The organism is Bacteroides sp. HF-4919, from assembly GCF_018860125.1.
Genome location: NZ_JAHKNF010000013.1, coordinates 57,672 through 115,342 on the forward strand (window position 1 = coordinate 57,672; position 57,671 = coordinate 115,342).

Sequence of the window (57,671 nt, forward strand, 5' to 3'; positions counted from 1 at the left end):
AAGAGTACAAAGACCAGCATGCCATGGATATACATGCGGCATCCCCCCATTTCCAGGCTTTTGGAAAGGCAATCAAGGAAATGCTGGCATCCGATTTGATAATTGAAACTTTTTAAATAGATACGAGGGTGCTTCAATGCACCCTCATATTTATCACTTCATCTATTCGGCCACGGCCAATGTCAACACACTGATCCGTACTCCTTCAACTTCAAAAAGCGTAGATGCACAGGCCACAGTTGTAGATCCGGTAGTCAGCACATCATCAATAATCAGTACATGTTTCCCTTGGAAACAGACTACATCACACAAATTGAAAATACCTTCCACATTTTCCGAACGTTCAAAAGTCGATTTGCGGGTTTGAGTCTCTGTATTCTTTTCCCGTATCACGCTCTTCGCATTCAGCGGAATCCCCGTCACAGAAGCTATACCACGTGCAATCCATTCACTCTGATTGTATCCTCTTAACTTCTGTTTTTCCTTATGCAAAGGTACAGGAACAATCACATCCACATGATCAAAGAAGCCACAAGAAACTAATTCTGCCGCCATATAGCGTCCCATCACTTCGCCCAGTTCTTTGTATCCACTATATTTCAGCAGATGCAAGATACGTCTGAAATCACTACCTTTACGATAAAAGAGAAAGGAAGAAGCTCTTTCAAGAACCGGAATACGTCCCCAGAAAAGACACTCAACCGGATTATCCTTTCGCAGATGAAATCCGGTACGGGGCAAGTTCATATTACAACGAATACACAAGCACTCCTCTTCTTTCGACAGCGGAGCTCCACAAACCACGCAACAACGTGGGAACAAAAGAGACCAAAAAGAGTCGAACCAAGTATTCATGATGTGTTTTCTATTTGATCAATGACCGAAACTACATATCCAACGGAGGAACTTCTTTCAGCAACTGCTGAAAGACAGGATGCAAAGGGCCGTTAGTAGCGATTATATGATGCCCTTCTATGAAATGTCCATTTCCATAAAAGTCAGTTACTTTTCCACCCGCTTCCAATACAATCAACGCCGCAGCCGAATAATCCCATTTCCCGATAAATGCTTCTGCCCAAGCATCAAAACGTCCGGCAGCCACATAGCAAAGAGCCGACGCAGCCGAACCATTCATCCGAATTCCCCCTACCACTCCATACAATTGCTTCAGCAGATATTCTGCCGTCCGTTTATACTGTTGATGATTATAGGGAAGTTCGGTTATTACAAACGCCTCTTCAATGTTCCCCACTTTCGAGACATGCAGCTCTTCTCCGTTCATCCAAGCCTTCCCACCTTTCCAGGCATAAAAACACTCATCCCTGCAAACTTCGTATACTACACCTAAAAGTAGCTCCGTACGACTCCGGAGGGCAATACTGACACAATATGGAGCATTGTCATGAATATAATTAGTTGTTCCGTCCAGCGGATCAATTACCCAGCAATATGCCTCATCTTTATAAACACCAGAACCTTCCTCGGCAATAAACCCGGCCTCGGGCAACAGAGCAGACAGTTGCCCCACTAACAGCCTCTCAGATTCCTTATCGACATATGATACATAATCATGCGCATGCTTCTCTACTACACTCTCCCGGCTAAAGTTCTGCCGTTCTTCTCTCAGAAAATTCCCCGCTTCGGTTGCTATCCGGCGCACCTCAGTAGTAAGTTGTTGAAGTTCCAGTTCCATATTCGACTTTTAACGTATTTCGGCAAAGATAAATGATTCTTTTGAAAAAACATTGCAGCATTCGGCATATCTCTGCGTCTAAAAGACATAAAAGACTTAACTATGCAAAAATTCAGATTGACAATGCTATTTATCATTTGCGGCAACGGATTTGCTTATGCGCAAACATTCAACGAAACGCCCATACCTGCCTTTACACTGCACAAAGAAATGAAAACCCCTCAAATCTTCAAACTACCCGAAATAAACAATACTTTGTCAGAAACCAACCCTGCTTTCAATAACAGTATGCCGTTAGTCAAACAATACGAACTGAGAAAAAAATTCTCCTATCTGGATCCCGTCTTCACCGGTTATTTTAATCAGCAACAGTACCGATTGTTCAATTCCCGCTATTTCGGATACGAATTATACGGTTCCAGTTATTCACTCCGGGGAGTAGGTACACAGAATATGGCAGGTGGCAGATTGGTATATCGTCTTAACAGACAACTGGCTATCCGGATAGGTGGCAATGCCTATCAATACCGCTCTAACGGACGGATGTTTAATGATTTTACCCTTAACGCAGACCTTACCTATCGTCTGAATAATTGGCTGACCGCTTATATTTACGGACAATACCGGCTGGACTGTAATCCCAACTCCGGTGTACAAGGTTTCCCGTTATCTCCACAATCCCATTACGGCGCTTCATTCCGGATAAACCTCCTGGAAAGGAAAGAATATGGTCTCGACCTGAATCTGGGTACCGACAGAAGTTACAATGCTGCTACCCAGCAATGGGAAAATACTTATAAGATAGGCCCAACCATACGATTAAAATAACCAACCCAATATAAACCTGACTATGAAGAAAGGGCTATCCGGTACCGCCAATTTTACCGGATAGCCCTATTTTACAATCAATCTTATTTACATATAAACACTTTACACTCACCGGGAGCAAGCTTTACGACCCATCCGGTAGAAGCCTCAGCCACAAGGCTGCCTTCTATAACATCATATACCCGATCCAATGACAATCCTTCTACCGTCTTTACATTCAACTCCACGTCTACGGGTCCGGATATCCGGTTCAGACAAGCTATTGCTTTGCTTCCGTCACTCAACGGCTTCACCCAGACATCATAATGATCGGCACGAATGGCACGCTCTGCCTGAATGCCCAGCGGATCCTGATCGATAGCAATCAGATCCTTATTCAAAAGTATTTGTAACGTACTATCATTCATCTGCCGTACATCATTGCCACAGAGTAATGGAGAAGCCATCATGCACCAGAGAGCAAAGTGGGACTGATATTGTTCATTCGTACAACCTTCCGATTCATAACCGATACTCTTACTTTTTCCGCCAATCCCCACAACAAGCATATCCGGATCATTCCATCCGCCGGGTCTTGCATATTCACTAAGCGGTGCATTTATTTCAAGAATGTTCAAAATGCCACGTAAACCTCCCTTTTCGTCTGTCGAACGATTCCACAAGTCGCCAATATCACCGGATACTCGCCATAAATGTCCGCCGACTTTCTTCGCCCATTTCCAAGGTTCACGCTGTCCCCACTCACAAATTGAAAAGACGATAGAACGGTCGGTCGCTCTCAATGCCCTCCCCATCTTCTCATATCTTTCCATCGCTTCTACTCTTCCGGCAGGTGCATTGCAATAGTCATACTTCAAAAGATCAACACCCCAGGATGCGAAATCCCGTGCATCAATTTCTTCATATCCATAACTGCCACAAACCCCACCACAAGTTTTATCAGCGGCATCCGAATAAATTCCAAGTTTGAATCCTCGCTCATGCAAGTAATCGGCCACATATTTGATGCCTCTCGGGAACTTTGTTTTATCAATTTGGATATGACCGTCGGCTCCCCTTTCAGGCAACTGCCAAAAGTCATCGATATTAATAAAAGCATACCCCAAATCACGCATTCCGTTTTCTACCATTGCATCTGCAGTTTGCAACAGTAGCTCCTCTGTCAGGTGACGTCCGAATGTATTCCAACTGTTCCACCCCATCGGAGGAGTCAGCAACAACTCATCTCCTATATTAATCAGTAGTTCCTGTGTATCGGTTCCAAGGGCATTCTCAGCTTTCAGCATTACTTTGTACGTTCCCTTTTCTACTACTTTTCCCTTGATTATCCCCGTTTCTTTATCCAGCTTCAATCCCTTGGGAAGATTTTCAGCATGCCACTTTATCGGTCGTTCTCCGGAGGTGGGAATATAAAACAAAAAAGGGGTAGCAGGATAGTTTCCCACCACATGAGGGGGATTAATACACGGTTTCCCCTCAAAAATAGCGGTTCGCACTTCGCTCGCCTGTACTGTCGGACTCGCCAGCATCAGACATAAGCAATATAAAAAAGAAACATAACTTGTAATTTTCATACGTTTAAAAAGAATTTATATAGATTTTATTTTAATGTTACAACAACCATTACCGGATTATCCTCTTCATCCAATCGGTTTATCAATTCATCCAGTTCTTTTTTTCTTTCCGGCAGTAAAGCTTTCGAATAGCGTTTACCTTTACTCAGATAACCTACCATCCGGGCATTTGCCAACTGATTTCCCAACCCTGTTCCGGGAGGAGTAAAATCAAATCCTGCCGCCAAATCATCTTTTATAATCACATTTGAAAAACTCTTCTTCTGTTTATCATACAATCCCACAAAGCTTTCATTCTTCAGGACATAAAGCACAAAGAAATAACGGTCTGACTCAAAAACCTGTTGTACTGCAATTGATTGAAAACGTTTTCCGGGATCTATTTCATTGGCAGATACATCCACATCCTTCCCCGAACAATCAAATTTCCATGCCAATGTCTTTTTTCTGTTGGCATCAATTTTATAAATCAGATTCTCCAACGCAGGTTTAAAGTAAATATCGCCCCCATAACAATACATTACATCGCGGGTAGATAGGTTAACACCATATTTCTTTCCAGGTTCCATATATCCTTTCCAGATCTTTAGTTTCTTCCCATTTTCATCGATAAGGAACAATTGTTGGGGATTATCCTTTCTCATAAAATAATTATTATCACAATAGAGAATAGATCCCTGACCGTCTACAGCTCCGGTACCCATATTCAGGTGAGGAGCCGGTATACGACGGAGAAATTTACCATTGAAGCCATAACAGATTATATCCTGGAAATCCTGAACATACAGTTTTTGGTTATCAGGGTCAGTAAAAAACAATAATCCTACCGCATATTCTTCAGGCCCCTGTCCTTGCCGGCCTATCTTATTCATAAACTTACCATTTTTATCGAACCGATAAAAACTTCTGGTCTGTGCGTCACCCGCAATAATCGAGTTTCCGGCATAAATAATACTACATTCATTCCCCAGCAGACAATTATCAGTAGTTTCTAAAGGGAAATAACGTACATCAGATGCCAGTTCACTCATTAATACCGTCTTAGGACTTTGTGTAACAGCCTTTGCCAAATTCAGCGTGACGGCAGCTGCATTCTTCTGAGCAAATAGTGGAAAAGCCAACACATGGGCTAATAAAATGCAAAATGTAAATGATTTCATAATACCTCCTATCTTTTAAATTTATAAAGAATCACTACCGGATTGGCTTCATCCCCGATATTCAATACATCAGGAGCCTGCTTTAGATATCCTTTTTCACGTAAAGCCAAAAGAATATCAGCATTCACCACTTGTGCGCGTCCCCCATCCGCCATTACATACTCCGGCCAGAAAGGTATCCCTCCATCTATATCATTATCCATGCCAATTACATTGCCGCCTGGAATGGCAGCACTACATTCCAAATAATCATCCGGAATACGCTGCGATTTCAGTTCACCGGTCTTCTTATCGAATCTTTGTATAAAAATAGCATCTCCTTTGTACAGACGCAAGTAAAGATAGTGAGGAGATTCGAACAGATCATAGACTCCAATAATCTGATCCGTTTCAACTGTATTATCCCTGAATTTATTAATATTAGCAATATCCATATAATATTCAGTCGGGTTTTCCCGTTTCAGAACATAAGCCGGCTCTATTCCATTAGCATAAATCCCGGCCACCGTATCATTGCATGCAGTAAACAGCAGTACCTCTTCTGTAGAAGGAGAAAAGCAGATTTCTTTCATGAAACAAACATCCTGAGAGAGTCCTTGTGGAAAAAGAGACTTAGACTTTAACAGCAAACCATCAGCCTGTTGCAATGCGCCTGCCCATGGTGCTTGTTCAAAAGGCTTCATGACCAATCCTTTCAATGCTCTCTTCCCATCCGCAAAGACATACATTCCACCGGCCTGCTTCACCGTTGTATCATTCCGTAGAAAACTTCCGTCATACGAATACACCAATGCATCCCCTCCATACTGGAATATAGATAATTCTTTATTGCTATCATCAACCGCAAGTTCACTTATCATACTATACTCTCCCGGCCCATTTCCCTGGCGGCCGACCCGACGTATGAACTTACCCTTTCGATCAAATTGCAACACTTCTTCAGTCTTTCCGTTATACATAAACATGTAATCCGTCGTCACCTGCAGATTCAGCAGATTGCTAATCAGGCATGAGTCTGTTGTTTCCAAAGGAATATATTGTATGCTCACCACATCTTCTTTCATGGAGATAGGTGTCTCTTTCTGCAAAGCAGAGCGTACATTGACAATCGGGCATTCGGATAAAGAAGAAGATTTTGGCTGGCAGGCCACCAGCCCGAGCAGCCATAAACCGTTTAACAATAATATTGTGTTTTTCATAATGACTGTCTCTCAATATTTATTTTTCAGGGATATGTATACAAAGATACATTTTCAATTTGAAAAATCACTTAAAATCAATCATTTTTATCCCTATTTATAAACCCGACAATCAAATACCATATAAATTTAGTGTGATCAGTCCGGAAAGGTTGGTTGTTCAAGCCACCTTAGCATCTCCGCCTTACTCCTTCTGCAAGTAGCCAGCAATGCTTCTAAATTACGTTTATCCCGTTCACCCATATCAAAACCCGAATTGATGCCCCTCGGATGATGAAGATGATATAACGGTCCTTTTACACGTGCAATGGGCAACTCTAATATCTCCAGACGCTTCACTCTTTCGGCATCTTCGGGACCCCAACCATAAAACGCTTCATTCTCTCCGCCTGCCCGCAGATAGGCAACCCTGTTCACAAGAAAAGCTCCTCCCACCGAAGGTCTCATCCCTATTGAAGTAGCATCCACCTTTTCCAACACTGATACGTCCTTGCGGATTCTGTCACTCATAGCTTCATTCAGAAAGATAAAACGCCCGTCATACGGGAAACACATCACACAGCCCGAACAAATCCTACCGACCGCTTCTCTCAACTGAACCGGCGGAATAATCACATCCGTATCCCAGATACCTGCAATCGGGAACTTAGCCGATCTCAACAATATATTTAAATAACGTGTCCGGTAGAATACCGGATCATCATCTTTCACAAACCGATAGCGTAACCTCTCACACGTCTCAGACAAATAAAAACGTTGCTCCGTATCCGCCTCAAGAATATCCACAGACACCTCTGTCTGCTGTAGCAGCAAAGAAAGGATAAACCGAAGATTCTCCGCCCTCTCCGGATTATCTACCCGCAAGGGGATGACAATGCTAACCTCTCTTGTCAGATCCATACCGCCTCCCTTCCAGATGTAATCATGCCCTTCTCACAGTACTCCATCAGTTTCTCGACTTTTGCATTGAATACATCCAACCGATGCAACAGGCAAAGAATAAAAAACACCTCTTCGAAAAGTGAACTTTCCCTGACTCCGGGCAGCGAGTCTGCTATCCAGTCAATCAGGTAAATTAAATGCTCTTTCATTCGTAGCACCTTGATGTCTTCCTCACCTTTCCTCCGGGACAACCGGTAATACAGATAATAAGCGAGACCACAAATACCTTTCCCGATGCCTAAAGTTCCGATCGCCCTACTATTAATCGTATTAAATACCCTGCAATCGATCTGCCATAGAATCTCGTCGGCATCCCCTTCCACAAAGCCCTCCTGCAACAGATACTCAATTCCGACACCTACTCCGCACAAACCGTCACCATAAGTCACCGGAAGTTCCAAAGAACAATTCTCCATCACCTCATCCAGCAACACTTCTGCTTTCTCTTCCCACTCTTCTTCAGCCGTCTGCCGATAAAGACGATAGAATCCGATGATTTTCCCCATTTCTCCCATCATCCCCGGATTTTCTATCCCTCTTACGCTTTCCATATTTTCTTTATTGACGTAATCAATCATTTTATTACACCGACCAGGCAACCACTTCCGGAATTTGCCTTTCCTCTTCCGGGGGAAACGTTCTATAATCTCCATAACAACGGGTCAGATAAGCATCGTATCCTGACGGAACCGGAAACTCCACTCCTTCAAATCGTGCAGTATCCAGATATTCCACCTCATCCAGCCGCAAATGAATACGGCTCTCACTCAAATTCCGCTCAAAACTGTTCGACAAAGCATTCTCATACTTACCATCCCAATCATAAATGAAAAGATCCAACTGTAATCCACCGAACTGCATCGGCTCGGCCGGAGTCTTTTTATCCGGAACATACCGGCTGTGCCGATCTCTCAACCGCGCCTCAACCAACCAGCTCCATGGAGCCATGGCCGGTTCTGTTTCCGGAGTCTGAAAGAAAATATCCTGAGGCAATTCCGACACACCTTTCTCCAAAAAGAGTGCATAATCACTCCTTAACATCCCCACATCCGTATCTGTATCCCAAGGAATAAACCCCTGATGCCGGATAGCTCCCAGCAGTGTACCATAATCGAGCCAATAATCAATATCGTGCTTCTTGCAGACAGTATCGAAAGACTGCAATAAATAAAGCATCCTCCGATGTGCCTCCTTTATATCTATATTCATAATTTATATTTTAATATTCCGGCCAAATACCGGTTTTCCTCTTTACTCCTGATAGCAATACGAATATACTGCTTTCCATACATTCCCCTCTTCAAGCTACAGTCTTTTACCAGAATATCATGCTCTCTCAGCAAAACTTCCGCAAGCTCTCGGGCGCTGTACTTATGGGTCACTTCACATAAAAAGAAGTTTGCTTGTGAAGGAAATACCGCTAAATAGCCTACCTCCTGAAGTTCTTCAAAAAAGAGCGCTCTTTCCTCTCTAAAGCGGGCACATGCCTGCCGGTAGTCGATTGTGTATTTGTCCAGAATCTGTAAATAGTACTCGGCCAAAGAGTTTATATTCCAGACCGGAAGTTTCTGCTGTAATTCATCCATTAATTTATGGTCACCAGAAACAGCAATTCCCAATCGTAATCCGGGAATTCCATGTGACTTAGACAGGCTCTTTATCACCACCAGATGATTATACTCCTTCAATATCTTGTCATCAATCAGAGAAGTTTCCTCTCCGCCCTCCGAGAAGTCAATAAAAGACTCATCCACAATCAGCCGTATCGAACGCTCCTGAGTCCATCCCGCTAATGAAATCAAATCCTCGTAAGGAATACTATTTCCGGAGGGGTTATCCGGATTCAGCAATAGTAATGAAGTCACTCCCTTATCCTCAAAAAATGTTTTCAGGTCGCTTACGGTATAGCGATAACCTGGCCTCAACGGCAAGAAAGTCTCTATCCGGTCATCACCTACCAGATATTCTTCAAATGTAGGAAGAATCACCCCCATTCTACCGGGAAGCAACTCCATCAGCTTTCTTATCAACTCTGCCGCGCCATTCCCCACCGCGACAGCCTCCGCAGGAATGTTCCAGTGCTTCGCCACCAATCGCCTGTTTACATAACTCCCCGAAGGGTATTGCCTGAGCAGTTTATCAAAATTAGCCTTCAGTTCTTCCAGCATCCTTTCTGTCGGGAAATGTGGATTCACCAGATAAGCAAAATCAAGCAAGAAAGGGAAACGCCAATACCCTCCATAACGTTTCTGGTAACCGGGCAAAAGCCCTTCTTTCTTACCAAATAGCGTTTCGGCAATATCTAAATCCTGCATGTCATCTATCTCATACCACTTTTCACCCTCAAGCGGCAAAGCCTTCAACCCGGCTTTATCCAACAAAGACAAAACGGCCAGTATTTGTTCGTAATATGCACTATTATCAAAACATTTGCAATAGGCTTCCAGAAAAGGTACGTACTTACCTACAGAAAACTCCTTACTAAAACGATAGATATTCACCGTCTTAAAATAAGTAGAAGTTTTTCGTACGAAAAAGTATGTTTAGATACAAAGTCCACAATAAACTGCTTTTCATCCACAGTCACCATAGTCCCGTCCATCCAACTCTTATAACGGTCTACTACTGCAACATCCGGATACGGTTCTTCAAGCACTCTTTCAAGTATTCTCTTCTCAAAAACAATATCCGATTCTAACAATAAAGTATCATCAGACGCTAAGTGGTGCCGTGCCAGAAACAGAGAATAAATATTATTAGTATATGCATAGTAAGGGTTTTCCAGATAATAAATAGGAATTCCGCAATATTCATTTCCCAGATACGCCCGTAGTTTGTCACCTTGAAAACCAATCACAAGCACAATCCTCGATAGTCTTGCGACTGCCAGGTTTGCCAGTAACCGATCTATGATCCGGATACCGTTCACCTCAATCATACACTTAGTGTCGTACCGGGTCAATTCTCCCAGACGCCTACCCATTCCTGCTGCCAATATAATAGCCTGCATATCTGACCCCTTATTAAGTTCCTAACTCCGGCTGACTCTTCATACAATTCCTCTTTTCCTATCTCAAACAGGAAGTACTGCCACGACATCCAACCGAGTATTATGAAGATAAGCTAGCATTTCCACGGTTTAACATGACACAAATTAGGTTTTCCAATTACTAATTCGTAATTAGAGGGTGAAGGACAAAGATATTTGTACAAACATTCTTTACAAGCAGGCAATGAATCACGAGTCCAATGCCACATCTTCCCTTGTTTCATCTCTTGAAATACCCAGTCCTTTACATAACCATCAATTGTTCCTATTGACTTTGAATTAAAATTTGGGTATACCTTTCCGTCACAATCAATGTATAATGTACCAAAAAAGTGCGTATTCACTAACTGGTGAGCAAAAATATCTTTTTTCGTTCGACACAAAGCCATCACATCCTCAAGGGTCTGGAAAACATATTTTTCAAAGAAATCCAAGTTATCAATTGTATAAAATGGATAAATATTAGCTTTCAATTTATAAACATCAATAATTCGGCTCACTTCTTGAAATTCTTCTTCAGAAGTCACTGCAAAACAGTATTCTACACGTTCATTAGGTAAAGCAACACAGGCACTTATTGCATATTCATTTACAGGATAATCAATCAAAAATTTTATAGACACAGATGGGTCATTCAATAGTTCAGTTCTAATCTGCTCATAATCAACAGATTGTTTATAATAAAGATAAAAACACTTTCCAAAAGAATATTTTTTAAGTTCATTCAACAACTCATCTAAGAAAGGATATGACAGTACATTTCCACCTACAAAATTAATTAAAGTGACTGGAGTGTGTTTAAGCTGTTCTAACAAACGACATATCTCATTGTAGGAAAGCCGATTATCTTGTTTACGGCACCATACAATTTGTTTATCAACAGTTTGACAATAACGACAATTTATGGAACATTCACCGGTCAGACGCATCGTTACAACACGTAGATTATTTACAATCTTTTGTCCAAAAAGCTCCAAATTATTCATTGTTTCGACATCATTTTCCAAATTCTCATTCACACTAACTTCAGGCACAATAACTAATGGTTTCTGCCTAAACTCTTCCTGCGAATATAAGTCACCGATAAAATTTCGCCGAATTTCGGACACAAATTCCGTTACTTCAGGAACATTCAAATCATCCTCTGTTAGTTCCATACAATACAAATTCTCTTTTTTCATCAATTCCATAACAATCGTACGGACAGGATCTGTAAGTTTCCATGTCACTCCTTTCCCAGACAGAGAATCGTATAGCAATACGGCTTCATGGTTTGTCCATACGAAAACATACGATTCTAAAAAAAGCCAAAATCTCTTCATCACGCAAAAATCATTGTATTAACACTATTATATAAATCTGGAGCGATCTCTAACATAGAAATCTTATCGCTTAAATATTCTTTATATTCGTTCTCATCCATAGCAACTTCACAGACAGGAAGACCACCTTTAAAATCGAATTGAAATAGACAGTGAGGGCAAAAATCCGCTTGATAGCAATGCTCACATTGCTTACTTATCGCCTCATAATAGCGATTGTACTTATCTGCAATCTCTACACAATCGACTTTCACGGCCTCTTCTATCCTCCCCAACACATGCTGAAACCCTATTCTTTCGCAAGCCAACAAATCACCACTCGGAGTCACAAAAAGCTTTTTCCAAAAAGGCAAACAAGTACCTGTGGGTATTCGTGGGTATCCCTTTCTCTCTTTTAAAAGCAACTCTATATAATGCCTATACGAATTACCTATATGATAATAAAAAAAATAGCCAGCATTTCTTATTTGAGCAGAGTTTCTTTCACGAGCTCTTAAAAGATCAGTAGACTCAACATAAGGACGATAAATCTTACGAAAATGCTCCATTTTGCCCTTTTTCACTCCCGTATAAGTAATTGTCTCTATCCCAGGAACTTTATTAAATTCGCCATAAATAAACTGATGTACCGACTCCGCATTAGAGTAACAGTTTAATACAGAATTAAAATGAACCTTACGTTTAAAATAGCCAGGATATCTCTCCTTCAATAAGTTGATATTAGCATAAACTCGATCGAATGAAGGGGTTCCTTTTTTATCTACTCGCAATTGATTATGTACGCTATTTCCATCTAAACTAATTAATAGAGAAACCTCATGCTTCACTAGAAAATCCATATAACGATCAAGTAGTATGCCATTAGTAGTCATACTAAATAAAAAAGTCGAATGATTTTTTAAATGAAGTGTTTGGACATATTCCACAATCTGTTCTATCAACCTGAAATTAATCAAAGGTTCTCCACCATAAAAGCCTAACATAATATTCCCACCTTGTGACAAATTCAAATCAGAATCCCAAAGAACTACTAAATAGTCTATCAGAACTTTAGCCTGCTCAAAATTCATGGAATCATGGCGGGGTGCAATATCTGCATGATTATATAGATCCCCATAACAACAATAAACACAATTTAAATTACATTGATGTGTAACCTGAAAAACCACATTGTCTATATTAGCTAATTGTTGTGCCACTACTTGAGCTGATATTCGCCCAGCCAAATGCTTTTTGGAGTCAATAGATCCAAATAGTCCCCCCCTCTCAAATGCAAATATTTTTGATAATAATGTTTCAATTCTTCTATTGTCATTGAAGGATATTTAGTTTGAATAACAGCATATAGATCACTCTCAAGATTGTCTGCTGACAATTTCATGAAATCCTTAAATACTGGATGACAATTAACTATACAAGAATTCTGCATATCATATAAATATCCATTTCCATTATTACTTTCAAAATAAACCGTTGATTCCATATTCAATTATTGTTTTAAATGAGCTATTATAAGAATCGGATTTTCTTCATCATTCAATGAATCGGCAAGTGCAATCAAACGATTGCTCACGCTCTCTCCCTTTTCCGCCTTTTTTTGAATATATTCTTTCAGTTCAAACGGCCAAACCGAAGAAACCATCGCATTATTACAAATGCCATATTGTGGAAAAAATGTCATTCCATTATCAATATCATCTATCAGGCCGTCTCCTGCTATTGCTACAGTCTCACCTGTTTGCTTGTCATAAAGAGCCATATGTGACTCATTATACCCTCTCCAAGCTGAAGAAAAAGCTTTCAGATTCAACCACCATAAAAATAAATACCGCTTTCCCTCACTGACTTGATATACCCACTTTTTATTATCAATTAGCTGAGCTAGTTCACTATTTTTTGCTTTCTCTTTCATTGTTTCTACATTTCCTTTTGATGAGGAAACTATTTTAGTATACTCTTTTAAATATAATTTCTTATAATCATTTAAAAAGCACCGATTATCCGCTTTTAGACCCTTAAAATCAAGAGTCCAGCGTTTTTGGAGTCCCGTATCCGATACTGCATAAATAGCATCTGTAAAACAGTTATAAAAAAGTGTCGTATCCTGATAATCAGAAAAAGTATAAGGCATTCCCCCACCAATTCCCGGAGGATTAAGAAAGAGACTATCCGGAATAATTCTAGCACTATGTTGAATATTCAACTCTTCATCCATCCAAAATACAGAATCAGGATAATTTACTATCAAATAATTTTCCCCAGATTTTACCATAGCATATACATTTTTTAATCCAGAAGCGACTTTACCTTCTATACTTTTATCACGATATGCTATTCTAATTTCCTTCCCTGTAAATTTTCCTTTTGCATCAAACTGGATAATCTTATCTCCTTGGGTATAGAAAAGGTCGCGATCACGATCATAGAAGATACTATATCCAAAACCACTTTCCTCACCTGGCCCTTGCCCCAGCGCACCAATATTTGCTACAAACTGTCCTTTTTTATCAAATAAACTTCCTGGATAAACAACCCAATATGGCTTCATGTAAGAAATAAGCATTTTATCTTTTACATAACTTTTTGTTGTTTCTAAAGGAACATAAGTAATACTATCAACAAAAGCTGAAAGCTTCATTGAAACAGGATGCTCTATTGCATTGCCTATTCGAATAGTACGATCTATAACCTTGGTTTGCTCCTTCTTCGTATTGTCAGATGAACAAGCCAAGAATAGGAAAATGGATAATAACAAAAATGTATTTTTCATCTAATATTGCCAATTAAATTAGTATGAAGTGGAAAATATAAAAAGTCCCACTTCACACCCATTTTACCTAATAGCCAGATAAATTTCAATATCAAAAAATTCTTATCAAACTGTAAGCAACCTATAAGAAATCACTTATTTGGCAAAACCGTACCATTTGACTTGGTAAATTTAGCGACATCAGAAATAACATTGTAGTAAGCATCTTCCCCACTTCCACCACAAATACAAGAACACTTGCCTGAATAATAATTAGCCCATTGATTAGCTGTTCCAAATGCACATTCATTACCTCCAACCAATCGATCCATTTCTTTCTCCTCCAGACATTTTTTGTCTAGATTACCAAGTTTCAATACTGAAATTTTTTTCATAATAATAATTTTTATAAGTTAATACTATAAATTCAGCAGAGTGGCCTTTCAAATCCACTCTAGCTCTTTCATTCCCTCTTGCATGACATTCAAAGTATAGTGTTTCAAATAGACATTTCTACTTTGCTGCCGCATAGCATTCTTTTCGTCAATTGATAAAGATAAAATTCGAACCATACTGGATTTCAATTTCTCAATAAATACTTCCGGGTAAGCATCCACATCCTCTATAGATATAGCATATCCATTTAGCCCTTCCTGAATCATATCTTCTAAACCTGTAGAAGCTGTGCCAATGAGAGGTATTCCATGCATCATCATTTCTATAGCAACATAACTGCATTGTTCTTGAAGAGAAGGAAGAACACCTATATCTGATATTTGATATAACTGATATAATTTCTCCTTTCTGATTCGACCAGTAAAAGTAACATGGCTCCAAATACCCTCACACTCAGACAAATAAGCAGAATAATCCCCATCACCTACCACTAACAAATGAACATTAGGCAAGCAATCTAAAAGCTTTCGAAATGCATTAATTAGATAGTACACACCTTTGATCTGATTTAGTCGTCCCACGTAAAGAATTATTTGATCTTCCACTTTAAATGACAAATTACCTTTTTGAATTTTACGCTGTTCTATATCTAAAATCCGTGCTTCGTCCACCAGACCATTATATAATAATCTTATTTTTTGTTCCACAATCCCATAAACATTTCGAAGCAAATTATAAGTATGCTCCGATAAACAGACCACTCTGTCTGCTTTCAGAAAAAAGTCCTTATTTGCAACAAATTCTTTATAGACAATTTTCTCTGTAGCATCCCTGTCAGTGGATACTTTACCCAGAAGACATTCCAAATAGCTTCCGTTTCTCCTTTTCATGGTGTACCATCCAACGTAATGTATTACAATTATAATACGACAACTAGAAATAATCTTCTTTAGGTTCAGAATGAGTTCTGAATGACTCAAATAATTTACCAGAAATATATTATCTTCTTCTTCATTCATACAAAATCTCAGCGACTCTGCTAAATCCAAACAGTAACTTTCATGTCGCATCTCTTCTTCCTCTGTTTCAGAAGGAAACCATAAATATCGAACTCCATCTGACCACCCTTCTTCTATTACATTAGTGCCAGATTCCAACTTTACAATTGTCAACGCACTACAAACATCCATTCTCCAAATATTAATAATTTGTTGAATATATGTGCCTATACCATAAAGGGATGCAGAACTACATTGATCAATTATATATAAGTGTTTCATAATATAGATTTTCAACTTCTTATTAATCGGCTACAATATTATTCTATTAGATTTGCAAGGTATGCCCACCTTACTTCATATCCAAATATTATCAGAAAAGATGTACCGAACGTAGCCTTTTTTTATACCGAACGTCATATACCTATAGAAATAATCCTTATAAACAGAAATATATCTAAAAAACAGATATATTTGCCTCTGACAAATAATCCTTTTTAACCACACAAGCATGAAAAACACAATACCAATCTTCTTTGCAATCAATGAAGAATACATTGACCATTGCTGTACCTCTATAGTATCTATTCTTGAGAATAATAGATATTTGAATATAAGCATATACATTCTGACAGATTATATTTCGTTAGAAAGCAAAGAGTTCCTTCAGGAAATAAAAAATGTATTTACCTGTGTAACTATCCAATGGGAAATAATAGATTCAGAATCATTCAAGCAACTCAAGAAAAAAGGAGGATACATCACCGAACACACTCTTTATCGTTATGCCATCGCAGATCTTTTTCCCAATCTGGATAAAGCCCTATACCTGGATGCAGATTTAGTAATCAATGGCAGCATAGAGCCATTGTGGGAACTGGATTTGGAAGGTTATTATTGTGCAGGAGTGGATGATATCTTTATAAGACGAATCAATTATAGAAAGATACTGGAACTAACGGAAAAGGATGTATACATCAATGCAGGCGTACTGCTGTTGAATCTGAAAGACCTTAGAAAAGATAAAATACAGGAAAAGCTATTGCAACACACATCAATCTATATAAACCGGGATCGATATCAGGATCAAGATGCGATTAACTGTATATGTAAAGGCAAAATAAAGCTGATTCCCAATATCTATAATTTCACTACCAGTGAAACTTTGCATACCCCTGAAATGTTATCCGGCATCATCATCATTCATTATACCGGAAGTATAAAGCCATGGCATCAAGAGTACAATTGGCAAGTATTAAAAGAGCTATATTGCAAATACAATAGTTCTATGAACAAAATCAAAGATCGACTTTTATCAAGGTGGATGGAACGAACGATTGAGCTTTTTCAATTAAGCCAAAAAACGAACGATACAGAATTAGAAGAGGGGGCAGATAAATTACTGAACAAGATAATAGTGATGAAATACTACATCAAATAGACTCCGCTGTATATTCAGTCATTGAACAAAAGTCTTTGACTGACCTCGGATTAAGAAAGGGAGTTTCGGGCTTAGCTTACTATTTCTATTTACGTCTATGTGCAAGAGAAAACTTCAACACTCCCACAGCCTTAAAAATAAAAGAATATCTCTTTCACCTGATAAATTGGATAGCAGAGTTGCTTCCGGATACAAATAATCGGCTTGTATTATGCGAAGTTTACCTGGTTCTTAGCCTGTTACACGAACTAAATATCCCTCAAACACCAATAGAGACATTAATGCGCAATAGCCTGTCCCAAATAACAGGCTATTAGTTCCACAGCTACTAATACTTATATAAAAATCAGAAATCTATCAGTGTCTGGCCATATTCATTATTTCAGCTTCACTACAATCAACGCAGGATTCAATTCTTCTTTTAAAGGTTGAGTTCTGACAGAAATCAAATAATTGCCATCTTGGGAAATATACTCCGGGAAAAAAGTATCACCCTCCAGATAAGGAGGAAGCTCACCTGTAGGTTCACCAAAATAATCCATCTCTTTTTTTGATAATTTTAGTTCGAAAAGATCCGCCTGATGATTTGCCTTATCATAGAATGCAGTTAAGTAATATTGCTTCTTCTGATCTATGTCTACTGTAATAGCCCCTAAGACTAATCCATTAGCAGTCATACTGAACAAAGGAACGTATGGCATGTGCAAAAACAATTCTTCGTCCGGATTTTCCAAAGAGTAGCGCAATCTATCGTTAGATCTCAGCTTTCCCCAGTCGATTATATATTCGGGAGAAAGAGAATGCTTTACCGTATCCACAGAGAAAATAGTGTCATTAAGCAACTGCTTAAAGTACAACTTATCATATAAAGATGAAAATTGGGCTTCACGAGGGAAGAAACAAACTTTTTTTGCCTGATAGTTTTGTTGATATGGAATAGCCCCCCTCTTTTCATCCCGTCGATAAAACACAAGACGTTCTTTTTCATCTCCTCCACTCTGAGCTTTAAAGCCTATAAAGTTCTTGTCCGACATTGGATAAATGGCAGAAAACATGTCTGGAAGTGCCTGATAAGATTCAATAAACTTCCCATTCAAGGAGTAAACATTAACTTTATTATTTAAGTCTGTAATCAAAACACGATTGTTTATATAAAGCAAATTCATCAACATTGTATATTCCTCCGGACCACTTCCTTTCTGAGCTATATCACAAACAAATTTTCCAGAATGAGAAAAAAGAGAGCACTTCTTACCATATCCTATGATAAAATACTGATCGGTCATTATTAACTGGCTCACGTATGGAATCAGTAACGAATCATTCGTCTCTAATTGTACAACCTCTACACTTTCCGCAATATCATATACAGATTTCTCCACCGGATTTTCGATAGCATCGGCTAAGTCTATTACAGGATAAAGACTATTTTCTTTCTTACTACACGAGTAAAAGAGAAATGTACTTAAACAAAAAAATAAAAGTGATTTCATAATATCGGTAACTTTAAATGATTAATGTGATATAGAACCGAACAATCGGACAATCAGATGGCACCTGAGCTAACAAGTCTATTTTCTCTGAATGAGAAGAAGAGCAACCGATCAGATGCACCAATATACCTAAATACAAGAGTAATCGAACTTTATTCATACTTATTTATATTTAAAACAACAATCCAACATTCTATATTTCAATAGACAGACAAAGCTATTTTTTCAAATGAGCTATTATAAGAACCGGATTATCATCTTCTCGCACGCGCTGCATCAGGTTCAGTATTTGCGGAGCCACAGTCCGTCCGGCAGACTGCTCCTCTTCTATAAATTCTTTCAACTTATAAGGCCATACAGTGGCTAAAAGCTTTTCATTACACGCTCCCCAAGAAGGAGAGAAGGTCTTCATACCACCCAGATCATCTACAAATTGCTTCACGGCAAACGTCTCACCCGTACGTTTATTGTAAATGGCCGTTAATGGAGGAGTCTCAGGCAGTTTACGCAGCTCCCTGAATGGCATGCATTCATAGACAGATAAAAAAACAAAACGCTCTGTTTCAAAAACACCGGATACTATATATTTGTGATCCAGCAGTTTTATCATTTTTGCGTTTTCCAAATTACCCGATTCCCAACATTTAAAAGCTTCAGACAACAATCCATCTTCATATAGATACTGGGTAGGAAACCGTAATTCTTCATCCAACTCCACCACCCAACGAGGTATCAGGGAAGTGGGGGCAACAGTAAAAACTGTATCCGTATAAAAATTATAAAATAAGGTCGTATCTTTATAGTAACTCGTGTACTTAAAACGAGGATCTCCGCCACTCATGGACGGAACGCCCCCTTTCCTGCCCCACGGCATCATACTGCGTTTGGCTACAAACTCGTAATCCGTATTTATGAAATAAACCGTATCCGGAGAATTATAAAACATCAGGTTTTCTCCTGCCGGAGCAAAGCAGACCTTATTGACCATACGCCCAACCGGCGCAGTGTCCATTGTTTTCTGGGCATACCAGCTTAGCTCTTTCCCCGTACACTTCCCCCGGTCATCATATTCTATTATTTTAGAGGCATTCCCATAGAAATGATTATTCAAATACACTATATCAGCCACATGCGCATAGATATCTTCACAAGCCCCTTGCCCCTGGCTCCCAATACGGAACAAGAACTGCCCATTCCAATCAAAACAATAGTTTGAGTAAAATATGTATTGGGGAGAAAAGGTCAAACGCTGATAATTACCTAACATACAATTCGGATTCGTTTCCAAAGGAATATAACTGACACTATCCACCAGCTCCGAAAGCATCATTTCCTCCCGAACATTCTTTATCGCAGTTGACAAATGAATAATATTATCCCGAACAACAGGATTAGGATCCACTGTTTTTTTGTTACTACAAGCCGTGAAGCCCAATACCATAACACCCAGTATCAATTTCATGCGCATAAAAAATTCCATATCCACCTATTCTTTAAATTAGCAATTACAAGAACCGGATTTTGCTCCTCATCCAGTGAATCGCTAAGCATAACCAAACGCTCACTCACAATTCCTCCCTTTTCTTTCTTCTCTTGAATATATTCCTTCAACTCAAACGGCCAAACCGAAGAAAAAAAACTTTAGATTCAAAATAATAATTCTTCTATTTTAAAGTTGCAATCATCAAAATCGGATTGCTATCCTCAGTCACACTTTCCAGAACTCGGATTAGCTCCTTTTTCTTGGACTCATCTATTACAGTAGATGATTTTATTTGGTCGATATCAATCCAGTTTTCATCACCACCGGGTTCTAATATATCTATCCAGTATTTACCGGAAGAACGGCTGTCAACAGTAAAATCACCTCCACCTAAATCATTATCTAACACAAAATCACGTTTCATTTGGCGCAAAGGAAAGCTGAACCAGGGCACATCACGCTCGGTTATTGCGCTTTGTCGCTTCTGCAATCTAACACTTCCATCTTTTTTATTATAGCAATAGGTATATACCTCCTCGCCTTTACTACCCACCAAATAAATGAAATCTTTAGTCGGATAGTAGGACTTGATCGAAAAATAATCGAAAGCCTTTCTGTCTTTAAACCATAAATGAGTCGCTTCATAATCCCCTTTTTCTTCATCTGTAAAGATTGCATATTGAGGCAAAAGTTGGTTTGTCGCATCATCATAACAATAAATAGTATCGGTATCCGGATATTTGAGGGTCAATTGACCATTGTAAGTATCCACACTGGTTAGATACTCCATCCAATAATTAACCATCCGATCCATATTGGCACGGTTGGCTATAATCTGTTCTTCTTTACCTACATGTGCCGGATTTTTAAAATATTTCTTTTTTTGAAAGTCGTCGCCCAAAGAAACGAATGACCACAATGAATCTTTATCTATCGGCCTATACAATCCGAAATTTTGAGTAGCAAAGAATTTTTGATTATTCAAGATATATTGATCATACGGAGATGCAAACAACTGCAAAATCATTTGAATGTCAACAATCTTTCTTTTAAAGTTTCCTTCAAAATCGTATGCTAAAACGCCGTTAGTATTGGCTATAATATACACTTCTTTTTTATCTTCATCGACAAGAAAAGTTGAATAATTGGTATATTCACCCGGACCCTGTCCGATACTACCTATTTTATTAAGAAATTTTCCTGAACGGGAAAAACGATAAATGTAGAATTCGCGTCCATGATCTATCCATATATTATGATCAGTTACTTGCATTTCCGTAATGTCACTCAATACAGATTCATCTGTCATTTCCAAAGGAACGATTTCCAATTTCTCCGCCACCTCACTCAAAAGAAGTGAAGGTACAGTCGATACATCCTCAGAAAGATTAATGACAGGTATTCCTGACTTGGATATAGGTTCTTGCTTCTTATTGGAACTGCATCCCAATAATACAAATACACCGATCAATAATAAGAACATGTGTTTCATAGCCACAATCGAATTAAGATTTATTGTTTGTGCATAAGGATCCCACTTGCCCCATATCAGAAACGAGTATCTCCCTGCATGATACTTTCACGGCTACAATATACTACATTTTCGTAGTATATAAAACTTTTTAGCATTTTTCTTCTATATATTCTTCTAAAGACTAAACTTGGATCGTGTCATTTTTTGCCATAAGGGTCCTTTTGAGTATAGCCACTTTACGAGTGCTAATCCTATATATTTTATTATTATCCATCTTTACATGATATACTCCATCCAGACATACAAGATCTGTAACATGTTCTATATTTACTATTATTCCCCTATTTATCAGAAGAAAATTTGCAGGCAATTTTTCCAGAACATCATGCAAGCTTATCAAAAACAGAAGACTACCTCTTCCTTCTATTTGTATCATACAATAAGGCTTGCCATATTCCACGGCAATCAAATCCTGATACAAACAATCCCCATACGATTTCTTATATGAAAACGTTATCTTACCTTCTCCAAACTCGATTTTATCCATGACTAACCGTTTTAAATTATATAACTCAAAAGAGACCTCCCTCCTTGGTTCAAAGTTAAATCATGGTAAACAAATTCGCAAGTTATAGACCCGGACAATTTTTTAAGGGTTAGACACCTATATATAAGCAAAATACACATACAACAATCTAAAACGACCGGACAATCACAGATCTTTTATAGGGGTTAATTTCCTTTTTTCAGCCTGATATCAGCTTTTATTCACCAAAATCCCGCCACAAATGAGTCCTGAAATTCGCATTCGACTTGCTCTCCAAACAGACAATATCCAATTTCTTTATGTCTGATTCTCAAATTCAATAATTAATTAGTTTATTGCTCTGATAGGGCCACTACAGGATTGTCTTCAGTTTACCTATTAAGAGAACATTATTATCATTTCATGCAAATTATCTTTCAGTTTGGTCAACCCGCTTCGCTTTTATCGGGCAAAGAAATATATTGTCCTGAAGGACACCCTCCAATAAATCCTTTAATTCAAGAGGTTCATAAAGCCTAAATATTTACTAGAACCTTTTTCCTACGCCACCTATACTACATATAAAGAATGTCAGAATAATATAAATATCAGACGAATCATTTACAAGGAAGCAAACCTATTTTATTCGTTTCATAAACCATTATTAATAAGAACATTTACATTACAAACGGTATCTTTACCTAAGCCCGCATACCCAGGCTCATCAGCCTACATACCTGGGCTCATCAGCCCGCATACCCGGGCCCATTAGACCCCATACCCGGACTCAGATAAAGAAACAACCATTTCCACTAAAGATAGCAAGGAATACAAAATGCTTTTAAAGACTTAAACAGTTAAAAAACAAACATTATCTATTTATATATCAAGTTATTAAAACGAATATCCCTCCTAAAAAAGAGGGTGGAAGATGGAAGATAGAGGTGGAAGATAAATGGCCTTAAAACGCTATCTTCCACCCTATTAAACTACAGATAATCAATCGGTAATCTCAAAAAAGGTGGAAGATGGAAGATCGAAATGCACTTTTCGTATGAAAGGAGAAAATGGAAAGCCTTAATACTCCAATCCATAGAAGCACATATTGTTTTCACCTATCTTATCTCCTCCCGTATAAGGCAATAAAACCAATGAATCCGTAAAAGCCAGATCCGGATAAATTTTTGAACCGGCAGGAATCACGTACTCTGCACTATTCATCAGGTCAGTAGATATACACATGATAGAAAAAGGCTTGCCTGCTACTCCATGCCCATCCAATGGTCCCTGCTGAACTCGCCAGAATACGTCATGGTACGCATCATAGCACAATGGGAAATAATAACCGGTTTTCAGACATCCGAAACCGGGTTCCTCTTCGTTCATATCCGGTAAACGGAAAAAAGAATCTGTAAAGGTAGAAGGGAAATCATATTCTTTACTCTTCTTTGCCGACAAATCGTAAACATAAACTTTGGAAGATGCCGGAAAATTATAAATCAGCCAGTCTCCGTGAGGAAGTACATTGATGCAACTCAATAATTGCATGTCTCCCTCCTTCTTTATGATATCAGGACAATCTATTTCCACTTCATTCCGTATAGTCCAATCATCACACGAAATGACCAATACTTTCTTAGGATATTCTCCTGTAGCATCTTTCTCATAAGAATAAAGAGGTAATGCCACTACCCCCTTACTGGCATCAAATCCAAAGAAACTATACACACTAAAATAAATAGAAAGACCGGGTACGGCTATGCCATATCCATCTTCCTTAACCTGAGGCAAATCATTCAGCAGTTTCTTAGACAATACTTTCCCGTCCTGACCAACGCGATACAAACCATTGGTAGTAAATATAATAAATGAATCCTTATAATAGCCAATCCCTTTGGGAGTAAGGATCTGGTCCGGCCCCTCCTTAGCCAAAATTACTTGCCGCAAAGGCTGACAATCGGTCAGATTCAAAATATCAACAGAGTGAAGTTTACCATTATAGACTACTAAACACTGTTTACCATCAATACGGGCTGATGTGGAATAACAAAAACTACCGGCGTAGCTCTGTAGATAATCGTCATTTACATCAAAAGCAAAAGCTTCCACCCTCTCAAGCGCGGACTTTACGGTTATTTTTTTCTCTCCACAAGCAGTGAAGCAAAGGATCAGCCCTAAAGTTAACACACTGATAAAAAAGTCTTTCTGCATCATATCGTTCGTTTTAGTCGTTATTATTTTAAAGTCGTTATGGATATCACCGGATTATCTCCCATACGTAATTGATTGACCAATGAATCCAATTCTTGCCTGCGGGATGGTAATAAAGCTTCCGGATAGCGTTCTGCCTTTTTTGCATAGGAAACAGCATGAGCGTTTATCAACTGATTACCAAAACCTATACCGGAGAAGATAAAATCAAAACCTCCGGATAAGTCATCCTTTACAATTACATTCGAAAACGTCCTTTGATCTTTATCATACAAACCTGTGAAATTATTATTCCTTAAAATATAGGAAACGAATAAGTAGTGATCCGATTCAAACACTTGCTGAACAGAAATAGCCTGATAACGATTCTTTGGATCAGCTTCATTGACAGAAACATTGATCTCATAACCTGAACAATCAAACTGCCAGGCAACCGTCTTTTCTCCCTGTCCATCTATCCTATAAATAAGATTCTCAAATGCAGGTTTAAAATAAACAGCTCCCTGATAATTGTACATCAAATCGCGAGTAGACATCAGAGCTTTATAAGACTTATATTTCTCAACATATCCTTGCCACACTTTTAACTCCTTACCGGTTTCGTCTGTCAGAAAGAGTTGTAACGGATTATCCCGGTCTATGTAAAACCGGCTATCACTATAAAGGATATGCCCTTTATCAAATACCGCACAGGCATCGCCATTAAGATGCGGAACCGGTATACGTTTTATAAATTTTCCATCCAGATCATAGCAGACCAGTGTTCTTATATCATGTACATATACTCTTTTCTCCGAATAATCATAAGAGAACGACAGTCCCACAAGATAATTCTCCGTCTTTTGACCATACTCACCAATCCGGTTGAGTAACTTCCCGTTCTTATCGAAACGAAAATAATTTCTCATCTGCCGGTCATATACCAGAATATCATCTCCAGTATAGATGATGCGATATTCATCGCACAAGAAAAAGTCATCCGTTGTTTCCAAAGAAATAAAGTGAATATCGGAAGCTATTTCGCTAAGCATTATTACCTTGGGTTCATGGGTAATGGCTTCCGAAAGATTCAGTACTACAGTGTCGGTCTGCTGGGCAAAGCCCGGCAATAATCCCCAAAGCGTCAAGAAAAGACATATATACTTTTTCATAATCCTGCCTGTTTATTAAATATAAGGTTCGGAATCGGTTCTTCAAAAATAGGGAATATATTTGAAAGGGACAAACTTTCGTACTAAAAAACACATGCATATATATTTGTTTATCAGGAATATACGAAACAATCGTAGCAAATTAGCTAATAATCAGACAAATGCCATAATATAGACAATATAAAAGCCAAATGCAGTGCAATGTGCAAAAATGCGCTGCATTAATTTCCATACGGATTTATACGCTTTATATTAAAACATACAATACTGACGGACATATCACCTGAAACTGCTTCTTTTTCATTATTTTTGCCCGTACAAAAACAATGAGAAGGATGGAACACCCACTTAACCAATTCAAATACTGTCCGAAATGTGGTTCAGCCCATTTTGAGATTCACAACGAGAAGTCTAAACAATGTACCGATTGCGGGTTCGTTTATTATTTCAACCCGTCATCGGCTACAGTGGCACTGATTCTGAATGAGCAAGACGAACTGTTGGTATGTCGTCGTGCCAAAGAACCGGCTAAAGACACACTGGACCTTCCGGGCGGTTTCATCGACATGAACGAAACGGGTGAAGAAGGAGTGGCTCGGGAAGTAGAAGAGGAAACCGGACTGAAAGTGAAAAAGGCAACCTACCTGTTTTCACTTCCGAACATTTATATCTATTCCGGGTTTCCTGTACATACGCTCGACATGTTTTTCCTTTGCCAAGTGGAAAACACAAGTCACTTTGAGGCAATGGATGATGTAGCAGACTCGTTTTTCGTCCCATTGAACCAAATTAATCCCGAAGAGTTCGGACTCGGCTCTATCAAAAAAGGGTTAAAAAGATTCCTGAAAGAGAGGTAAAATACATAAAAACAAGTACTTTTGTCAAAACTCTGAATTATGAAAAAAAAGATATCACGATTGATATGTGCCGTGGCATGTTGTGTGCCTGTCGCTCTGCAGGCACAAACCAGCGAGAAAATAACGTCTCCCGTAAATCTGTATAAAGAAGGGAAAGAGCTGTTTCTGCAAAAGAACTATGCAGCCGCTATGCCTCCCCTACGCACATTCGTCCGCCAGAAAGCGGATGTGAACCTGAAAGAAGAGGCTGAATACATGTTGGTATGCTCGGCATATGAATTGAAAGACCGCAATGCCATCGCACAACTGCGCAGCTATCTGGATACCTATCCGGACACTCCTCACGCCAACCGGATTTATGCACTGATAGCTTCCGCTTATTTTTACCAAGGGAACTATGACGAAGCACTTGCCCTGTTCAACTCTTCACGTCTCGACCTGCTGGGCAATGAAGAACGGGACGACATGACCTACCGGTTGGCTACCTGCTACCTGAAAGTAGGCAATGTCAAAGAAGCGGCCATCTGGTTCGAAACCCTGAAAGCAAGCAGTCCCAAGTATGCGAATGACTGCTCATACTATATCTCATACATCCGATACACGCAGAAACGGTACGATGAAGCACTGAAAGGCTTTCTCCCATTACAGGATGACGCTAAATACAAAGCCCTGGTACCCTATTACATTGCTGAAATCTATGCCATCAAGAAGAACTATGACAAGGCTCAGATCGTGGCCCAGAATTACCTGTCTGCCTATCCGCAAAACGAACACGCCGCTGAAATGTACCGGATTCTGGGAGATGCATATTATCATTTCGGAGATTATCACAAGGCGGTCACTTCTTTCCGAAATTATCTGGAAAAAGAAAATGCACCCCGAAGAGATGCACTCTATATGCTGGGCCTGTCTTATTTCCAGACCGGTGTTTTCTCTAAAGCTGCCGAAACACTTGGAGAAGTCACTACCGAAAACGACGCGTTGACACAGAATGCTTACTTGCACATGGGACTTGCCTATCTGCATCTGGCTGAAAAGAACAAAGCACGCATGGCATTCGAACAGGCTGCCGCTTCGAACGCAAATCCGAAGATTAAAGAACAAGCTGCCTACAATTATGCGTTATGTATCCACGAAACATCTTATTCGGCTTTCGGAGAATCGGTGACTGTCTTTGAAAAATTCCTCAATGAATTCCCCACCTCCGAATATGCCGAGATGGTAAGCAGCTATCTGGTAGAGGTATATATGAATACGCGGAGCTATGAAGCGGCACTGAAGTCAATCGACCGTATCGCCCACCCCGGCAAACGTATTCTGGAAGCCAAACAGCGTATCTTATTCCAACTGGGTACACAAGCGTTTGCCAACACGCAATTCGAACAGTCCATCGGCTACTTCGACCGCTCACTCGGACTCGGACAATACAACCGGCAGACCAAAGCAGACGCCCTCTACTGGAGGGGCGAAGCATACTATCGACTGAACCGGATGGAAGAAGCCAAACGCAACTTCACCGATTATCTGCAACTGACTCAACAGACCAATAACGAAATGTATGCCCTGGCACATTATAACTTAGGCTATATCGCATTTCATCAAAAAGATTATGTACAAGCACAAAACTGGTTCCGAAAATACATCAGCCTGGAGAAAGGAGAAAATAAAACGGCACTGGCCGATGCCTACAACCGCATCGGTGACTGCTACCTGGATGTGCGTAACTTCGATGAAGCCAAACACTATTATTCACAGGCAGAAGCAATGAATACTCCCTCGGGAGATTATTCATTCTACCAACTCGCACTGGTATCGGGACTGCAAAAAGACTATTCAGGCAAAATCACCTGGCTGAACCGCCTGGCAGGTAAATATCCCGCTTCACCCTATGCCATCAGTGCTCTGTACGAAAAAGGACGTTCTTATGTCCTGATGGATAATAACCAACAGGCCATCACCTCTTTCAAGGAGTTATTGGCCAAATACCCCGAAAGCCCCGTCAGCCGCAAGGCAGCAGCGGAAATCGGTTTGCTCTACTACCAGAATGAAGATTATAACCAGGCCATTGACGCTTATAAACAGGTAGTACAGAAATATCCGGGAAGCGACGAAGCCCGCCTGGCCATGCGCGACCTGAAGTCGATCTATGTAGACATGAACCGCATCGACGAATTTGCCGCACTGGCTTCGGCCATGCCGGGCAACATCCGCTTCGATGCCAGCGAACAGGATTCACTGACCTACATGGCAGCTGAGAAGATTTATATGCGCGGACGGGTGGAACAGGCTAAAGAAAGCTTCGGAAAGTATCTGCAGACTTTCCCGGACGGAGCATTCGGACTGAATGCCCACTATTATCTCTGCCTGATAGGTAAGGAACAGAAAAATTATGATATGATTCTGGAACACTCGGGCAAGTTGCTTGAATATCCGGACAATCCGTTCTCGGAAGAAGCACTGATTATGCGTGCGGAAGTTCAGTTCAACAAAGTGCAGTTTGCCGATGCATTGGCAAGTTACAAAATGCTGAAAGAGAAAGCAACCACTGCCGAACGAAGATTGCTGGCTGAAACGGGTATGCTCCGTGCAGCTTATTTGCTGAAAGACGATACGGAAACCATCCATGCGGCAACGGCCTTGCTATCTGAAGCCAAACTGAGTCCTGAACTCAAGAATGAAGCTTTGTATTATCGGGCAAAGGCTTACCTGAACCAGAAAGGAGATAAGGCAGCCATGGCAGATTTAAAAGAGTTGGCAAAAGATACACGCAACCTGTATGGCGCGGAAGCAAAATTCCTGGTTGCACAAGAGCTGTACAACACGCAGAATTATGCAGCCGCAGAGAAAGAGTTGCTGAACTTCATCGACCAAAGCACACCACATGCCTACTGGCTGGCACGCGGGTTCATCCTCCTGTCGGATGTATACGTAGCTATGGATAAAAAACTGGATGCCCGTCAGTACTTGCTGAGCCTGCAGCAGAATTACCATGCTGACGATGATATCGAGAATATGATTGAAAGCAGACTGAACAACCTTAATAAGTAACAGAGTATGAAATATAACAATTATATCCTTTTAGGAATTGCTTTTACCGCGCTGCCTGTTTCGATACTGGCTCAGACGCAACCCAAAGATACGACTGTAAACCGCACCGTAGTGGTAGAGCAGCAATATAACCCGGACATAATGGATGCTTCCAAAGTAAATGTCCTCCCTAAAGTAGAAGAGCCTACTGTCAGTAAAAAAGAGGTGGAATATGCTACATTCACTACGCCCGCCACTTCAATTCCGATAGGGGCAATAGGAGCTTACACCGGCAAGGAAATACAACCGGGCTTCATTCCGGGATACGTCCGTCTGGGATACGGTAATTATGGCAATCTGGATATTTTGGGCAATTACCTGTTCCGGCTCTCGGATCAGGACAAACTGAACGTAAACTTCAAGATGGACGGAATGGACGGAAAGTTAGATATGCCTTTCGGTGATACCCGAAAATGGAATGCCTTCTATTACCGCACAAGGGCAAACGTAGATTATGTTCATCAATTTGCCAAACTGGATTTGAACGTAGCCGGTAATTTCGGCCTGAGCAACTTCAATTACGAACCCTACGGATTCAAGAAGCAGAAGTTTACTTCCGGTGATGTGCACTTCGGAGTGAAATCGACTGACGAGACCCTACCGCTGCAATACCGGGCGGAGACCAACCTGATGTTATACGGACGCCAACAATGTCAGCTCTTCGGAGGAGTAAACGAAACGCTGATACGCACCTTGGCAACCGTAAGCGGTTCAATCAGCGACGAGCAGACAGTAGCTATCGGATTTGCCATGAACAATCTGATCTACGGGAACGAACTGAAAGAAAATAAAGACCGGATAAAGAATATTTTCAAGAGCCGTACAACGCTTGATCTGAATCCCTACTACGAATTGAATGATGACAGTTGGAGAGTACATGTCGGAGCCAACGTAGACCTCTCTTTCGGAAATGGAAAAGCAGTACGTGTCTCTCCGGACGTAAAAGCTCAATATGTGTTCTCCGACAGTTACGTACTATACGCCAAAGCAACCGGAGGCAGACAGTTGAATGATTTCCGCCGATTGGAGACCTACAATCCATACCTCGATCCGGGACAGGAAGTCAGAGACACTTATGAGCAACTGAATGCCGGATTAGGATTCAAAGCCAGTCCGACACCGGGCCTCTGGTTCGATATATTCGGCGGATACCAGAATCTGAAAGATGATTTGTACCAATCGGCAGACCAATGGATTGGTGGAAGCGGAGCAAATTATATCGCTTTGGGACAAACCAATACGGATAACTTTTACGCAGGCATCAAAGCCAGCTACGAATACAAGGACCTATTCGCCCTATCGGCAGGAGGAACCTATTATCACTGGAATACGGACAACAAAGGAACCGATTCGAAAGCGCTCAGCTACGATGAAGCATTGTTGATGAAACCGGAGTTTGATTTCGGTATTCATGCAGAAGTTCATCCGATACCCGCACTCTGGCTAAACGCAGGCTACCAATATACCCGCAGAGCCGAACGATACAGCGTAGCTTACGGGAAAAGTATTCCTGCCGTCAGCAATCTAAGCTTGGGAGCTACATATAAAATTTTCAAGGGAATCTCGGCATATGTAAAGGCTGACAATTTGCTGAATAAGAAATATCAGTACTACTTGTATTATCCGGTTGAGGGAATCAATTTTGTAGGAGGACTTAGCTTCCAGTTTTAAAAGATTCTTATAAAAAAGGTCTTTTTTTGCAAAAAATATCAGATTCTCTCTATATTATAAGGTAAAGAAAACGTTTTTTTCTACTTTTGCGGGCAATTTATATGTTTTAATATCACAGATATGCAGAAAAACCTTGTCATTGTCGAATCTCCAGCAAAAGCAAAAACGATTGAAAAGTTTCTTGGGAAAGATTTTAAAGTTCTCTCAAGTTACGGACATATTCGCGACCTGAAGAAAAAAGAATTTTCTATCGATATAGAAAAGAATTTCAAACCCAAATATGAAATACCGGAAGAGAAACAAGAGCTGGTCGATAAACTGAAAGAGGAAGCAAGCAAAGCGGAAACCGTATGGCTCGCATCCGATGAGGACCGTGAGGGAGAAGCTATTTCATGGCACCTTTACGAGGTACTGAAACTAAAACCTGAAAATACGAAGCGTATCGTTTTTCACGAAATCACCAAAACAGCCATACTGAAGGCTATCGAACAGCCGCGCGACATTGACATAAACCTGGTGAATGCTCAGCAGGCCCGCCGCATCTTAGACCGCATCGTAGGTTTCGAACTTTCACCTGTGCTGTGGAAGAAAGTGAAACCGGCGCTCTCTGCAGGCCGGGTACAATCGGTAGCAGTACGACTGATTGTAGAACGCGAACGCGAGATACAGGCTTTCAAAAGTGAAGCCTCATACCGTGTCACTGCGGTTTTCCTGGTACCGGATGCCGATGGTAAACAGGTAGAGATGAAAGCGGAACTGGCTCGTCGCCTGAAGACGAAAAAGGAAGCCCAAAAGTTCCTCGAGTCATGCAAAGCTGCCACATTCTCCATTGAAGATATCGTAACCCGCCCGGTAAAGAAAAGTCCGGCGGCTCCCTTCACGACTTCTACCTTGCAACAGGAAGCAGCCCGCAAACTCGGGTTCACTGTAGCACAGACCATGATGGTTGCCCAGAAACTTTATGAATCGGGATTGATCACTTATATGCGTACCGACTCGGTCAACCTGTCGGAATACGCCACAGAAGGCAGCAAGGCTGCCATCGCACAGATGATGGGTGAACAGTATGTGCATCCCCGCCACTTTGCTACAAAAACCAAGGGTGCCCAGGAAGCGCACGAAGCCATTCGTCCGACTTATATGGAAAACCAGACTGTCGAAGGATCGGCGCAGGAAAGAAAGCTATACGACCTGATCTGGAAGCGTACCATAGCCTCACAAATGGCAGACGCCGAATTGGAGAAAACAACGGCAACCATTGGTATCAGTAGCGGAAGCGACAAATTCACCGCTACCGGAGAAGTTATTAAATTCGATGGTTTTCTGCGCGTATACAAAGAGTCGTATGACGATGATAACGAACAGGAAGACGAGAGCCACCTGCTGCCTCCCCTGAAAAAAGGACAGATACTGGAACATCAGGGCATTGTAGCTACCGAACGCTTCACACAACGCCCCTCGCGTTACACTGAAGCCAGCCTGGTGCGCAAACTGGAAGAATTGGGAATCGGACGTCCGTCAACTTACGCACCGACTATCTCCACCATCCAACAACGCGAATATGTAGAGAAGGGCGATAAAACCGGAGAAGAACGTTCATTCGACATACTGACTCTGAAGGATGATCAAATTACAGATGTCAAACACACGGAAGTTGTCGGGGCGGAGAAATCGAAACTGTTGCCGACCGACATCGGTACTGTAGTAAATGACTTTCTTACCGAATATTTCCCCAACATCCTGGATTATAACTTCACAGCTAACGTAGAAAAGCAATTCGACGAAATAGCCGAAGGTGATAAAAAATGGACAAGCATCATGAAGGACTTCTACAAGGAGTTCCATCCGTCAGTGGAAACGACACTGGCTACTAAAACCGAACATAAGGTAGGCGAACGTATCTTGGGAGAAGAACCTAAAACCGGAAAAACCGTATCGGTAAAAATCGGACGCTTCGGTCCCGTTGTACAGATCGGCACAGCCGACGATACGGACAAACCCCGCTTCGCACAGATGAAGAAAGGGCAGTCCATGGAGACCATCACACTGGAAGAAGCACTGGATTTATTCAAATTGCCGCGCAAAGTAGGAGAATTTGAAGAAAAAACCGTAACCATCGGTACAGGACGTTTCGGACCTTATGTATACCATGACTCTAAATATGTGTCTTTGCCCAAAACCTACGATCCGCTGGAAGTTACACTGGACGAAGCTATCGAACTGATTCTGGCCAAGCGCGAAGCAGAAGCGAAAAAGCACATCAAAAAATTCGATGAAGATCCGGAAATGGAAATCCTTAACGGCAGGTATGGCCCATACATTACTTATAAAGGAAGTAACTATAAAATCCCGAAAGATGTAGTACCGGCCGACCTGAATTACAAGACTTGTCTGGAAATCATCAAACTGCAAAGCGAAAAGGCAGAAAGCGCTCCGAAACGCGGACGCTATGCCAAGAAGAAATAGCCATACTCAAGGCTCCCCGATTAAAAAGCACGGATGATACAGAATCTGCCAACTTCCCCGAGAAGTGTGCAGCATCTGTATCATTTGTGTTTTTTTTATTTTCCCAACTATTATTCAGCAAGTTATCACTTTTATTGCATATCTTTGCCGGACAAACAAAACAAACAATCTATGAAGAAAGTCATTTTAGCAGTTGCCTCTATTGCATTGTGGGCTTCCTGCATCGAAGACGAGAAAGATTATTCTCAGATTATTGAAACACGTGTGGCAAACTGCGAAACCTCTCAGGATTTCGACGTGCCTATCAAAGAAGGGTATACGACCTTTGTGACTTACGGAGAAGACACCATAGCCGTAGCCAATGAACCCATCACCATCCGTATACCTAAAAATACGGCAGTTTCGACCCGTGCGGGAGATGGGATCAACATTAGTTATGATGTTCTAAAAGAAGGTGCCGAGACCACTTACGCCAAGACCTGGCAGGCAGTCATGTTTGAAGATACGCAAAACGGTGATTATGATTATAATGACTTAATCATTCACGTACAAAACACTGCAAGCAATCACGCTTACCAACACCCTGACGAAACCTGGCAAAGCATAAAAATCCAACCGATTGCTTTAGGAAGTATTAAAACGATAAAATTGGGATGCATCTTGTCCGATGGTTCCGAACATATTATCAGTAATGACGTAAGGACTGATTTGTTTTCAGGAAAACAGGGATTCATCAATACGGTTGACGACAATACTCCCATACGTTATAGGCTCTCCTCAACCAATATACAAAACTATGCTTTCGCCAAAACAGAACAAAAAGCAGCATGGGTAGCCTGGTTTATCGAAGTAGACGGAAAACGGATGTACGCTGCCAGTTCAGATATCGATTACAAAGTATACGATATGGTAAATAAGGAGAATATGCCTTACGGCCTTGCCGTAGCGAGTGGTAACGGTACGTTCAGTTATCCGCAGGAAAAGAACAGTCTTTTTGAGACTTACCTCGGTTTTAGCGACTGGATAAACGGAAAAGCAAGTTCCATCGGCAGCTTCGAAAAGGAACTTGTTTACAAATATTGTTCCGGTGGCATCATAAGTGAAGATGGCAAGTCACATAAAATCTGGGACTATCAGGATCTGCAATAATTTCTCCGGAACTTATGAGGCAAATACGACTACGGGATTCCTTTAGCAGTTGTTCTGACTAAAGAAATCCCGTAGTTTCTATTTTTATTCAAAGAATATCTTACATTCTGTCCGGTACTTCAATGCCCAGCAATCCCATTCCCAAACGGACAACCTTGGCAATATTGGCAGACAGAGCGACACGGAACAGTTTCACGTCTTCATTCTCTTCACGCAGGATGCTGAAGTCATGATAGAACTGATTGTATTCTTTCACCAAATCGTAAACGTAGTTGGCGATACCTGACGGGCTATAGTCTTCACCGGCCTGACGCACTACTGCGGCAAAGTCGGCAACCATCTGAATCAATCCCTCCTCTTTCTCACTCAGCTCGATATTGGCCGGAAGCACTTGCGGAATCACAATGCCTGCTTCGGCTGCTTTACGCAGAACGGACTGGATACGTGCATAAGTATACTGGATAAAAGGACCTGTATTACCGTTAAAGTCAATAGATTCCTTCGGGTTGAAGGTCATGTTCTTACGGGCATCCACTTTAAGGATAAAGTATTTCAGTGCTCCCAGTCCGACGATACGTGCAATGTCGTCTGCCTCTTCCTGTGTCAGCCCGTCCAACTTGCCCAATTCCTGAGAAGTTTCCTTGGCTGTCGCAATCATTTCCGCCATCAGGTCGTCAGCATCTACCACCGTACCCTCACGCGACTTCATCTTGCCTTCAGGCAGTTCCACCATACCATAAGAGAAATGTACCAGGCTCTTGCCCCACTCAAATCCGAGCTTATCAAGCAAGATGGACAATACCTGAAAGTGATAGTTCTGTTCGTTTCCTACCACATAGATCATCTTATTAATAGGATAGTCGGCAAAACGCAATTTGGCCGTACCAATGTCCTGAGTCATGTATACTGAGGTTCCGTCTCCACGAAGCAGCAGTTTATGATCCAATCCTTCCGCCGTCAGGTCAGCCCAGACCGAGCCATCTTCTTTCTTAAAGAAGAAACCCTTTTCAAGACCTTCCATCACTTTCTCTTTGCCTTCCAGGTATGTATTGGATTCATAATAGATTTTATCGAAGCCCACTCCCATCTTACGGTAGGTTTCATCAAAGCCTTCGTATACCCAGTTATTCATCATCTGCCAGAGTGCACGCACTTCTGGATCACCCGCCTCCCATTTCACCAACATCTCACGCGCTTCATTCATCAGCGGAGAGGCTGCCTCGGCTTCTTCCTTGGTCATACCTTTCTCCATCAACTCCGCTACCTCAGCTTTATAGTGCTTGTCGAAAGCGACGTAATAATCGCCTACCAGATGGTCGCCTTTTTTACCCGACGACTCGGGTGTTTCACCATTGCCATACTTCTGCCATGCCAGCATCGACTTGCAGATATGGATACCACGGTCGTTGACGATATTGGTTTTGACTACCTTATTTCCGTTCGCCATGACGATATTGGCCAGTGCATTACCCAACAGGTTATTGCGCACATGGCCCAGATGAAGAGGTTTATTGGTATTGGGTGACGAATATTCAATCATTACCAGCGGAGCATTTTCATCCGCTGAGACAATGCCGTATTGTGCATCGGCATGAATCTCATTCAACAGTTCGATCCAGGCAGCCGACGCGATGGTCAGATTCAGGAAGCCCTTGATCACATTGAAAGCTGCTACAGCCGGTTCATTGGCTTTCAGATACTCACCGATTTCCTGTGCGGTTTGCTCCGGGCCCTTCTTCGACATTCTCAGGAAAGGGAATACCACAAGGGTGAGGTGTCCTTCAAACTCTTTCTTTGTCTTTTGCAACTGCACTTGCGCGGCAGGCACATCCTGTCCGTAAAGCGCTTTGAGTCCGCTGATTACGGACGCCACAAGTTTATCTTCTATCTTCATATCCAAGTTATTATTCTGCGCGCAAAGATACAAAAAAAGGAGACGCATCAGCGTCTCCTCTCTTAATTTCTTTTCAACTATAAATGCTTATTTTATAGCATCTGCCAGCTCAGCACCTGGCTTGAATTTAGCAACTTTCTTTGCGGGAATAATAATCGCTTTCTTTGTAGAAGGATTGATACCTGATCTTTCGGCTCTTTCAGCTACAGAAAATGTACCGAAACCAACCAAAGAGATTTTGTCACCAGCTGACAAAGCTTTTGTAACCGAAGAAAAGAAAGCTTCAAGTGCTTTCTTAGAATCCACTTTACTTAAACCGGATTCTGCTGCCATTGCATTAATAAGTTCAGCCTTATTCATAATACGTAAATGATTAATTAATATATGTTACACAAAAGATATCCTTAAAATCCTCACAAATATAGAGTAACAAAACAACATATCAAATAAAAACATCAAAAAAACACATCAAATTGTTGAAAAAGAACTAATAGTAGATTATTTTTCTGCTGTAGAACAGAATTTATTCGTATTTTTGCGTCTATTATCATGTGTAAAGGAGCTAATGCACACATTATCACATTAATTACATTAACAAATTAGAAGAATGCCAACTGTAACAAAAAACCTGATAATTATCAATGTTCTCCTATTCCTCGGTCAACTTGTAGCGCAAAGCTACGGGATTAACTTATCCGATTATCTGGGTCTCCACTTTTTCCTCGCCGACAACTTCAATCCGGCACAGCTATTCACTTATATGTTTATGCACGGAGGATTCAGCCACATCTTTTTCAATATGTTCGCAGTATGGATGTTCGGCCGGATTCTTGAACAAGTATGGGGACCGAAACGTTTTTTATTCTATTATATCCTCTGCGGCGTGGGCGCAGGCCTGCTTCAGGAGGTGGTGCAATACATACAATACGTGACCGAACTGTCGCAATATACCAGTGTAAACATCGGTACGGGCATTATCCCCATGAGTGAATACCTGAACATGATGACCACAGTGGGAGCTTCGGGATCCGTATATGCCATCTTGCTGGCTTTCGGAATGTTGTTCCCCAACCAGCAGTTGTTCATCTTCCCGCTGCCCTTCCCCATCAAGGCAAAGTTCTTCGTCATCGGATATGCCCTGATAGAGTTGTACGCAGGCTTTGCCAACAATCCGGGTGATAACGTGGCACACTTTGCACACCTCGGAGGAATGATATTCGGATTTATCCTGATCATGTACTGGAGAAAAAAGAACAGAAACAATGGGACATATTATAACTGACCTGAAAGAAGCGTTTCGCAGGGGAAACGTCTATATCCAACTGATATTCATTAACGTCGGTGTATTCGTTGTTACGACGCTGATCGGTATCCTATTGCAATTATTCAACCGGAGTGCAACAGGGATCTTTGAATTATTAGCTTTGCCGGCATCCTTCACACGGTTTGTGTGGCAACCATGGTCCATCTTTACTTATATGTTTATGCATGCAGGATTCCTGCACATCCTGTTCAACATGCTCTGGCTTTATTGGTTCGGTTCGCTGTTCCTGTATTTCTTCTCGGGCAAACACCTGAGAGGCCTTTATATTGTAGGCGGAATCTGTGGCGGGCTGCTGTATATGATCTCTTATAATGTCTTTCCGTATTTTCGCCCAATGACCGCCTACTCCACCATGGTAGGCGCATCGGCTTCGGTGCTGGCCATCGTAGTGGCAACCGCCTATCGGGAGCCCAATTATCCTGTACGCCTTCTCTTTTTCGGCAATGTGCGTCTGAAGTATCTGGCCCTGATCGTTGTGCTGACCGATTTGTTTTTTATCACCTCAAGCAATGCAGGCGGGCACATCGCCCACCTGGGCGGGGCACTGGCAGGACTTTGGTTTGCGGCCAGCCTGAACAAAGGGAAAGACATCACTTCATGGGTTAACAAAGCGCTCGACGCAATCGCCGCCCTGTTCAGCGCCAAAATCTGGAAACGGAAACCCAAAATGAAGGTGCATTACGGAAACAATACCCGTCAGAACGATTACGACTACAATGCCCGTAAAAAGGCACAGTCGGACGAGATAGACCGCATTCTCGACAAACTGAAGAAATCGGGTTACGAGAGCCTGACTACGGAAGAAAAAAAGAGCTTGTTCGACGCAAGCAAAAGATAACGCATGAAGCATATAGGCAGATTAGCCCTATTCCTGTTCCTGGCCGTCAACGCATTCTTCATCGGAATGTTGCTGCTGACGGCTTACAGTCCGTACATCAACCCTGAAGTACACCCGGTGCAGTCGTGTCTGGGACTGACATTCCCCATCTTTCTCGTCATCAATTTCTGCTTTCTGGTCTTTTGGCTTATCGTGCGCTACCGTCTCGCGTTGGTACCTCTTTTAGGATTCCTGCTTTGTTATCCGCAGATCAAGACGTATATGCCCTTCAACATGGGGCCGTCCGGACAGCCGGAGAACAGCATTAAACTCCTTTCGTACAACATCATGTCCTTTGGCAACATGAAGAAAGAGAATGGACAGAACCCTATTCTGAACTATATAAAGAACAGCAAAGCCGACATTGTCTGCATGCAGGAGTATGCGGGTTCCGAAACAGCCAAGATACACCTCAACAATAAAGAGATCAGGCAAGCCTTAAAAGACTACCCGTATCGTCACATCAAACAGGTGGGAAAGACGGGAGCCGGCAGCCAGATAGCCTGTTACTCCAAGTTCCCCATTCTTTCCGCCCGTATGCTCGACTATCAGAGCAACTACAACGGCAGCATGGTTTACGATATAAAAATAGGAAAAGACACCGTTTTGCTGATAAACAATCATCTTGAATCGAACAAGCTTACCCGCGAAGATAAAGTAGTATACGAAGACATGCTGAAAGACCCGAAAGCAGGAAAAGTGAAAAGCGGTATCCGGCAACTCGTCAATAAACTGGCTGAAGCTTCGGCTATCCGCTCGGCACAGGCACGCGCCATTGCTCAGGAAATAGCCCGTTCTCCCTACCCCTCGGTCATCGTTTGCGGCGACTTTAACGACTCTCCCATATCGTATGCCCACCGGGTTATTTCGCAAGATCTGGATGACGCATTCACCGAATCGGGACGGGGACTGGGTATCTCGTACAACCAGAATAAATTCTACTTCCGGATCGACAATATCCTGATCAGCAAGAATCTGAAAGCATCGGGATGTACGGTAGACAATTCGATCAAAGACTCAGACCATTACCCCATCTGGTGCTACATCACGCTCCCCGATTAATCGTAGGAAACAGTTCGTTCCTACAGCATCCACACAGCCCCGTACGCGTCAGTACTGCCTTTGGGACACAACAAGCGGAATGTGCGCTTTTGTTTCCCGCCAATCCGATTCAGTAACAAAAAGACAGTAAAAAGCGCTATTCGCTAACCATACCCGGTGAAAAAAGTCTCAAACCAGGAGCCGGACAGAAGAAAAAACGGTGAATTGGAACCGGAAAGCCGGGGTTTACATCGACATGAGCCGGGGTTTAGGGCAAAAAGACCCTTTCTTTTCCCCCATATCTCTATATGTTATTCAAATTACATCTATTGTCCCGAAAAATAACACTTATCCGGACCTTATAATCTTCTAACAGCCTTCTCTCAACAGTCCTTATCGAAACATCAAAAAGACAGATTATCCCCCCCGGAAGACATATCGGATACATTTACGTCCACACAGCTTTCTTTCTGAAAGAAAATGAAAGATAAAACCAAAAATGCGATAAACTCCGGAACGAAATAGAGCCGTTTTTCCGGGGCAACCTGTGCCAAGAGCCGAAAAAATGAAATCTGAGAGCCTTCATTTGACATATTGCCAAAATGACAAACGATACTTCCGCCAATATCCGCCAAAGCGTCTCAAAAATCCCCTTCACATTCAAATATTTGCCTCCTAATTACTTCTGAATGTGAAAAAAAAACTATATTTGCAGCCTTGTATGCGACAGAAATCAATTAAAATGTAATCATAATAAATTAAAAGTAAAATGCAAAACAAAGGATTTGTAAAGGTTTTTGCGGTATTACTCACGCTGGTATGCGTGTTCTACCTCTCTTTCTCCTTCGTGACTCGCCATTATACCAATAAGGCAAAAGAGTTTGCGAAAGGCGATGTGAAAGTGGAGCAGGACTACCTCGACTCTCTCTCCAACGAGAAAGTATGGTTGGGTAACTATACGCTGAAACAGTGTCGTGAAATGGAAATCAGTTTAGGTCTGGACCTTAAGGGAGGTATGAACGTTATCCTCGAAGTGTCTGTACCCGATGTTATCAAAGCATTGGCTGACAACAAGCCCGACGAAGCTTTCAACAAAGCACTGGCCGAAGCTGCCAAACAAGCTACTACCAGCCAGGACGACGTGATCACGCTTTTTATTAAAGAGTATCACAAGACTGCCCCAGGTGCCAAGCTTTCTGAACTCTTCGCAACACAACAGCTCAAAGACAAAGTAAACCAGAAATCATCTGACGCCGAAGTTGAGAAGGTGTTGAGAGAAGAAGTAAAAGCTGCCGTAACCAACTCCTACAACGTGCTTCGTACACGTATCGACCGCTTTGGTGTGGTTCAGCCCAACATCCAGAGCCTCGAGGACAAAATGGGACGTATCATGGTGGAACTTCCGGGTATCAAAGAACCCGAACGTGTAAGAAAGTTGCTCCAGGGATCGGCTAACCTTGAATTCTGGGAAACATACAACGCCAAAGAAGTAGCTCCTTACTTGCAGGCTGCCGACTCTAAACTCCGCGCAGTCCTGGCGCACGAAACTACCGCCAACGATACTGTTGCCGCAGTAGATTCGACAGCCTTGGCTGCAACAGAAGCTACTCCCGATAAAGCAATCAGCGCCGCCGACAGCCTTGCTGCCGCACTGAAAGGTGGAGAAAAGAAACAGCAGGCTTCTTCTGCCGATCTGGAACAATTGAAAAAAGAACATCCGCTACTGGCCATCCTGAGTGTAAACCCCAACGGAGGTCCCGTAGTAGGTTACGCCAACTACAAAGATACAGCTACTGTCAATTCATACCTCGCTATGAAGGAAATAGCTGCCGAACTGCCGAAAGATCTCCGTTTAAAATGGGGTGTTTCTCCGTTCGAATACGATCCGAAAGGCCAGACTTTCGAATTGTATGCTATCAAATCGACCGAACGTAATGGCAAAGCACCGCTGGAAGGTGACGTTGTAACCGATGCCAAAGACGACTACGACCAATATGGCAAACCGTCTGTAAGCATGTCGATGAACTCTGACGGTGCACGCCGTTGGGCATTGTTGACCAAACAGAACATCAATAAGTCCATCGCCATCGTATTGGATAACTATGTATATTCCGCACCGAACGTAAGTAACGAAATCACAGGCGGTAACTCACAGATCACCGGCCACTTTACTCCGGAACAGGCAAAGGACTTGGCTAACGTATTGAAGTCCGGTAAGATGCCGGCTCCTGCACACATCGTTCAGGAAGACATCGTTGGTCCGTCATTAGGTCAGGAATCCATTAACGCAGGTATCTTCTCATTCGTTGTCGCTCTGATCCTGTTGATGATCTATATGTGCTCTATGTACGGATTCATCCCGGGTATGATTGCCAACGGCGCTTTGGTGCTGAACTTCTTCTTCACGCTGGGTATCCTTTCATCTTTCCAGGCCGCACTGACTATGTCAGGTATTGCCGGTATGGTGCTGTCACTCGGTATGGCGGTGGATGCGAACGTGTTGATCTACGAACGTACCAAAGAAGAGCTTCGTAGCGGTAAGGGCGTGAAGAAAGCATTGGCGGACGGTTATTCAAATGCCTTCTCTGCTATCTTCGACTCCAACTTGACTTCTATCATCACTGGTATCATCCTGTTCTACTTTGGTACAGGTCCGATCCGTGGTTTCGCCACAACCCTGATCATCGGTATCCTCTGTTCATTCTTCACAGCCGTGTTCATGACCCGTCTGGTTTACGAACACTTCATGAACAAAGACAAACTGCTGAATCTGACATTTACTTCACCTATCTCAAAGAAGATGCTGGTAAATACCCACTTCGACTTTATGGGTGGCAACAAGAAATGGTTGACTATCACAGGCGTGATCCTGCTGATCTGCATCGGTTCATTGGTAACCCGCGGTTTAAGCCAGAGTATCGACTTCACCGGTGGACGTAACTTCAAGGTTCAGTTCGAAAATCCGATTGAACCGGAACAAGTACGTGAGCTGATTTCTAACAAGTTCGGTGATGCCAACGTAAGTGTCATCTCTATCGGTACCGACAAGAAGACTGTACGTATCAGTACCAACTACCGCATTCAGGACGAAGGTAACAACGTGGACTCGGAAATCGAATCTTACCTGTACGAAGCATTGAAACCCATGCTGACTCAGAACATCACCCTGGCTACATTCATCGACCGTGACAACCACACAGGCGGCAGTATTATCAGTTCACAGAAAGTAGGTCCGAGTATCGCCGACGATATCAAGACTTCAGCTATCTGGTCGGTTGTATTCGCCCTGATCGCCATTGGTCTGTACATCCTGATCCGCTTCCGTAACATCGCTTATAGTGCGGGTTCCGTTGTAGCTCTGACCAGTGATACACTGATGATCTTAGGTGCATACTCCCTGTGCTGGGGCTGGATGCCGTTCTCTCTGGAAATTGACCAGACCTTCATCGGTGCCATCTTGACCGCTATCGGTTACTCAATCAACGATAAAGTGGTAATCTTCGACCGTGTTCGTGAGTTCTTCGGTCTGTATCCGAAACGCAATGTGAAACAGTTGTTCGACGACTCTCTGAACACAACTCTGGCACGTACCATCAATACCTCATTGAGTACGTTGATCGTATTGCTGTGTATCTTCATCCTGGGTGGTGATTCTATCCGCAGCTTTGCCTTCGCAATGATTCTGGGTGTTGTTATCGGTACACTGTCATCACTGTTCGTAGCTTCTCCGATTGCTTATATGATGCTGAAAAACAAAAAAGGTTCGGCACCGGCAACTACTACAGAAGAATAAAGCCTGATATATTATAAGGTAATAAAAAAGCCTCCTTCGCGATTATGCGAAGGAGGCTTTTTGTTTTATGGTAGCCCCGAGGAGAATCGAACCCCTATCTAAAGTTTAGGAAACTTCTATTCTATCCGTTGAACTACAGGGCCATGATAGATATCGACTGCAAAGATAACGCATTCTCCCGATTTGGCAAACCCCGAAGAATAGATTTATACAAGAAGAATATGCAAATACCTCCTATATCAATAAAGAATAGACGAGCGATCACAAGAATGAACTCAAAACACAAAAAACGAAAGAAAATTCAATTAAAATACAATCATATATCTACCTATCAAGCCGATTGAAGAGCAATTCGTCAGAAGAAGGGTGAAGAAGCAATATCAATCTGCTTGTCAGAATGCCTATATTCGGACAAAATGCAGACATTTTGCTTACTCCGGAGAACAAAATAGCAGCAAAACGGGTATCTTTTAATAAAGCCCTACAGATAAATCAGAAAAGATTTTGTTAAGTCACTTAACTTTGCGAACTTTGCCTGCCACATATACAAGGAAGTGACAAACAAAAAAGACACGCTGGTGGTTAATATTCTAAGAACACACTAACACCGGTTAATGTTAATCCTAAATTTAAATATATAAATAGAATTATGGCAGACGAAATGATGGTTAAAGAATTGGAGGAAGTGGTTGTTCGCTTCTCCGGCGATTCCGGCGACGGTATGCAGTTGGCCGGCAACATCTTCTCGAACGTGTCGGCTACGGTTGGAAATGACATCTGTACATTTCCCGATTATCCGGCAGATATCCGTGCTCCGCAAGGGTCGCTGACAGGTGTGTCAGGTTTTCAGGTACACGTTGGCGCAAGTAAAATATTCACCCCCGGTGATCATTGCCACGTATTGGTAGCCATGAATCCCGCCGCACTGAAAACTCAAATTAAATTCTGTAAACCGCAGGGACTGGTCCTCACTGACTCCGACTCCTTCGGAGAAAAAGATCTGGAAAAAGCACAGTTTAAAACAGGCAACCCTTTTGAAGAGCTGGGAATCAAACAACAAGTGCTCGAAGTGCCCATCTCATCGATGTGCAAGGAGAGCCTCAAAGACTCCGGACTGGACAACAAAGCCATGCTGCGTTGCAAAAATATGTTCGCCCTCGGATTAGTATGCTGGTTGTTTAACCGTAACCTGTCCGCCGCAGAGAAAATGCTGAACGAGAAGTTCGCCAAGAAACCGGAAATTGCCGCTGCCAACATCAAAGTGCTGAACGACGGTTACAATTATGGAGCCAATACGCACGCTTCTACTTCCACTTACAAAATTGAAAGTAAAATTCCAAAAGCTGCAGGACTCTACACCGATATCAATGGTAACAAAGCTACGGCTTACGGCTTAATCGCCGCTGCGGAAAAAGCCGGGCTGGAACTCTATTTAGGATCATATCCTATTACTCCCGCTACCGACATCCTGCACGAGCTTGCAAAACATAAATCAATGGGGGTGAAAACCGTTCAGTGTGAAGACGAAATTGCCGGATGTGCTTCGGCCGTTGGTGCGGCTTTTGCAGGCGATCTGGCTGTGACAACGACTTCGGGACCGGGTGTCTGCCTGAAAAGCGAAGCCATGAACCTGGCTGTTATTGCCGAACTTCCATTGGTTGTAATCAATGTACAGCGCGGGGGACCTTCTACCGGTATGCCAACCAAATCGGAACAAACCGACCTGTTGCAAGCCCTTTACGGACGCAATGGCGAAAGCCCGATGCCCGTCATTGCAGCCACTTCGCCCACTAACTGCTTTGATGCCGCCTATATGGCTGCCAAAATAGCTCTTGAGCACATGACTCCAGTAGTACTGCTGACCGATGCCTTCATCGCCAACGGTTCTGCGGCCTGGAAACTTCCTGACCTGGACGAATATCCGGCTATCAAACCGCCGTATGTGACACCGGAGATGGCCGAAACATGGACTCCGTTCCAACGTAACGAAAAGAGCGGCGCACGCTATTGGGCCGTTCCCGGAACAGAAGGATTCATGCACCGCATCGGCGGACTTGAAAAGAGTAATGAAACAGGTGTGATCTCTACAGAACCTGAGAACCACCAGAAAATGACGCTTCTACGCCAGGCTAAAATAGAAAAGATAGCCGACAGCATCCCCGAACTTGAAGTACAGGGCGATACTGATGCCGACCTGTTGGTAGTTGGCTGGGGCGGTACTTATGGACATCTCTATTCAGCTGTGGAACATATGCGCAAAAACGGAAAGAAAGTGGGACTTGCCCATTTCCAATATATCAATCCGCTGCCTAAGAACACCGCTGAAGTACTGAAGAAATACAAAAAGATCGTGGTGGCCGAACAGAACCTGGGACAGTTTGCAGGATATCTGCGCATGAAAGTGCCCGGATTGAATATCAGCCAGTTCAACCAAGTAAAGGGCCAGCCGTTCGTAACGAGAGAACTTGTAGAAGCATTTACTAAATTATTGGAGGAATAAGAGATGAGCGAAACAGTATATACAGCAAAAGATTATAAATCAGGCCAGCCTCGTTGGTGCCCGGGATGTGGTGACCACGCTTTCCTGAACTCTCTGCACAAGGCCATGGCCGAACTGGGAGTAGCTCCACACAACATTGCCGTAATCTCCGGTATCGGTTGTTCTTCCCGTTTGCCTTATTACGTCAACACTTACGGTTTCCATACCATTCATGGACGTGCAGCTGCTGTCGCAACAGGCGCCAAAGTAGCTAATCCGAATTTAACCATCTGGCAGATTTCCGGTGACGGTGACGGGCTGGCCATTGGCGGCAATCACTTCATCCATGCGGTACGTCGCAATATCGACCTGAATATGATTTTGTTGAACAACCGTATCTACGGTCTGACTAAAGGTCAATATTCTCCGACTTCCGACCGTGGTTTCGTCAGCAAATCGTCTCCTTACGGAACCGTAGAAGACCCGTTCCATCCGGCAGAGCTCTGCTTCGGAGCGCGCGGACGTTTCTTTGCGCGTTGTGTAGCAGTAGACGGACCGGCATCTGTCGAAGTCCTGAAAGCTGCCGCCAACCATAAAGGGGCATCAGTCGTAGAAGTTTTGCAAAACTGTGTCATCTTCAACGACGGCACACACGAATCGGTAGCAACCAAAGAGGGACGTTCTAAGAATGCAATCTATCTGGAGCATGGCAAACCGATGCTCTTCGGTGAGAACAAAGAATTCGGACTGATGCAGGAAGGTTTCGGACTGAAAGTGGTGAAAGTAGGCGAAAACGGCATTACGGAAAAAGACATCCTGGTTCACGATGCCCACAGCCAAGACAACACTTTGCAACTGAAGTTAGCACTGATGGAAGGACCGGATTTCCCGATTGCACTCGGTGTGATTCGTGACGTGGAAGCTCCAACCTATAACGATGCAATCGTTGAACAGATCGACGAAGTGAAAGGCAAAAAGAAGTATCACAACTTCAAGGAGTTACTGATGACCAATGAAACATGGGAAGTAAAATAAAACACCCTTCCCGTTAATTCATATGATCTAAAAATAAGGGGTATCGTTCAACGATACCCCTTATTTTTAGATCATATCTGTCCCCGCATCGTTTCACTCCTTCCATGTATGCTCTGGTCTGTATTTCTTCACAAACAATTCCGGTCTGTCCGTAGCCAACACATCCACTCCAAGTTCAATAGCTTTCCGGTCGGACTCTTCCACATTGTCGGTGCCCAATGCTAACGCAAGCACTCTCAACCCTTTTTTATGGCAACGCTCCACCAAATGCTCATCCAATGAATCGATCCGGATAACTGCAATATTAGGGTTTATTTCCGCTATAACCTTATCAAGTTCGGCACCACCTCCCACATACGCTTGCAAAGTCCGTACTTCAGGAGCCGCCTCACGAAATGCTTTTGCTTGTTTGTCCGACCAAAAAGTGAATGTACAATTTTCCAGCATTCCTTCTCTGCGCACCAGACTGAGCAATTGCCCGAAGTCCCCCGAACGATAATCGAGGGTCAGTTTTAATCCGTTCTGTTTGGCCTTGCGCAACAAAACCTCCAACCGGGGTACGCGCTGCCCCTTGAACTCTTCTCCGAACCACGAACCTGCGTCCAGCGTATCAATATCCGCCGAAAGCCATCCGGCAATCGGTCCTGTTCCATTCGTCGTACGGTCTAAAGTAGAGTCGTGTAACAAATAAAACACACTGTCCTTGCTGATACAGACATCACACTCCATAAAGTCAATCTTATACTTTATACAAGAATCCGCTGAAGCCAACGTATTTTCCGGCGCGATGCAATCGGCTCCCCGGTGCCCGCTCAGTTCCGGCAGCCGGACGGGATCACTCTTACAAGCCCCGACCGATAAAGCAAAAGACGTATAAACAGCTATTGAGAATATTTTAGAAAATTTATTTTTCACTTTAATTATATCTTTCCACGTTTCATTATAGTGGTGACAAAGATACATAAATCTCTTCTTTCTTGCTTGCCATCAGAAACCATTTTATAAAAAAACAGCCTGCCTTCTTCTCCCCGATCCATAATCAGAGAGCAAGAAGGCAGGCTGTCCGGTCATCACCTTTTCTATCTTTTTTACTCTTTCTCACCGAAAGCAAGATCGCCCGCATCGCCCAAACCGGGAACAATATACGAATGCTCATTAATCTCAGGATCGATAGCGGCACACCAGATCGTAGTTTTATCTTCTGGCAGAATAGAGGCTATATGGTCTACAGCCCTCTGGCTGGCAATAATCGAAGCGACATGAATCTCAGAAGGATGCCCCTTGGTCAGCATAGCCTGATAACTCAGCTCCATACTGCCACCTGTGGCAAGCATCGGGTCTGTAATGATAAGAGTTTTTCCGTCAATACGCGGTGAAGCGATATATTCAATATGTATGTCAAATTTCAGCGTATCTTTGTACTTGCGATAAGCTGAAACGAACGCATTCTCAGCATAATCGAAGTAACTCAGGAAACCCTGGTGGAAAGGCAGGCCGGCACGAAGTATCGTACTGATAACTAACTGATTGTCCGGTGTACTAACAGGTGCTATTCCCAACGGGGTCTGTATCTCCTTTACCGAATAAGCGAACGCCTTGCTCATTTCATAAGCCATTACCTCGCCGATACGTTCAATATTACGGCGAAAACGCAAGCGGTCGTTTTGAACCTCAACGTTCCTTATCTCTGATACATACTGATTCAATATTGAGTTTGTCTCACTTAAATTAATAATCTTCATCTTTTCAACTGCGTTTTAATATTCAGGTTTTATACGGTGCAAAGTAAGTGATAATCTTTCAATTTGCAACGTTCAGTTTGCAGATATTGTTACGTAAATATAAAACGGTTTCTATTAAAGAAAAATTTCTCTAATATATTCTTTGTTTCCAAAGAAAGCATTACTTTTGTAGTCGATTTACAAGGGTATGTTTAAAAACATTCCTCTCCAAATGCCAGAAAGAGATAATAAACAATATACCAATTTTAATTAATTCAAAAGAAAATGGCAAATTTAGATTTAAGCAAGTACGGTATTACAGGTGTTACTGAAATTGTGCACAACCCGTCTTACGATGTATTGTTCGCTGAAGAAACCAAACCGGGTTTGGAAGGTTTTGAAAAAGGTCAAGTAACAAACATGGGCGCTGTAAACGTTATGACTGGCGTTTATACAGGACGTTCTCCTAAAGATAAATTCTTCGTTAAAGATGCTACCAGCGAAAACACAGTATGGTGGACTTCTGAAGAATACAAAAACGACAACAAACCGGTAGACCAGAAATGCTGGAACGCCGTTAAAGATTTGGCAACTAAAGAACTTTCTAACAAAAGACTGTATGTTGTTGACGCATTCTGTGGTGCTAACGAAAATACTCGCCTGAAACTGCGCTTCATCATGGAAGTAGCTTGGCAGGCTCACTTCGTAACAAACATGTTCATCCGTCCGACAGCTGAAGAATTGGCTAACTTCGGTGAACCTGATTTCGTTATCATGAACGCTTCTAAAGCTAAAGTTGAAAACTACAAAGAACTGGGTCTGAACTCAGAAACTGCTGTTGTATTCAACTTGACTGAGAAGATCCAGGTTATCCTGAACACTTGGTATGGTGGTGAAATGAAGAAAGGTATGTTCTCTTACATGAACTACTTGCTGCCATTGAAAGGCATGGCTTCTATGCACTGCTCTGCTAACACAGATAAAGAAGGTAAGAGCTCAGCTATTTTCTTCGGTCTGTCCGGTACAGGTAAAACAACTTTGTCTACTGACCCGAAACGTCTGTTGATTGGTGACGACGAACACGGATGGGACGATGAAGGTGTATTCAACTTCGAAGGTGGTTGCTATGCTAAGGTTATCAACCTTGACAAAGAAAGCGAACCGGACATCTGGAACGCTATCAAACGCGACGCTCTGTTGGAAAACTGTACTGTAAACGCTGAAGGTGAAATCAACTTCGCTGACAAATCAGTAACAGAAAACACTCGTGTTTCTTATCCTATCTACCACATCGAAAACATCGTTAAACCGGTGTCTAAAGGTCCTCACGCAAAACAAGTTATCTTCTTGTCAGCTGACGCATTCGGTGTATTGCCTCCGGTATCTATCCTGAATCCGGAACAGACTCAGTACTACTTCCTGTCTGGATTTACAGCTAAATTGGCTGGTACAGAACGTGGTATCACTGAACCGACTCCGACATTCTCTGCTTGCTTCGGTGCTGCTTTCTTGTCACTGCACCCGACTAAATACGGAGAAGAACTGGTTAAGAAGATGCAGAAGACCGGTGCAAAAGCATATTTGGTTAACACAGGCTGGAACGGTACCGGCAAACGTATCTCTATCAAAGATACTCGTGGTATCATTGACGCTATCCTTGACGGTTCTATCGACAAAGCTCCTACTAAGGTTATCCCTTACTTCGACTTTGTTGTTCCGACAGAACTTCCGGGTGTTGATCCGAAGATCCTTGATCCTCGCGATACTTATGCTGATCCTGCACAGTGGGACGAAAAAGCAAAAGATCTTGCAGGTCGTTTCATCAAGAACTTCTCTAAGTTCACTGGAAACGAAGCTGGTAAGAAGTTGGTTGCTGCTGGTCCGAAACTTTAATCAGACAAAGTTAACAACTTTAAATAACCGAAAGGCGACTCCGCAAGGAGCCGCCTTTCTTTTTATCCTGTACTACAAAATCCACCGATTAGCATCTTTTCTTAATTAACATTGTTAATACCGTTTTCATATTACTTTTTTCCTGTATGCAAACAACAAGTCTTCTGCTTGTAAAAGACTTGTTATTTGTTAGCAGAACGCTTGTTTTAACAAGGTGTTAAAACAAGCGTTTCAATATCAAAAATCTCACACTCCATTTTGCTGATTTTCAAGATATCAGATAAAAAACAAGCCCTATTCTTTAAATATATCGCCATTCTTTTCTCAAAGACATAATTGTCGTTCTGATAAGTAGGCCCCCGCTTGGAGATAGAAAAAAAACGTTAGCTGACCGATACAAGCCTCCGATATGGATACGGAATAAATCTTGCAAAAATGATATTTGCGGAAAGAACGGAATTATCTAATTTCTCAGAATACGATAAACCACATTGAAAAAATCGACAACCCTTATAAATGATATAATAAAAACAATGATAAAAATTTCAGCAGAAAAATAGCATAAGTTCTTTCAGTACTTAGGAATTATACGGAAAGACAACAGATAGCTCTTAGAACCAGTTAACCATTGCATTTGCAATTATTAGTATTTATTATGGGGTCAAAGATAACAATAAGTTAATATCCCTACAACTTTTTACTATATTTTTTTTATACCAACGTAATTTACATAATAAACATTTAATATTATTAAGATTTTCATTTATTCGGTTAGCACTGAAATGGCAGAAGAAACATGCGGATAGCGTTCACAACTCTTCCCATAAACAATAATCAACTATATTCCAGATACATATATAAGTAAAAGGTAGAAAATAGGTATTATACCTCCCACTCAAAAGCATTAAAATATTCGGCCAAGCATCTTCACCGTTTTACACTCCACTTAGTACACCATTAATAATCAATCTAATACAGATGGTAAAAGTACTGAAAGAACCTATCTCATTTAGCTCTATTTTTTCCAGATAACAATCAGCATAGTTCAGCAAGGTTATTGAACAGACTTAATATTATAAACCAAAAGCTAATGCCTATGAGAACCTGAAAGAATCCTCCCAAATCGATGTAGATTAGACAGTCTGATCTATATCCTCCAAATCACATTTTTATGTTTAACCGAATAATTTAATGTATGACAAAAAGAACTAACCTGTTTCCGAAGCTCACATGCCCTCGAGAAATGCACTTTTTGAAAATAGCAGGCATCAGTCTCCTGTTATTCTGCACGACATCACAAGTTGCCGTAGCAGACACTTATGAAACATATGCTGTCACAGCCACACAGCAGAGTAAAACGGAGAAACTCACAGGTAAAATAGTCGATGAAAACGGAGAAGCTATTATCGGTGCCTCTGTAAAAGTACAAGGAAGCACTATCGGCACCATTACCAACCTAGAAGGAGAATTCACTCTGTCCAATGCCCCCCGCAAGGCCGTACTTGAAATCAGCTACATCGGATACAAACCGTTGGAAATCGCTATTGGAAAGTCCAGAGATTTGCGTATCACCATGGAAGAAGACACCAAGACACTGGATGAAGTCATCGTGGTAGGTTATGGCACAACTTCCAAACGTAAAACCACTGCTGCCATTGCCAGTGTCAACACCGAAGACATCATCAAAGCACCAACGGCAAACATCACCCAAAGCCTGGCGGGACGTGCACCGGGTCTATTGGTTACGACCAGCGGTGGAGGTCTGAACAATTTCTCCAGTATCTCTATCCGCGGTGGAGGTACTCCTCTATATGTAATCGACGATGTTATCTCGGAAGAACGCGATTTCCGCAACCTGAATGCTGAGGATATCGAACAGATCACGATTTTGAAAGACGCCGCTTCTACTGCCGTTTACGGAGCACGTGCCGCCAATGGTATTGTAATGATAGTCACCAAGCAAGGTAAAGCAGGAAAAATGAGCGTCAACTATAACTTTAACTATAACTGGAGCCAACCTGCCAATATGCCCAATAAACTGGATGCTCACGATGCAGCCTTCTACAAGAACATGAGTATGACCAATGACGGATTGGCACCGGCTTATACGGATGCCGAGCTAGAATTGTTCCGTAACGGGTCAGATCCACGTAAGTACCCCAATACAGACTGGCAAAAACTCTGTTTGAAGAACTTCGCACCGGAAATGCAGCATACCCTGACCGTTACCGGTGGTAGTGAAAAGATAAAAGCATACACTTCACTGGGATTCTACGATCAGAAGTCACTCTATAAGTTCGACGTAAACAGCTTCAAACGCTATAACTTCCGTACAAACATTGTAGCGGACTTCAAAGAAATAGGTTTGAAAGTTACTTCCAGCATCGAAGCTTATAAGACGGACTTAAGATCGCCCAATGCCAAATCAGGAGACAGCTATTATCACACCTGGGGACATATCCAGAATAAAGCTCCCTGGGAAATAGCTTATAATCCGAACGGACAGATATTCAACACGCCGGACAACCCATTGCTGGAAATCTCCCCCGAAGCCGGATACACTAAGAACGAAAACCTCAGTGCCATAGCCAACCTCGCACTGGAATGGAGTGTACCTTATGTACCGGGCCTGCGATTAAAAGCACTGGGTAACTACCGCATTAACAACGACAAGTCAAAAAGCTGGAAAAAATCACCTTTAGCATATGACTGGGACGGCAATCCCAACGATCCGGGCAAGCCTTCACTGAGTAAGTCTTACTCAAACTGGTCATCGTACACCGTGCAAGGTTTTGCCAATTACGACCGCACTTTCAATCAGGTACACACGATCAGCGCCACAGCCGGTATCGAAGCTTACAAGCTCTTCACTGACGACTCATCATTATCCCGCGAAGAGTATTTGCTGGATGTAGACCAAATCGGTGCAGGTCCTGTATCTACAGCCAAAAACAGTTCTTCGGAAGGGGAACAAGCACGTGCCGGTGTAGTAGCCCGACTGAAATACGACTATGCCAGCAAATATGTGGCCGAAGTTAGTCTCCGTTACGACGGTAGCGACAACTTCCCCCGAGGCAAACGCTGGGGAACATTCTATGCCGGATCTCTTGCATGGGTCATCTCGGAAGAAAGTTTCTGGAAGACATTAAAGGACCGTCATATTTTCGATCAGTTCAAAGTGAGAGCTTCTTATGGAGAGATCGGTTCAGATGCCATCGGACGCTATGCCTACCTCCAATCATACGGACTAAATGATCGTGGTTACCTGCTGAACGGAAGCTGGTATCCGGGATTTTCCGAAGGCGCTCTGGTAAGCAAAGATATTACGTGGTACACCACCCGTGACTTCAATATCGGCTTCGACTTCGGATCACTCAACAATCGTCTTTCTGGTTCTGTAGACTATTTCCGCAAAAGTACCAAAGGTTATCTGACCTCTCCGTCAGCAGTAGCTTATACTGACCCGTTGGGTATCGCATTACCCAAAGTAAAGTCAAACGGTGAATTCATCCGCCAAGGTGCTGAGTTTATTCTGCAATGGAAAGAGAAGAGAGGTGATTTCGAATATACACTTTCGGGCAATTTTACTTACTTTGACCAATACTGGAATATCAACCCGAATGAAGCGGAGACAGATACCAAGAACCCATACAAACGCACGACTCAAGCCAAAGGATATTGGGGTATCGGATACGACTGTCTGGGCTATTACCAGAATCAGGAAGATATAATGAACTCACCTAAAAGGCAGAGTTCCACCAACCTGGGTGCAGGAGACCTGAAATACAATGACTTCAACGGTGACGGTATCATTGATGGTTCCGACCAACACCGTATCGGTAAAAATAGTATGCCTCGCGGTCAATATGGTTTCAGTGCCGACTTGAACTATAAGGGTTGGTTCATGAACATGCTGTGGCAGGGAGCCACTCCCGCCGATCTCTACATGGGTGGTATGATTCAGGGAAGTCAAAGCGGCAGCGGCTATCCCCCTGTTATCTATGACTTCCAGACCGATGTATGGACTCCGAATAATACGGGAGCCCGCTATCCACGTTTGAGAAGTACGGCAAGCTACAATGGCAGTAACAACTACGGCAGTTCGGACTTCTGGCTGATCAACACAGGTTATCTTCGTCTGAAGACACTATCCATCGGTTACGATTTCAAACATAAATTACTGAAAAGAGTAGCATGGATGAATAAATGCAACGTTTCTCTGAATGGTTATAACTTATTGACTTTCAGTAAAGCGAATAAGTTCGATATCGACCCGGAAATCGGTGACGGAAACCTTTATACCTATCCGGTTTCAAGAGTATACTCCATCAGTGTCAATGTAGGATTCTAATAATATGAACTTAAAAAGAAGACAATATATGAAATTCATAAAATATATCACTCCCGCGCTCTTTTGCGCAGCACTGACACTCCAGAGCTGTGAACACTTCCTGGATACGAAGCCCATGGAATCTTATTCGGAAGACCTTGTCTGGAGTCTGAAATCAACAGCGGACGCCTTTGTATTGCAAACTTACAACAACGTCCTGCCATTCTACCACGATATCCGTACCGAAGAGCAATGGACTCTAAACTCGGTCATGCGGCAAAATTGCCCGAATGAAGCCAGAGACCTTATGAACCGCGACTGGGGATGGGGATTCAACCAGTTCGGTACCATCCGCCGATGCAATCTGATCATCGAAAAATCGCAAGCGTCTACAGGCCTGTCCGATGCTGATAAAAAAGCACTGGTAGCCGAAGGAAAAATGCTGCGTGCCATGACCTATTATTACATTGCCAAACATTGCGGACGCGTAATCTGGGTTGACCATGTACTGGCAGAAACCGATGAATTCAATCTGCCTCTTACAGAATCTATCGACAAAACATACGATTTGATTCTGAAAGATATAGACGATGCCATCGCAGGATTGCCCGAATCATCCTTGCAGGGACGTATCAATGCCAATGCCGCACGTGCGTTGAAATCAGAAGTCTGTTTAACGGCAGCTGCCTACAGCACAGACGACACACGTAAAAAGTCACTCTTTGAGCAAACTGTAGCTGCTGTAGACGGTATACAAGGATACACACTGGACAGCAATTATGGCAGCATGTTCAATCAGGATGGCGCCAAAACTTCTCCCGAAATCATCCTGGCACGATATTATAGCAAAGATAACACAAATGGTGCAGGAACACTTATGCAGGAGATGCTGCCTAACCAAAGCAACAAGCGCTTGGAGGACTACGGAGGACGTCCGTTCTTTAATCAGGATCTGGTGTTTGAATGCTGGCTGGAACACTCGCCTTCTCAAAACCTGGTAGACGATTATTTAGTAATTGACCAGACCACCAACCAAGGTGTGAAATGGAACAAGTCGACACAGTTTCTGAACAATACAACCGCGTTATCCAATGCCGATGTAGCCGACATGGCCGTAGATGCCAAAGAACTGGACGCCAGCAGTCTGGCATACAGGACAAACAGCAGTGATCCCAATGTACAGATCAACGATTTTATCTACAAAAACCGCGACCAGCGCTTCTACCACTCCATCCAGTATGATTCATGTATGTTCTACAATGAACTGATTACCCTCCACAAGGGAGGAAACCTACACAGAACAGCTGTAGACGGTAAAACACCAGGCAACGGATATATCCCTATAACAAACTACATCTGGCGCAAATATATCTATATCAATGCCGAGCGCATTTTTTGGAACAATCCGACGGATTACCATTATGTCATCTTCCGCTATGGCCGCGCGTTGCTGAATAAAGCCGAAGCGTTGCTCGGACTGGCCAAATACGATGCATCGAAAGTGAGCAGTGCGGTAGCTACATTCAACCAGACGCGTACCACTCATGGCAATCTTCCTCCTTCTATTGCCACTTCACTGGCTGACGCATGGAACGATTACAAGATTGAACGTCATGTAGACTTAGCTTTGGAGGGTGATTATTACTGGAGCTTGTTGCGTTGGGGCATGTACGGAGGAGAAGCCAACCACGGAAAGCCTGCGGGAGACATTATTCCTGAACTGAGTTCACCGGCAACGTTTATTGAAATCAGCCAGGACAGACACCGCATGTTTGTAGGTACCGTAGGTTACACCAACGCCGACCGTACATTCTCTAAGAAACGTTACCTGTTCCCGATTACACAAAGCATTATCAATGCCAACTCTGCCATCAATGACAGTGACCAGAACCCGGGATGGTAAACGTAGTATTTCATTAATAAACTAAAGAAAAGTAATATGAAGAGAATCAAATTATCAGATACGAAATGGCTCATGTTGCTATTGATGTGTATGCCACTCATCGCTTCATGCAGTAAAGAAGACCTGCCCGCCTACGAAGAGGCGGAAATAACCAAAGTAGGCGCTTACCACCGCTTCTACTCCGGTGATAAGGATGCCCTCACCGGAGAAAACATTGTGGCTGAAAAGGAATTGGACCGTACAAACGACATTGACTCCGACAACGGAATTGCTACAGCCGTATTTACAATTCCTGCCGCAGGAGGCAAATTTACAGAGGCCGAACGCGCCAAGGTATCATTGAACAACCTCGTAGTTTACGTCAATATATCTACCGCTGCACGTGTCACCCCATTGGACGGTTCACCTAAGTTCGGTGTACCTGCCGATTGGACCCAAGAGCATAAATATAGCGTAATGGCT

41 protein-coding genes, 1 tRNA gene and 2 pseudogenes (2 of these 44 cut by a window edge) are annotated in these 57,671 nt (G+C 42.3%); 18 read left to right on the forward strand and 26 right to left on the reverse strand.

Annotated features, from left to right (window positions below):
* Window positions 1-116, forward strand: partial view of a putative quinol monooxygenase gene (locus KO473_RS19390; protein WP_005822326.1) — the end only. It extends 166 nt beyond the left edge of the window; only the last 116 of its 282 coding nucleotides appear in the window; the start codon falls outside the window, past its left edge; it ends in the stop codon at window positions 114-116.
* 46 nt (window positions 117-162) lie between these two features.
* Here the strand turns inward: KO473_RS19390 and KO473_RS19395 are convergent, their stop codons facing one another.
* Both KO473_RS19395 and KO473_RS19400 read right to left on the reverse strand, forming a co-directional pair.
* On the reverse strand, window positions 163-855 hold the full coding sequence (locus tag KO473_RS19395) for a ComF family protein (RefSeq protein ID WP_005822328.1): 693 nt from the start codon (window positions 853-855) through the stop codon (window positions 163-165).
* A gap of 31 nt (window positions 856-886) precedes the next feature.
* Window positions 887-1,693, reverse strand: coding sequence for an inositol monophosphatase family protein (locus KO473_RS19400; protein WP_005822330.1), 807 nt, complete (start codon window positions 1,691-1,693; stop codon window positions 887-889).
* Between the two features lie 123 nt (window positions 1,694-1,816).
* Between KO473_RS19400 and KO473_RS19405 the strand changes: the two genes are divergently transcribed.
* Window positions 1,817-2,521, forward strand: a complete 705-nt coding sequence (locus KO473_RS19405; RefSeq protein WP_005822332.1) for a hypothetical protein — start codon at window positions 1,817-1,819, stop codon at window positions 2,519-2,521.
* An 83-nt stretch (window positions 2,522-2,604) separates the two neighbouring features.
* Here KO473_RS19405 and KO473_RS19410 read toward each other — a convergent pair whose 3' ends face one another.
* The 13 genes and pseudogenes from KO473_RS19410 to KO473_RS19465 form a co-directional block, all read right to left on the reverse strand.
* A complete protein-coding gene (locus KO473_RS19410) occupies window positions 2,605-4,095 on the reverse strand; it encodes a putative Ig domain-containing protein (RefSeq protein ID WP_005822334.1) in 1,491 nt (496 codons plus the stop codon).
* Between the two features lie 26 nt (window positions 4,096-4,121).
* On the reverse strand, window positions 4,122-5,255 hold the full coding sequence (locus KO473_RS19415; RefSeq protein ID WP_005797455.1) for a 6-bladed beta-propeller: 1,134 nt from the start codon (window positions 5,253-5,255) through the stop codon (window positions 4,122-4,124).
* An 8-nt stretch (window positions 5,256-5,263) separates the two neighbouring features.
* Window positions 5,264-6,454 carry a 6-bladed beta-propeller gene (locus KO473_RS19420; RefSeq protein ID WP_005822336.1) on the reverse strand — a complete coding sequence of 397 codons (1,191 nt, stop codon included), beginning with the start codon at window positions 6,452-6,454 and terminating at the stop codon, window positions 5,264-5,266.
* Window positions 6,455-6,592: 138 nt separating this feature from the next.
* Complete coding sequence (locus KO473_RS19425; protein WP_005822339.1) at window positions 6,593-7,354, reverse strand: galactosyltransferase-related protein; 762 nt, start codon at window positions 7,352-7,354, stop codon at window positions 6,593-6,595.
* A complete protein-coding gene (locus tag KO473_RS19430; protein WP_005822342.1) occupies window positions 7,345-7,947 on the reverse strand; it encodes a hypothetical protein in 603 nt (200 codons plus the stop codon). Before KO473_RS19430 ends, KO473_RS19425 begins: the two co-directional genes overlap by 10 nt.
* Before the next feature lie 31 nt (window positions 7,948-7,978).
* Window positions 7,979-8,605, reverse strand: coding sequence for a phosphorylcholine transferase LicD (locus KO473_RS19435; RefSeq protein WP_005822344.1), 627 nt, complete (start codon window positions 8,603-8,605; stop codon window positions 7,979-7,981).
* A pseudogene (locus KO473_RS19440) lies at window positions 8,602-10,406 on the reverse strand (aminotransferase class I/II-fold pyridoxal phosphate-dependent enzyme). The gene KO473_RS19435 and the pseudogene KO473_RS19440 overlap by 4 nt, the downstream one beginning before the upstream one ends.
* A 113-nt stretch (window positions 10,407-10,519) precedes the next feature.
* Complete coding sequence (locus tag KO473_RS19445) at window positions 10,520-11,767, reverse strand: TIGR04150 pseudo-rSAM protein (protein WP_022011240.1); 1,248 nt, start codon at window positions 11,765-11,767, stop codon at window positions 10,520-10,522.
* The gene (locus KO473_RS19450; RefSeq protein ID WP_005822348.1) at window positions 11,767-12,966 is read right to left on the reverse strand and encodes a radical SAM peptide maturase; all 1,200 of its coding nucleotides are present in this window, start codon (window positions 12,964-12,966) and stop codon (window positions 11,767-11,769) included. Before KO473_RS19450 ends, KO473_RS19445 begins: the two co-directional genes overlap by 1 nt.
* Window positions 12,966-13,250, reverse strand: a complete 285-nt coding sequence (locus tag KO473_RS23570) for a hypothetical protein (protein WP_005822349.1) — start codon at window positions 13,248-13,250, stop codon at window positions 12,966-12,968. Before KO473_RS23570 ends, KO473_RS19450 begins: the two co-directional genes overlap by 1 nt.
* Before the next feature lie 6 nt (window positions 13,251-13,256).
* The gene (locus tag KO473_RS19455) at window positions 13,257-14,537 is read right to left on the reverse strand and encodes a 6-bladed beta-propeller (protein WP_005822350.1); all 1,281 of its coding nucleotides are present in this window, start codon (window positions 14,535-14,537) and stop codon (window positions 13,257-13,259) included.
* 131 nt (window positions 14,538-14,668) lie between these two features.
* The gene (locus tag KO473_RS19460; protein WP_005811687.1) at window positions 14,669-14,911 is read right to left on the reverse strand and encodes a TIGR04149 family rSAM-modified RiPP; all 243 of its coding nucleotides are present in this window, start codon (window positions 14,909-14,911) and stop codon (window positions 14,669-14,671) included.
* Between the two features lie 48 nt (window positions 14,912-14,959).
* A complete protein-coding gene (locus KO473_RS19465; protein ID WP_025814616.1) occupies window positions 14,960-16,192 on the reverse strand; it encodes a TIGR04157 family glycosyltransferase in 1,233 nt (410 codons plus the stop codon).
* Window positions 16,193-16,421: 229 nt separating this feature from the next.
* Here KO473_RS19465 and KO473_RS19470 point away from each other — a divergent pair.
* Window positions 16,422-17,668, forward strand: a pseudogene (locus tag KO473_RS19470) (glycosyltransferase family 8 protein).
* A gap of 60 nt (window positions 17,669-17,728) precedes the next feature.
* Here KO473_RS19470 and KO473_RS19475 read toward each other — a convergent pair.
* The 6 genes from KO473_RS19475 to KO473_RS19500 form a co-directional block, all read right to left on the reverse strand.
* A complete protein-coding gene (locus KO473_RS19475; RefSeq protein ID WP_005822355.1) occupies window positions 17,729-18,844 on the reverse strand; it encodes a 6-bladed beta-propeller in 1,116 nt (371 codons plus the stop codon).
* Between the two features lie 217 nt (window positions 18,845-19,061).
* Window positions 19,062-20,324, reverse strand: coding sequence for a 6-bladed beta-propeller (locus KO473_RS19480; RefSeq protein ID WP_005822357.1), 1,263 nt, complete (start codon window positions 20,322-20,324; stop codon window positions 19,062-19,064).
* 184 nt (window positions 20,325-20,508) lie between these two features.
* Window positions 20,509-21,819, reverse strand: coding sequence for a 6-bladed beta-propeller (locus KO473_RS19485; protein WP_005822358.1), 1,311 nt, complete (start codon window positions 21,817-21,819; stop codon window positions 20,509-20,511).
* A 163-nt stretch (window positions 21,820-21,982) separates the two neighbouring features.
* A complete protein-coding gene (locus KO473_RS19490; RefSeq protein ID WP_005822359.1) occupies window positions 21,983-22,348 on the reverse strand; it encodes a LytTR family DNA-binding domain-containing protein in 366 nt (121 codons plus the stop codon).
* A gap of 1,056 nt (window positions 22,349-23,404) precedes the next feature.
* A complete protein-coding gene (locus tag KO473_RS19495; protein WP_032537614.1) occupies window positions 23,405-24,541 on the reverse strand; it encodes a DUF4221 family protein in 1,137 nt (378 codons plus the stop codon).
* A 20-nt stretch (window positions 24,542-24,561) separates the two neighbouring features.
* Window positions 24,562-25,689 carry a 6-bladed beta-propeller gene (locus tag KO473_RS19500; protein ID WP_005822362.1) on the reverse strand — a complete coding sequence of 376 codons (1,128 nt, stop codon included), beginning with the start codon at window positions 25,687-25,689 and terminating at the stop codon, window positions 24,562-24,564.
* Window positions 25,690-26,024: 335 nt separating this feature from the next.
* Here KO473_RS19500 and KO473_RS19505 point away from each other — a divergent pair, with 335 nt between their 5' ends.
* The 5 genes from KO473_RS19505 to KO473_RS19525 all read left to right on the forward strand — a co-directional run bounded on the left by KO473_RS19505 (window position 26,025) and on the right by KO473_RS19525 (window position 34,919).
* Window positions 26,025-26,546, forward strand: coding sequence for an NUDIX domain-containing protein (locus KO473_RS19505; RefSeq protein ID WP_005822363.1), 522 nt, complete (start codon window positions 26,025-26,027; stop codon window positions 26,544-26,546).
* 39 nt (window positions 26,547-26,585) lie between these two features.
* Entirely contained in the window at window positions 26,586-29,594 is a 3,009-nt protein-coding gene (locus KO473_RS19510) for a tetratricopeptide repeat protein (protein ID WP_005781828.1), read from the forward strand.
* 6 nt (window positions 29,595-29,600) lie between these two features.
* A complete protein-coding gene (locus KO473_RS19515) occupies window positions 29,601-31,304 on the forward strand; it encodes a TonB-dependent receptor (RefSeq protein WP_005822364.1) in 1,704 nt (567 codons plus the stop codon).
* 120 nt (window positions 31,305-31,424) lie between these two features.
* On the forward strand, window positions 31,425-33,770 hold the full coding sequence (topA, locus tag KO473_RS19520; protein ID WP_005811721.1) for a type I DNA topoisomerase: 2,346 nt from the start codon (window positions 31,425-31,427) through the stop codon (window positions 33,768-33,770).
* 171 nt (window positions 33,771-33,941) lie between these two features.
* Window positions 33,942-34,919, forward strand: coding sequence for a DUF4842 domain-containing protein (locus KO473_RS19525; protein ID WP_032537714.1), 978 nt, complete (start codon window positions 33,942-33,944; stop codon window positions 34,917-34,919).
* Window positions 34,920-35,019: 100 nt separating this feature from the next.
* Here the strand turns inward: KO473_RS19525 and argS are convergent, their stop codons facing one another.
* Window positions 35,020-36,813: an arginine--tRNA ligase gene (gene argS / locus KO473_RS19530; RefSeq protein WP_032530971.1), complete on the reverse strand. Its 1,794-nt coding sequence runs from the start codon at window positions 36,811-36,813 to the stop codon at window positions 35,020-35,022.
* A gap of 87 nt (window positions 36,814-36,900) precedes the next feature.
* Window positions 36,901-37,173, reverse strand: coding sequence for an HU family DNA-binding protein (locus KO473_RS19535; RefSeq protein ID WP_005781816.1), 273 nt, complete (start codon window positions 37,171-37,173; stop codon window positions 36,901-36,903).
* A 247-nt stretch (window positions 37,174-37,420) separates the two neighbouring features.
* Between KO473_RS19535 and KO473_RS19540 the strand changes: the two genes are divergently transcribed.
* The 4 genes from KO473_RS19540 to secDF all read left to right on the forward strand — a co-directional run bounded on the left by KO473_RS19540 (window position 37,421) and on the right by secDF (window position 43,848).
* Window positions 37,421-38,095 (forward strand): rhomboid family intramembrane serine protease, encoded by a 675-nt coding sequence (locus tag KO473_RS19540; protein WP_005781814.1) that lies wholly within the window; start codon window positions 37,421-37,423, stop codon window positions 38,093-38,095.
* The gene (locus tag KO473_RS19545) at window positions 38,076-38,975 is read left to right on the forward strand and encodes a rhomboid family intramembrane serine protease (RefSeq protein ID WP_005822367.1); all 900 of its coding nucleotides are present in this window, start codon (window positions 38,076-38,078) and stop codon (window positions 38,973-38,975) included. The genes KO473_RS19540 and KO473_RS19545 overlap by 20 nt, the downstream gene beginning before the upstream one ends.
* A gap of 3 nt (window positions 38,976-38,978) precedes the next feature.
* Window positions 38,979-40,076, forward strand: a complete 1,098-nt coding sequence (locus KO473_RS19550; RefSeq protein ID WP_005822368.1) for an endonuclease/exonuclease/phosphatase family protein — start codon at window positions 38,979-38,981, stop codon at window positions 40,074-40,076.
* 748 nt (window positions 40,077-40,824) lie between these two features.
* Complete coding sequence (gene secDF, locus KO473_RS19555) at window positions 40,825-43,848, forward strand: protein translocase subunit SecDF (protein WP_005822369.1); 3,024 nt, start codon at window positions 40,825-40,827, stop codon at window positions 43,846-43,848.
* A 68-nt stretch (window positions 43,849-43,916) separates the two neighbouring features.
* Here the strand turns inward: secDF and KO473_RS19560 are convergent.
* A tRNA-Arg gene (locus KO473_RS19560) sits at window positions 43,917-43,991 on the reverse strand.
* Window positions 43,992-44,497: 506 nt separating this feature from the next.
* Here KO473_RS19560 and KO473_RS19565 point away from each other — a divergent pair.
* Window positions 44,498-46,348 carry a 2-oxoacid:acceptor oxidoreductase subunit alpha gene (locus KO473_RS19565; protein WP_005822371.1) on the forward strand — a complete coding sequence of 617 codons (1,851 nt, stop codon included), beginning with the start codon at window positions 44,498-44,500 and terminating at the stop codon, window positions 46,346-46,348.
* Between the two features lie 3 nt (window positions 46,349-46,351).
* Entirely contained in the window at window positions 46,352-47,362 is a 1,011-nt protein-coding gene (locus KO473_RS19570; RefSeq protein WP_005781799.1) for a 2-oxoacid:ferredoxin oxidoreductase subunit beta, read from the forward strand.
* 93 nt (window positions 47,363-47,455) lie between these two features.
* Here KO473_RS19570 and KO473_RS19575 read toward each other — a convergent pair whose 3' ends face one another.
* Entirely contained in the window at window positions 47,456-48,325 is an 870-nt protein-coding gene (locus KO473_RS19575) for a glycerophosphodiester phosphodiesterase family protein (protein ID WP_005822372.1), read from the reverse strand.
* Between the two features lie 125 nt (window positions 48,326-48,450).
* Window positions 48,451-49,104, reverse strand: coding sequence for a uracil phosphoribosyltransferase (upp, locus tag KO473_RS19580; RefSeq protein ID WP_005781796.1), 654 nt, complete (start codon window positions 49,102-49,104; stop codon window positions 48,451-48,453).
* 264 nt (window positions 49,105-49,368) lie between these two features.
* On the opposite strand from upp, the gene pckA reads away from it, so the two are divergent.
* The 4 genes from pckA to KO473_RS19600 form a co-directional block, all read left to right on the forward strand.
* Window positions 49,369-50,976 (forward strand): phosphoenolpyruvate carboxykinase (ATP), encoded by a 1,608-nt coding sequence (pckA, locus tag KO473_RS19585; protein WP_005822373.1) that lies wholly within the window; start codon window positions 49,369-49,371, stop codon window positions 50,974-50,976.
* Between the two features lie 1,195 nt (window positions 50,977-52,171).
* Window positions 52,172-55,327: a TonB-dependent receptor gene (locus KO473_RS19590; RefSeq protein WP_005811741.1), complete on the forward strand. Its 3,156-nt coding sequence runs from the start codon at window positions 52,172-52,174 to the stop codon at window positions 55,325-55,327.
* Between the two features lie 28 nt (window positions 55,328-55,355).
* Entirely contained in the window at window positions 55,356-57,209 is a 1,854-nt protein-coding gene (locus tag KO473_RS19595; RefSeq protein WP_005822374.1) for a RagB/SusD family nutrient uptake outer membrane protein, read from the forward strand.
* Between the two features lie 36 nt (window positions 57,210-57,245).
* Window positions 57,246-57,671 carry the 5' portion of a hypothetical protein gene (locus KO473_RS19600; protein WP_005781788.1) on the forward strand. The gene runs 51 nt beyond the window's last position, so the window shows 426 of its 477 coding nt (coding positions 1-426); its start codon is at window positions 57,246-57,248; its stop codon lies beyond the right edge, outside the window.

What these genes read in the sequence shown, in the direction of transcription:
- argS (WP_032530971.1), bottom strand. Translation starts at nt 36,813, where the DNA reads ATGAAGATAGAAGATAAACTTGTGGCGTCCGTAATCAGCGGACTCAAA.
- KO473_RS23570 (WP_005822349.1), bottom strand. Translation starts at nt 13,250, where the DNA reads ATGGAATCAACGGTTTATTTTGAAAGTAATAATGGAAATGGATATTTA.
- KO473_RS19405 (WP_005822332.1), top strand. Translation starts at nt 1,817, where the DNA reads ATGCTATTTATCATTTGCGGCAACGGATTTGCTTATGCGCAAACATTC.
- KO473_RS19545 (WP_005822367.1), top strand. Translation starts at nt 38,076, where the DNA reads ATGGGACATATTATAACTGACCTGAAAGAAGCGTTTCGCAGGGGAAAC.
- KO473_RS19430 (WP_005822342.1), bottom strand. Translation starts at nt 7,947, where the DNA reads ATGGAAAGCGTAAGAGGGATAGAAAATCCGGGGATGATGGGAGAAATG.
- KO473_RS19435 (WP_005822344.1), bottom strand. Translation starts at nt 8,605, where the DNA reads ATGAATATAGATATAAAGGAGGCACATCGGAGGATGCTTTATTTATTG.
- pckA (WP_005822373.1), top strand. Translation starts at nt 49,369, where the DNA reads ATGGCAAATTTAGATTTAAGCAAGTACGGTATTACAGGTGTTACTGAA.
- KO473_RS19400 (WP_005822330.1), bottom strand. Translation starts at nt 1,693, where the DNA reads ATGGAACTGGAACTTCAACAACTTACTACTGAGGTGCGCCGGATAGCA.
- upp (WP_005781796.1), bottom strand. Translation starts at nt 49,104, where the DNA reads ATGAAGATTATTAATTTAAGTGAGACAAACTCAATATTGAATCAGTAT.
- KO473_RS19510 (WP_005781828.1), top strand. Translation starts at nt 26,586, where the DNA reads ATGAAAAAAAAGATATCACGATTGATATGTGCCGTGGCATGTTGTGTG.
- KO473_RS19445 (WP_022011240.1), bottom strand. Translation starts at nt 11,767, where the DNA reads ATGAAGAGATTTTGGCTTTTTTTAGAATCGTATGTTTTCGTATGGACA.
- KO473_RS19550 (WP_005822368.1), top strand. Translation starts at nt 38,979, where the DNA reads ATGAAGCATATAGGCAGATTAGCCCTATTCCTGTTCCTGGCCGTCAAC.
- KO473_RS19425 (WP_005822339.1), bottom strand. Translation starts at nt 7,354, where the DNA reads ATGGATCTGACAAGAGAGGTTAGCATTGTCATCCCCTTGCGGGTAGAT.
- KO473_RS19395 (WP_005822328.1), bottom strand. Translation starts at nt 855, where the DNA reads ATGAATACTTGGTTCGACTCTTTTTGGTCTCTTTTGTTCCCACGTTGT.
- KO473_RS19415 (WP_005797455.1), bottom strand. Translation starts at nt 5,255, where the DNA reads ATGAAATCATTTACATTTTGCATTTTATTAGCCCATGTGTTGGCTTTT.
- KO473_RS19505 (WP_005822363.1), top strand. Translation starts at nt 26,025, where the DNA reads ATGGAACACCCACTTAACCAATTCAAATACTGTCCGAAATGTGGTTCA.
- KO473_RS19490 (WP_005822359.1), bottom strand. Translation starts at nt 22,348, where the DNA reads ATGGATAAAATCGAGTTTGGAGAAGGTAAGATAACGTTTTCATATAAG.
- KO473_RS19595 (WP_005822374.1), top strand. Translation starts at nt 55,356, where the DNA reads ATGAAATTCATAAAATATATCACTCCCGCGCTCTTTTGCGCAGCACTG.
- KO473_RS19590 (WP_005811741.1), top strand. Translation starts at nt 52,172, where the DNA reads ATGACAAAAAGAACTAACCTGTTTCCGAAGCTCACATGCCCTCGAGAA.
- KO473_RS19455 (WP_005822350.1), bottom strand. Translation starts at nt 14,537, where the DNA reads ATGAAAAATACATTTTTGTTATTATCCATTTTCCTATTCTTGGCTTGT.
- KO473_RS19410 (WP_005822334.1), bottom strand. Translation starts at nt 4,095, where the DNA reads ATGAAAATTACAAGTTATGTTTCTTTTTTATATTGCTTATGTCTGATG.
- KO473_RS19480 (WP_005822357.1), bottom strand. Translation starts at nt 20,324, where the DNA reads ATGGAATTTTTTATGCGCATGAAATTGATACTGGGTGTTATGGTATTG.
- KO473_RS19525 (WP_032537714.1), top strand. Translation starts at nt 33,942, where the DNA reads ATGAAGAAAGTCATTTTAGCAGTTGCCTCTATTGCATTGTGGGCTTCC.
- topA (WP_005811721.1), top strand. Translation starts at nt 31,425, where the DNA reads ATGCAGAAAAACCTTGTCATTGTCGAATCTCCAGCAAAAGCAAAAACG.
- KO473_RS19420 (WP_005822336.1), bottom strand. Translation starts at nt 6,454, where the DNA reads ATGAAAAACACAATATTATTGTTAAACGGTTTATGGCTGCTCGGGCTG.
- KO473_RS19475 (WP_005822355.1), bottom strand. Translation starts at nt 18,844, where the DNA reads ATGAAATCACTTTTATTTTTTTGTTTAAGTACATTTCTCTTTTACTCG.
- KO473_RS19535 (WP_005781816.1), bottom strand. Translation starts at nt 37,173, where the DNA reads ATGAATAAGGCTGAACTTATTAATGCAATGGCAGCAGAATCCGGTTTA.
- KO473_RS19495 (WP_032537614.1), bottom strand. Translation starts at nt 24,541, where the DNA reads ATGATGCAGAAAGACTTTTTTATCAGTGTGTTAACTTTAGGGCTGATC.
- KO473_RS19515 (WP_005822364.1), top strand. Translation starts at nt 29,601, where the DNA reads ATGAAATATAACAATTATATCCTTTTAGGAATTGCTTTTACCGCGCTG.
- KO473_RS19570 (WP_005781799.1), top strand. Translation starts at nt 46,352, where the DNA reads ATGAGCGAAACAGTATATACAGCAAAAGATTATAAATCAGGCCAGCCT.
- KO473_RS19575 (WP_005822372.1), bottom strand. Translation starts at nt 48,325, where the DNA reads ATGTATCTTTGTCACCACTATAATGAAACGTGGAAAGATATAATTAAA.
- KO473_RS19485 (WP_005822358.1), bottom strand. Translation starts at nt 21,819, where the DNA reads ATGAAACACATGTTCTTATTATTGATCGGTGTATTTGTATTATTGGGA.
- KO473_RS19460 (WP_005811687.1), bottom strand. Translation starts at nt 14,911, where the DNA reads ATGAAAAAAATTTCAGTATTGAAACTTGGTAATCTAGACAAAAAATGT.
- KO473_RS19565 (WP_005822371.1), top strand. Translation starts at nt 44,498, where the DNA reads ATGGCAGACGAAATGATGGTTAAAGAATTGGAGGAAGTGGTTGTTCGC.
- secDF (WP_005822369.1), top strand. Translation starts at nt 40,825, where the DNA reads ATGCAAAACAAAGGATTTGTAAAGGTTTTTGCGGTATTACTCACGCTG.
- KO473_RS19540 (WP_005781814.1), top strand. Translation starts at nt 37,421, where the DNA reads ATGCCAACTGTAACAAAAAACCTGATAATTATCAATGTTCTCCTATTC.
- KO473_RS19500 (WP_005822362.1), bottom strand. Translation starts at nt 25,689, where the DNA reads ATGAAAAAGTATATATGTCTTTTCTTGACGCTTTGGGGATTATTGCCG.
- KO473_RS19465 (WP_025814616.1), bottom strand. Translation starts at nt 16,192, where the DNA reads ATGAAACACTTATATATAATTGATCAATGTAGTTCTGCATCCCTTTAT.